Annotated in this window: 47 protein-coding genes (1 of these 47 running past the window's edge); 23 read left to right on the forward strand and 24 right to left on the reverse strand. The window is 72.4% G+C overall.

Annotated elements, in window-relative coordinates; translation table 11 throughout:
- The coding region (locus AB0G10_RS16475) for a tachylectin-related carbohydrate-binding protein (RefSeq protein WP_360921449.1) at positions 1-441 on the reverse strand (441 nt) is incomplete at its 3' end.
- Positions 442-759: 318 nt separating this feature from the next.
- Between AB0G10_RS16475 and AB0G10_RS16480 the strand changes: the two genes are divergently transcribed.
- A complete protein-coding gene (locus tag AB0G10_RS16480; RefSeq protein ID WP_360921452.1) occupies positions 760-1,584 on the forward strand; it encodes a ThuA domain-containing protein in 825 nt (274 codons plus the stop codon).
- Positions 1,585-1,598: 14 nt separating this feature from the next.
- Here the strand turns inward: AB0G10_RS16480 and AB0G10_RS16485 are convergent, their stop codons facing one another.
- Complete coding sequence (locus AB0G10_RS16485) at positions 1,599-2,072, reverse strand: MarR family winged helix-turn-helix transcriptional regulator (protein ID WP_360921454.1); 474 nt, start codon at positions 2,070-2,072, stop codon at positions 1,599-1,601.
- A gap of 88 nt (positions 2,073-2,160) precedes the next feature.
- On the opposite strand from AB0G10_RS16485, the gene AB0G10_RS16490 reads away from it, so the two are divergent.
- Positions 2,161-3,021, forward strand: coding sequence for an alpha/beta hydrolase (locus AB0G10_RS16490; RefSeq protein WP_360921457.1), 861 nt, complete (start codon positions 2,161-2,163; stop codon positions 3,019-3,021).
- 56 nt (positions 3,022-3,077) lie between these two features.
- On the opposite strand, the gene AB0G10_RS16495 is transcribed toward AB0G10_RS16490, so the two are convergent.
- Positions 3,078-4,070, reverse strand: a complete 993-nt coding sequence (locus AB0G10_RS16495) for an SDR family oxidoreductase (protein ID WP_360921460.1) — start codon at positions 4,068-4,070, stop codon at positions 3,078-3,080.
- 128 nt (positions 4,071-4,198) lie between these two features.
- On the opposite strand from AB0G10_RS16495, the gene AB0G10_RS16500 reads away from it, so the two are divergent.
- Positions 4,199-5,017 carry a TIGR04222 domain-containing membrane protein gene (locus AB0G10_RS16500; RefSeq protein ID WP_360921462.1) on the forward strand — a complete coding sequence of 273 codons (819 nt, stop codon included), beginning with the start codon at positions 4,199-4,201 and terminating at the stop codon, positions 5,015-5,017.
- A gap of 188 nt (positions 5,018-5,205) precedes the next feature.
- Positions 5,206-5,622 carry a hypothetical protein gene (locus AB0G10_RS16505; RefSeq protein ID WP_360921465.1) on the forward strand — a complete coding sequence of 139 codons (417 nt, stop codon included), beginning with the start codon at positions 5,206-5,208 and terminating at the stop codon, positions 5,620-5,622.
- Positions 5,623-5,825: 203 nt separating this feature from the next.
- Here the strand turns inward: AB0G10_RS16505 and AB0G10_RS16510 are convergent, their stop codons facing one another.
- From AB0G10_RS16510 to AB0G10_RS16540, 7 genes are all read right to left on the reverse strand, one after another.
- Positions 5,826-8,510: an AAA family ATPase gene (locus AB0G10_RS16510; RefSeq protein WP_360921468.1), complete on the reverse strand. Its 2,685-nt coding sequence runs from the start codon at positions 8,508-8,510 to the stop codon at positions 5,826-5,828.
- Positions 8,511-8,607: 97 nt separating this feature from the next.
- Positions 8,608-8,955 (reverse strand): hypothetical protein, encoded by a 348-nt coding sequence (locus AB0G10_RS16515; RefSeq protein WP_360921471.1) that lies wholly within the window; start codon positions 8,953-8,955, stop codon positions 8,608-8,610.
- The gene (locus AB0G10_RS16520) at positions 8,952-9,986 is read right to left on the reverse strand and encodes an EamA family transporter (RefSeq protein ID WP_360921474.1); all 1,035 of its coding nucleotides are present in this window, start codon (positions 9,984-9,986) and stop codon (positions 8,952-8,954) included. Before AB0G10_RS16520 ends, AB0G10_RS16515 begins: the two co-directional genes overlap by 4 nt.
- A 63-nt stretch (positions 9,987-10,049) precedes the next feature.
- Positions 10,050-12,197, reverse strand: a complete 2,148-nt coding sequence (locus AB0G10_RS16525) for an MMPL family transporter (protein ID WP_360921477.1) — start codon at positions 12,195-12,197, stop codon at positions 10,050-10,052.
- Positions 12,182-13,129 carry a BTAD domain-containing putative transcriptional regulator gene (locus AB0G10_RS16530; RefSeq protein ID WP_360921480.1) on the reverse strand — a complete coding sequence of 316 codons (948 nt, stop codon included), beginning with the start codon at positions 13,127-13,129 and terminating at the stop codon, positions 12,182-12,184. The genes AB0G10_RS16525 and AB0G10_RS16530 overlap by 16 nt, the downstream gene beginning before the upstream one ends.
- A 104-nt stretch (positions 13,130-13,233) precedes the next feature.
- Positions 13,234-14,220, reverse strand: coding sequence for an alpha/beta fold hydrolase (locus AB0G10_RS16535; protein ID WP_360921482.1), 987 nt, complete (start codon positions 14,218-14,220; stop codon positions 13,234-13,236).
- An 86-nt stretch (positions 14,221-14,306) separates the two neighbouring features.
- Positions 14,307-15,725, reverse strand: coding sequence for a glucose/sorbosone family PQQ-dependent dehydrogenase (locus AB0G10_RS16540; protein ID WP_360921485.1), 1,419 nt, complete (start codon positions 15,723-15,725; stop codon positions 14,307-14,309).
- Between the two features lie 232 nt (positions 15,726-15,957).
- On the opposite strand from AB0G10_RS16540, the gene AB0G10_RS16545 reads away from it, so the two are divergent.
- Together AB0G10_RS16545 and AB0G10_RS16550 are read left to right on the forward strand one after the other, a co-directional pair.
- Positions 15,958-18,759, forward strand: coding sequence for a BTAD domain-containing putative transcriptional regulator (locus tag AB0G10_RS16545; protein ID WP_360921488.1), 2,802 nt, complete (start codon positions 15,958-15,960; stop codon positions 18,757-18,759).
- Positions 18,735-22,034 carry a BTAD domain-containing putative transcriptional regulator gene (locus tag AB0G10_RS16550; RefSeq protein WP_360921491.1) on the forward strand — a complete coding sequence of 1,100 codons (3,300 nt, stop codon included), beginning with the start codon at positions 18,735-18,737 and terminating at the stop codon, positions 22,032-22,034. The genes AB0G10_RS16545 and AB0G10_RS16550 overlap by 25 nt, the downstream gene beginning before the upstream one ends.
- Before the next feature lie 246 nt (positions 22,035-22,280).
- Here AB0G10_RS16550 and AB0G10_RS16555 read toward each other — a convergent pair whose 3' ends face one another.
- On the reverse strand, positions 22,281-23,579 hold the full coding sequence (locus AB0G10_RS16555; protein ID WP_360921494.1) for an amidohydrolase family protein: 1,299 nt from the start codon (positions 23,577-23,579) through the stop codon (positions 22,281-22,283).
- Between the two features lie 156 nt (positions 23,580-23,735).
- Here AB0G10_RS16555 and AB0G10_RS16560 point away from each other — a divergent pair, with 156 nt between their 5' ends.
- Positions 23,736-24,629: an AfsR/SARP family transcriptional regulator gene (locus AB0G10_RS16560; protein ID WP_360921497.1), complete on the forward strand. Its 894-nt coding sequence runs from the start codon at positions 23,736-23,738 to the stop codon at positions 24,627-24,629.
- Between the two features lie 11 nt (positions 24,630-24,640).
- On the opposite strand, the gene AB0G10_RS16565 is transcribed toward AB0G10_RS16560, so the two are convergent.
- The 7 genes from AB0G10_RS16565 to alr are packed head-to-tail and all read right to left on the reverse strand — an operon-like array spanning position 24,641 to position 32,137.
- The gene (locus AB0G10_RS16565; RefSeq protein WP_360921500.1) at positions 24,641-24,817 is read right to left on the reverse strand and encodes a hypothetical protein; all 177 of its coding nucleotides are present in this window, start codon (positions 24,815-24,817) and stop codon (positions 24,641-24,643) included.
- Between the two features lie 4 nt (positions 24,818-24,821).
- The gene (locus AB0G10_RS16570) at positions 24,822-25,709 is read right to left on the reverse strand and encodes a hypothetical protein (RefSeq protein ID WP_360921503.1); all 888 of its coding nucleotides are present in this window, start codon (positions 25,707-25,709) and stop codon (positions 24,822-24,824) included.
- Positions 25,706-27,085 carry a phenylacetate--CoA ligase family protein gene (locus AB0G10_RS16575; protein WP_360921506.1) on the reverse strand — a complete coding sequence of 460 codons (1,380 nt, stop codon included), beginning with the start codon at positions 27,083-27,085 and terminating at the stop codon, positions 25,706-25,708. The genes AB0G10_RS16570 and AB0G10_RS16575 overlap by 4 nt, the downstream gene beginning before the upstream one ends.
- Entirely contained in the window at positions 27,082-27,732 is a 651-nt protein-coding gene (locus AB0G10_RS16580) for a DUF998 domain-containing protein (protein WP_360921509.1), read from the reverse strand. The genes AB0G10_RS16575 and AB0G10_RS16580 overlap by 4 nt, the downstream gene beginning before the upstream one ends.
- A 13-nt stretch (positions 27,733-27,745) precedes the next feature.
- Positions 27,746-29,176 (reverse strand): cytochrome P450, encoded by a 1,431-nt coding sequence (locus AB0G10_RS16585; protein ID WP_360921512.1) that lies wholly within the window; start codon positions 29,174-29,176, stop codon positions 27,746-27,748.
- 55 nt (positions 29,177-29,231) lie between these two features.
- Positions 29,232-30,989, reverse strand: a complete 1,758-nt coding sequence (locus tag AB0G10_RS16590) for a CapA family protein (protein WP_360921515.1) — start codon at positions 30,987-30,989, stop codon at positions 29,232-29,234.
- The gene (alr, locus tag AB0G10_RS16595) at positions 30,986-32,137 is read right to left on the reverse strand and encodes an alanine racemase (protein ID WP_360921518.1); all 1,152 of its coding nucleotides are present in this window, start codon (positions 32,135-32,137) and stop codon (positions 30,986-30,988) included. The genes AB0G10_RS16590 and alr overlap by 4 nt, the downstream gene beginning before the upstream one ends.
- A 196-nt stretch (positions 32,138-32,333) precedes the next feature.
- On the opposite strand from alr, the gene AB0G10_RS16600 reads away from it, so the two are divergent.
- A complete protein-coding gene (locus AB0G10_RS16600; protein ID WP_360921521.1) occupies positions 32,334-33,695 on the forward strand; it encodes an AAA family ATPase in 1,362 nt (453 codons plus the stop codon).
- On the opposite strand, the gene AB0G10_RS16605 is transcribed toward AB0G10_RS16600, so the two are convergent.
- Both AB0G10_RS16605 and AB0G10_RS16610 read right to left on the reverse strand, forming a co-directional pair.
- Positions 33,619-34,824 carry an acyltransferase family protein gene (locus AB0G10_RS16605; protein WP_360921524.1) on the reverse strand — a complete coding sequence of 402 codons (1,206 nt, stop codon included), beginning with the start codon at positions 34,822-34,824 and terminating at the stop codon, positions 33,619-33,621. The two genes, AB0G10_RS16600 and AB0G10_RS16605, sit on opposite strands and share 77 nt — an antisense overlap.
- A complete protein-coding gene (locus AB0G10_RS16610) occupies positions 34,821-35,876 on the reverse strand; it encodes a D-alanine--D-alanine ligase family protein (protein WP_360921527.1) in 1,056 nt (351 codons plus the stop codon). The genes AB0G10_RS16605 and AB0G10_RS16610 overlap by 4 nt, the downstream gene beginning before the upstream one ends.
- Before the next feature lie 200 nt (positions 35,877-36,076).
- Here AB0G10_RS16610 and AB0G10_RS16615 point away from each other — a divergent pair, with 200 nt between their 5' ends.
- From AB0G10_RS16615 to AB0G10_RS16640, 6 genes are all read left to right on the forward strand, one after another.
- Positions 36,077-37,576, forward strand: a complete 1,500-nt coding sequence (locus tag AB0G10_RS16615; RefSeq protein WP_360921530.1) for an FAD-binding protein — start codon at positions 36,077-36,079, stop codon at positions 37,574-37,576.
- 67 nt (positions 37,577-37,643) lie between these two features.
- Positions 37,644-38,702 carry a D-alanine--D-alanine ligase family protein gene (locus AB0G10_RS16620; RefSeq protein ID WP_360921532.1) on the forward strand — a complete coding sequence of 353 codons (1,059 nt, stop codon included), beginning with the start codon at positions 37,644-37,646 and terminating at the stop codon, positions 38,700-38,702.
- 32 nt (positions 38,703-38,734) lie between these two features.
- Positions 38,735-40,426, forward strand: a complete 1,692-nt coding sequence (locus tag AB0G10_RS16625) for a thiamine pyrophosphate-dependent enzyme (protein WP_360921536.1) — start codon at positions 38,735-38,737, stop codon at positions 40,424-40,426.
- Between the two features lie 29 nt (positions 40,427-40,455).
- On the forward strand, positions 40,456-41,802 hold the full coding sequence (locus AB0G10_RS16630) for an amidohydrolase family protein (protein ID WP_360921538.1): 1,347 nt from the start codon (positions 40,456-40,458) through the stop codon (positions 41,800-41,802).
- 100 nt (positions 41,803-41,902) lie between these two features.
- The gene (locus tag AB0G10_RS16635; protein WP_360921541.1) at positions 41,903-43,120 is read left to right on the forward strand and encodes an MFS transporter; all 1,218 of its coding nucleotides are present in this window, start codon (positions 41,903-41,905) and stop codon (positions 43,118-43,120) included.
- A 27-nt stretch (positions 43,121-43,147) separates the two neighbouring features.
- A complete protein-coding gene (locus AB0G10_RS16640) occupies positions 43,148-44,533 on the forward strand; it encodes an FAD-binding oxidoreductase (protein ID WP_360921544.1) in 1,386 nt (461 codons plus the stop codon).
- Between the two features lie 50 nt (positions 44,534-44,583).
- On the opposite strand, the gene AB0G10_RS16645 is transcribed toward AB0G10_RS16640, so the two are convergent.
- Together AB0G10_RS16645 and AB0G10_RS16650 are read right to left on the reverse strand one after the other, a co-directional pair.
- The gene (locus AB0G10_RS16645) at positions 44,584-45,507 is read right to left on the reverse strand and encodes a LysR family transcriptional regulator (RefSeq protein ID WP_360921546.1); all 924 of its coding nucleotides are present in this window, start codon (positions 45,505-45,507) and stop codon (positions 44,584-44,586) included.
- A 69-nt stretch (positions 45,508-45,576) separates the two neighbouring features.
- The gene (locus AB0G10_RS16650; RefSeq protein ID WP_360921549.1) at positions 45,577-48,420 is read right to left on the reverse strand and encodes a BTAD domain-containing putative transcriptional regulator; all 2,844 of its coding nucleotides are present in this window, start codon (positions 48,418-48,420) and stop codon (positions 45,577-45,579) included.
- 218 nt (positions 48,421-48,638) lie between these two features.
- Between AB0G10_RS16650 and AB0G10_RS16655 the strand changes: the two genes are divergently transcribed.
- The 4 genes from AB0G10_RS16655 to AB0G10_RS16670 are packed head-to-tail and all read left to right on the forward strand — an operon-like array spanning position 48,639 to position 51,613.
- Positions 48,639-49,298, forward strand: coding sequence for a MarR family winged helix-turn-helix transcriptional regulator (locus tag AB0G10_RS16655; protein WP_360921552.1), 660 nt, complete (start codon positions 48,639-48,641; stop codon positions 49,296-49,298).
- Entirely contained in the window at positions 49,262-49,567 is a 306-nt protein-coding gene (locus AB0G10_RS16660; RefSeq protein WP_360921555.1) for a helix-turn-helix domain-containing protein, read from the forward strand. Before AB0G10_RS16655 ends, AB0G10_RS16660 begins: the two co-directional genes overlap by 37 nt.
- A gap of 16 nt (positions 49,568-49,583) precedes the next feature.
- Positions 49,584-50,474: a bile acid:sodium symporter family protein gene (locus AB0G10_RS16665; protein WP_360921558.1), complete on the forward strand. Its 891-nt coding sequence runs from the start codon at positions 49,584-49,586 to the stop codon at positions 50,472-50,474.
- On the forward strand, positions 50,471-51,613 hold the full coding sequence (locus AB0G10_RS16670; protein WP_360921561.1) for a serine hydrolase domain-containing protein: 1,143 nt from the start codon (positions 50,471-50,473) through the stop codon (positions 51,611-51,613). The genes AB0G10_RS16665 and AB0G10_RS16670 overlap by 4 nt, the downstream gene beginning before the upstream one ends.
- A gap of 116 nt (positions 51,614-51,729) precedes the next feature.
- Here AB0G10_RS16670 and AB0G10_RS16675 read toward each other — a convergent pair whose 3' ends face one another.
- Entirely contained in the window at positions 51,730-52,500 is a 771-nt protein-coding gene (locus AB0G10_RS16675) for a nucleotidyltransferase domain-containing protein (protein WP_360921564.1), read from the reverse strand.
- A gap of 242 nt (positions 52,501-52,742) precedes the next feature.
- Here AB0G10_RS16675 and AB0G10_RS16680 point away from each other — a divergent pair, with 242 nt between their 5' ends.
- From AB0G10_RS16680 to AB0G10_RS16700, 5 genes are all read left to right on the forward strand, one after another.
- Positions 52,743-53,420: a GerMN domain-containing protein gene (locus AB0G10_RS16680; protein WP_360921566.1), complete on the forward strand. Its 678-nt coding sequence runs from the start codon at positions 52,743-52,745 to the stop codon at positions 53,418-53,420.
- A 148-nt stretch (positions 53,421-53,568) separates the two neighbouring features.
- A complete protein-coding gene (locus AB0G10_RS16685; protein WP_360921569.1) occupies positions 53,569-53,760 on the forward strand; it encodes a hypothetical protein in 192 nt (63 codons plus the stop codon).
- 9 nt (positions 53,761-53,769) lie between these two features.
- The gene (locus AB0G10_RS16690; RefSeq protein WP_360921572.1) at positions 53,770-54,090 is read left to right on the forward strand and encodes a BON domain-containing protein; all 321 of its coding nucleotides are present in this window, start codon (positions 53,770-53,772) and stop codon (positions 54,088-54,090) included.
- 210 nt (positions 54,091-54,300) lie between these two features.
- Positions 54,301-55,137: a hypothetical protein gene (locus AB0G10_RS16695; protein ID WP_360921575.1), complete on the forward strand. Its 837-nt coding sequence runs from the start codon at positions 54,301-54,303 to the stop codon at positions 55,135-55,137.
- A 46-nt stretch (positions 55,138-55,183) separates the two neighbouring features.
- Entirely contained in the window at positions 55,184-56,014 is an 831-nt protein-coding gene (locus AB0G10_RS16700; protein ID WP_360921578.1) for a helix-turn-helix transcriptional regulator, read from the forward strand.
- Here AB0G10_RS16700 and AB0G10_RS16705 read toward each other — a convergent pair.
- Positions 55,999-57,671, reverse strand: the 3' portion of a protein-coding gene (locus tag AB0G10_RS16705) for a hypothetical protein (protein ID WP_360921581.1). Its footprint extends 226 nt past the window's final position; only the last 1,673 of its 1,899 coding nucleotides appear in the window; its start codon lies beyond the right edge, outside the window; the stop codon is at positions 55,999-56,001. The genes AB0G10_RS16700 and AB0G10_RS16705 overlap by 16 nt on opposite strands.

Below are 57,671 nucleotides of genomic sequence, written 5' to 3' on the forward strand. Positions count from 1 at the left end.
GTTGCTGGAGTTCGGTTCCCAGCCGGTAGCGCCTGTCTGATCGGCTTTGCCGTCGCCGGTGTAGCGGTACCAGAGCAGGTCGCCGTCGGGTTTGATCGCGAGGACCTGGCCGTTGCCGATGCCGAGGACCTGGTGGAAGTTCTGCCAGCCGCGGCCGATGGGGTTGCTGGAGTTCGGTTCCCAGCCGGTAGCGCCTGTCTGATCGGCTTTGCCGTCGCCGGTGTAGCGGTACCAGAGCAGGTCGCCGTCGGGTTTGATGGCGAGGACCTGGCCGTTGCCGATGCCGATTACCTGGTGGAAGTTCTGCCAGCCGCGGCCGATCGGGTTGCTGGAGTTCGGCTCCCAGCCGGTAGCACCTGTCTGATCCGCCGTACCGTCACCCGTGTACCGGTACCACAGCAGATCACCATCGCGTTCGATCGCGAACACCACGCCTGCCATCGCCTGCCTCCTCGTCAAGGAATCGGTGCCGACGCACACGGGCCAGCAGAGACACCTCTCATCGTCCTCCGCGGTGGACAGCGTCGGCCCTGGCCGAGCGGCGCATAACCGCTGAGTCACCGGCCCGCCCCGGCCGTCCGAAAAGGTCCCTCCGCCTGGGACGGGCGGGCGCGCGGCCGGGTAGATCGGCGTGGCGATGCCCCGACCGGCCGACCCCGGCGGAGAGGGGGCGCGCCGGGTCTGTTTCTCTTCCCCGACCCACGAGGCAGTCATACACTTCGATCGAAGCCCGGTGCGCACCAACGCTGAGGAGGGGTCATGAAGCTCATCGGCAGGTTCCTCGTGGCGCTGGTCGTGACGGTCGGGCTCGCGGGCCCGGCCGCCGCGCAGCCGGCCGGCACGGCGGCGTCCGGGCATCCCCGATTCAGTGCGCTGGTCTTCTCGAAGACCGCGGCGTTCCGGCACGACTCGATCCCGGCCGGCGTGGCCGCGATCCAGCGGCTCGGCGCCCGGCACCACTTCGCGGTGGACGCGACGGAGGACGCCGCGGCGTTCACCGACGCGAACCTGGCCCGATACGACGTGGTGGTGTGGTTGAGCACCACCGGGGACGTGTTGAACGACGCGCAGCAGGCCGCCTTCGAGCGCTACATCCGTGCCGGTGGCGGCTACGCCGGCATCCACGCCGCCTCGGACACCGAGTACGACTGGGCCTGGTACGGCGGGCTGGTCGGAGCGTACTTCCGCGACCACCCGGGCTCGGTCAACCCCCAGTTCCAGGTCGCCACGGTCAAGGTCCTCGGCCACGGCACCGCCGCCACCCGGCCGCTGCCGCGCCGATGGGAGCGGGAGGAGGAGTGGTACAACTTCCGGACCAACCCGCGGCACACCGTACGGGTCCTCGCCGAGGTCGACGAACGGACCTACGACCCGCGCGGCTACAGCGTCCCGGGCGGCTCCCCGGGCATGGGCCGGCACCACCCGATCTCCTGGTGCCAGCCGTACGACGGGGGCCGTGCCTTCTACACCGCGATGGGCCACAAGACGGAGTACTACTCCGAGCCGTTGCTGCTGGCCCACCTCCTGGGCGGTATCCGGATGGCAGCCGGCGTAGCAGGTTTCCCCTGCGGCCGCGAGGACTGAGCCCGGCCGGACCGTCAGCCCAGTTCCTGGGCGGCCCAGCCGGGAGCGTCCAGGCGGATGGGTGAGACCGCGACGAACTGGGCCAGCTGTGCTTCCAGCCGGGCGAGCTCTCCGGGGCCCAGGCGTTGTTCCCATCGGGCGCGCACCTCGTCGAAGATGGCCGCCCCTTCGCGCATCAGCGCGAGGCCGTGCTCGGTGATCTGGACCTGTTTGCGGCGTGCGTCGACGGGGCTGGCCGTCGTCGTGACGTAGTCGCGTTCGGTGAGTGCCGCGATCGTCTTCGCCGCCGCCTGCTTGGTGATGGACAGGCTGCGGCCCAGCGCCGAGGCATTGTCGGCGCCCGCCTGGATGGCCTGCAGCGCGTACTCGTGTGACGGCCGGACATCCGGGAATCCGCGCCGGGCGAGCTCTCTGACCACCTCGTCGACCAGGTTGCGATAGCTGCCCAGCAGCAGCAGGGCGAGGTCGGCACCCGATCGGGAAGGCATGCGGTCAGTGTAAATCTTGCGCCTTGACATGGACAACCAGGTTGTCTACCTTACTCGACAACCTGGTTGTCCATCTCGGGAGTTCCGCATGACCAGCTCTCTCACCCACCACACCGCCGAGATCAACGGCACGTCGTTGCACTACGTCTCCGCCGGGACGAGCGGATCCCCGATCCTGCTCGTGCACGGCTGGCCGGAGTCCTGGTGGGCCTTCCGTGCCGTGCTGCCCCTGCTCGCCACCGAGCACCGGGTGTTCGCCGTCGACCTGCGCGGCTTCGGCGACTCCGGCACCGACGGCGACGACCACGACCTGGGCACCATGGCCGAGGATCTGCACCGTCTGGTCGCCCACCTCGGCGTCGGCCCGGTGCACGTCACCTGCCAGGACATCAGCGGCGGGCCGGTGTTCCGGTTCGCCGCCACCCACCCCGGCGACGTCCTCAGCGTCACCGCCGCCGAGACCACCCTTCCCGGGTACGGCATGGAACTGCTCGCCGACGTGACCGGCGGCGGCTCCTGGCACGTCGGTTTCCTCGCCGCCCCGGGGATCCCGGAACTGTTCCTGGCCGGCCGCGAACGCGTCATGCTCGACTGGGCGATCACGTCGATGGCCGTGGTGCGCGAGGCGATCACCGAGGCCGACCTCGACGAGTTCACCCGCTCCTACGCCCGCCCCGGTGGCTGGCGTGGCACCGAAGGCCTCTACCGCAGCGCCCTGACCGGTGGTGACAGCGTCCGGGCGCTCGCCGAGGCGCGGCCCCTGACCGTTCCCGTGCTCGCCGTCGACGGCGTCAACGCGCCCTTCACCGAACAGACCATGCGCCAGGTCGCCGCCGACGTCACCGCGGTGCGCATCCCGGGCGTCGGCCACTTCGTCGCGCAGGAGGCCCCGGCCGCGTTCGCCGCCGCGCTCACCGACTTCATCGGCCGCGTCGACCGGGATCGCTGAGCACGCCGGCGGCTCCGGCGTGAATCGTCGATGGGCAAGGGTACGAGGGGAAGCCCTCAGCGCCGGCGACTGAGCAGGGCGGCCGCGGCCCCGGCGGCGATCGCCGTGCCGGCCAGCGCCGCCCGGTGCATCGAGGCCCAGGACCAGAGGTCACGGGACTTGGCCTCGTCGTCGAACATCCCGTGCGCGCCGCGATCGGTGACGTCGTCCTTCGGCTGCGACAGGTTGGAGCCGTACCGTGGGCCGGGGTTTTCGCTGAGCTGGCCCTGAACCCCCTTCCTTCCCAGGTACCAGTCCATGAAAGACGGGGCGAGGCGGCTGCCCAGGATCGTGTACGCCGTCGAGACACCCACCCACATGTTGCGGCGGGGATGGTCGGCCAGGTAACGGATGGCCCGGGCCGGGATCTCCGGCTGGAAGACCGGGGCGACCGGCTGCGGGTGCTCGGCGAACCCGGAGGCGTTCCAGTCGAACTGGACCGTATTGACACCGGGTAGCTGCACCATGCAGACCCGCACGGCACTGCCGGTGTTCCTGAGTTCGGCGATCACCGACTCGGTGAACCCCTTCACGGCGTGCTTGGCGCCGCAGTACGCCGACTGCAACGGGATCCCGCGGAAGGCGAGCGCCGACCCGACCTGCACGATCACACCCCGGTCCCGCGGGCGCATCCGCTCCAGCGCCACCCGCACGCCGTTGACCTGGCCGTAGTACGAGACCTCGGTGATCCGCCGGAACTCGTCGTCGCCGATGTCCCAGAAGTAGCGCAGGTCGCCGACGAACGCGTCGTTGACCCACAGGTCGATCTCACCCAGCTCGCGTTCGGTCGCGTCCGCCGCCGCCCGGACCTGGCCGAGGTCCGCCACGTCGGTACGCAGGCCCAGCGCCCGGCCACCGCGCGACCTCACGTCCTCGACCGCGGCGTCGACGCCGGCCTCGCCCCGGGCCAGGATCGCGACATCCCAGCCGTGCTCGGCCAGCTCACGGACCACGGCGCGGCCGATGCCGGCGGATCCTCCGGTGACGACGGCTACCCGGCGGTGGGACATGACGGCTCACTTCCTGCCTGCTGTGGGATGAATCCGGGTGTTGCGTTACCCGGGCCGCGCCGGACCACACCCGGACCCGCCGGGGCACTGTCCGGGACCGTCTTGCGGCAGGTTGCGACACTTCAACCGTGATCGATGTTCCGGCCGCCAGTGTCCTGGTCGCGAGCCTGTGCCTGGCGGTGGTCTCGCTCATCGGCACCGGTCTGATCCGGCGCCGGGTACGCCGCGGAGCGAACGCCGGCGCGCGGGCCGATGCGCTCGAACTGGCGTACGTGAACGGGGGTCCCCGGCTCGTCCTGTTCACCTGCCTCGCCGAGCTGGCCCGGCGCGGGCTCGTTCAGTCGGCGCCGCTGTGGCGTGGTGGCGGGATCGAGCGGATCGAAGGGCCGGATCTTCCCGCGGATGCGCCGCCGCTGCTCGCGGCCGTCCTCGAGGCGCTGCCGGAGTACGACCGGGTCCCGGATCTGCTCGCCGACGATCAGGTCGCGGCCGGCGTGCAGAAGATCGGCATCCGGCTGGTGCGGCGCGGATGGTTCCTCTCCGAGCGTACGCAGAAGCGGGTCAGACGATGGGCGCCGGGCTGGTTCGCCGCGATCGGGTGCCTGCTGCTGTTCGCGCTGACGCTGCCGGACTTCTCCGGGCCCGGCCGGGCGATGCAGGCGCTCGGCCTGCTCGGTCTCGGCGTGTTCACGGCCGTCGGGACGTACATCATCGTCGATCTTCCGTTGTCCACCCGCGCCGGCCGTGCCGCGGTGTGGCAGGCCCGCGAGGTCGACGACGCGAAGACCTTCATGTACGAGATGGCGGTGGGTGGCGAGGCGGCGTTCTGGAAGCACGACGGGGACTTCGCCGGTTCGGCCGGCGCGTCCCCGATCGCGATGAGCGAGTTCCCGCATCTCATGACCCACCGCGGTGACATGCGGCGAGGATGGCTGCACGATCACTGAGCCGGGATGTCGGTGGTGAAGTGTGGCGTGCTCGCCTCCAGGCGGCGGCCCGCGCGCGGATCGCCGGCCCGCGTGAACCCGCCGTCCTGACATCGTGTGTCGATGCCGCGTCGACGTGGCCCGTTCAGCGTGGAACCGCAACGTTCGGTCCGGCGCCTGTCGAGGGCGCTGGGAACATCGGAGGACACGTGGAGAAGACGACATCCCGGCGCCGGCGGGCCATCATCGCCACCGGGGCGATGGCGGTGGCCGCTGCGGCGACGACGACGCTCGGTGTGGCATCGCCGGCCCTGGCGGAGCCGGTGAGCACCGCGGGCTGCGCGCGCACGTTCGGATACGACGGCGGGCAGGCGCAGATCGACAACTGCGCGGGCAACGGCGTCAAAGGCTGGGGCTGGGTCTATGGCGCGAAGTCGGCCAGCTGGACGACGGCCTACGTGAAGCTGGCCGATGGCAACCAGTACGCGCTCACCGCCGATGCGAACACGACGAACACCGCCGGGTGGAACTCCCCGGTGCGGACCGTGGTGATCTGCAACCACTACCTCGTCGGCTGGGCGCCGCCGATCCCCTACTGGTCGTGCTCGAAGGAATGGACGGTCTGACCGACCGTCATCGGCGATCGATTGTCGACGCGAGATCGATCAGGCGGCCACAGAATGGATCCCATCACCGGCCGGGGATTTCCCGGTCGCCGCCCGGTGAGGACGCGGTGCTCCAGCGCGGGTTGGATTCCTCATCAGGAGCACCGCGGGTCGCCGGCCCGGCCGATATCCACCCGGGCCGGCGACGCCCTCGCGACTGCCGCTCAGGTCCGTCCCTCGAGCGCGTCGCGCAGGCCCCCGCGACCGCTGATGCCCAGCTTCGGGTAGATCCGGTACAGATGGCTGCCGACCGTCCGGTGGGACAGGAACAGGTGGTCCGCGATCTCCTTGTTCGACAGGCCCTTGGCGGCGAGCTCGGCGATCTGCAACTCCTGGGCGGTCAGCCGGGCGGCCGCCGCGGCCGCCGCCGGTGCCTCGGCCGGCACCGGGACCCCGCAGGCACGCAGCTCGGTGCGGGCGCGTCGTGCCCAGGGCCGGGCGCCGACCCGGTCGAAGACCGCCGCGGCGGCGGCGAGCTCGTCGCGAGCAGGGCCGGTGCGGCGCCGGCGGCGCAGCCATTCCCCGTACGCGAGACGGGTCCGTGCGGTCTGCAACGGGTAGCCGTCGTCGGCCAGCGCCGCCCGGAACCGCTGTTCGGGATCGTCGCCGAGCAGGGCCCGGGCACGGTTCACCAGATGCCGCAGCAGGGGCGCGTCGAGCGCGTCGGAGTGCTGCTCGGCCCGGTCCACCCGGGCGATGACCCGGTCCGCGGCGCCGACCCGGCAGGCCGCCTCGACCAGGTCGGCGATCGCCAGCAGGCCGAAGTCGCGGTGGGCGTCCACCGCGCTGCTCAGTGACACGTACGCGTCGAAGTCGCGGCCCTCGCCCAGGGCCAGCACGCCGGCCGACCATTCCTGCAGCATCCGCATGTCCTCGCGCTCCGGCGGGCTGAGCCGGCGTGCGTCCGCGAGCGCCGCGCCGGCCGCCGCGGCGTCGCCGTACCAGGCGTGCACGTGCGCGATCACCCCGGCCGAGTAGGCGACCATCACCGGCTGGCCCAGGTCGGTAGCGAGGCGGTGCCCGCGTTCGGCGTCGGCGAGCCCTTCGGCGAGAAGCCCGCGGATGACCTGCAGGCGGCCGAGCGTGCTCAGGCAGGAGGCGATGTCGACGACCGCGCCGTGCCGCTGCTGCGTCTCCAGCGCGGTGAGATAGCAGCTCAGCGAGGTCTCCCAGTCGTGCAGCGGCTGGGCTGCCATGCCCACGCCGATGCAGTGTTGCACCGGCAGCCGCGTCCGGTACGCCAGGGCGCCACGGAGGACGGGCCGGCTGCTCGCCCGGAACCGGGCCGGGTCGATGTTGGCGCGGATCGCCGCGAGCCGCAGGGTGTCCTCCGGGAGCCCGAGCTGCTCCGCGGCCTGTTCGATCGCCGCGGCGGTGTCCGTCCGGTGCGCGCCGGCGGCGACGAACCAGGTCGAGGCCATCCACACCATCGACGCCGCCTCCAGCACATCGGCGGGGCGTACCCGTCCGGAGGTCTCGAGGAAGTACAGGGGATCCGGATTGACCGGCACGGCGGTACGCGCCAGCGCGTCGCGGGCGACCGCCACGGTGGTCAGGGCGAGCGGATCGTCGGTGGTCCGCGCCGTCCGGGCCGCCAGCCGCAGCGCGGCGTCGGTCAGCCCGGCCCGCTGGGCCGAGTAGCAGGCGTTGGCGAGGCGGCGGCCGGCGACGGCCGGGTCGGCGGTGAAGTCCGCGGCCCGTTCGAGCAGCCGCATGTGGCCGCTCAGGTCACCGCGGTCGAACGCCTTGGCCGCGGCGTCGTCGAGGGCCGTCGCCAGGTCCTCGTCGGGGCCGGTGGTGGCGGCCGCGCGGTGCCAGGTCGAGCGTTCGCCGTCCAGGGTCGCGGCGAGGGCGCGATGCGCGGCGATCCGGCGTGACGGTGGCGCGGCGCCGTAGATCGCCGAACGCACCAGGGGATGCCGGAACCGCAGCTCCCCGCCGGCGGTGAACACGAGGCCGGCCTCCTCCGCCGCGGTGAGCGCGGTCAGCGGGGCCTGCAACACGGCGCCCGCCCGTTCGAGTTCGCCGAGGGCGGGGCTGGTCGAGACGGCCGCGAGCAGCAGCAGGTCACGAGCCGGCGCGGGCAGGGTGGACACCTGGGCGGCGAAAACCCTTTCCATGCGTACGGGCAGAGGCAGCCGCTCGCCGGCGGGGTGCGTTCCGCGTTCCAGCACGCCGCGGGAGAGCTCGACCAGGGCCAGTGGGTTGCCGTCCGCCTCCCGCAGCACCCGGGCCCGCATCTCCCGGTCGAGTTCGGGGCGGACGTCGTCCAGCAACGCCGCCGCGTCGCGGTCGGTGAGCACCGGCAGGACGAGGTCCGGCAGGTCCTGCGGCGCCGCGGTGTCACCGTCGCCGTCGCGGACGGTCAGCAGCATCGCGATCCGGCTGTTCGTGATGCGGCGTGCCACGAAGCCGAGGATGGCGGCGGTCTGGTCGTCGAGCCACTGCAGGTCGTCGCCGGTGATCAGGATGGGTTTCTCCCGGGCCAGTTCCTCGACGAGGCCGAGGACGGCGATGGAGACGAGCAGCCGGTCGGGGGACTGTTCGGCACCGATGCCGAAGACGCTGAGCAGGGCGTCGCGCTGGCGGTCGGGCAGCGCCGTGGCCCGGTCGACGGCGACCCGCAGGAGCTGATGCAGCCCGGCCAGGCCGAGCCGGGTCTCGCTCTGGATGCCGGCGCAGGACAGGACGGTGAAGCCGCGCCGCAGCGCGGTCTCGCGGCCGTCCTCCAGCAGGGTGGTCTTGCCGACACCGGCCGAGCCGCGCACGACGAGGGCGCCGCCGCGACCGTGCTCCGCGGCGTCCAGCAGGGCGGACACCCGCTCCCGATACCGATCCCGACCGATCACAGCAGCACCCTACGATGCCGCGTCGACGCCGGCGGGATGCTGGGATCGGCGGGTCGTCGTCACCGGGGGAGGACCCGACGACCCGCCGATCGTCATATCAGCAGGCGGACGACTTGGCCTCGACGAACGCGTCGTTGTAGGGCTCGCCGAAGTAGGACCAGGTGGCCGGTCCCCAGAAGTTCCAGGTCGCGCCGCCGGCGGTCCGCAGGCACCAGGTCACCTTGGTGGGGTTGTACAGCGACGACGCGCGGTACGCCATGGAGCCGAGGCTGACCCACTTGCCGTTGGTGCCGGCGCCGAAGCAGATCGGGGCGCCCTTCAGGCCGGCGTCCGGGTAGATGTACGGGGCGCAGACCTGAGAGGCCGAAGCCGGGGTGGAGCCCACCACCGCCGAGGCGGCCAGGATGCCGGCGGTGACGACCGCGCGCAGGACAGAACGTTTCACGAAGACCTTCCTTCAGCACTGCCGGCCCGGATCGGGCCGGTCGCGATACGAGCCTCCGATGTGTGGATAGGTGTGACATCGACGCTGGATCTACCGACCATGTTCGGCCGCACGGGCACGCCCACCGGCATGCGCACGTATCCCACGGCCACCACGGAGACGTCCTGGGCGACGACCGGGCGATTACCGGTCACGGTCAGCAGCAGGCCGCCGAGAATGACCGCGCAGCCGAGCCACTCCAGCGGTGACAGCCGCTCGCCGAGGAAGGCCGTGCTCAACAGCGCCGCTGCCAGCGGCTCACCCAGGCTCAGGGTGCCCGCCGTCGAGGTGCTGACTCCGCGCAGCCCCGCGCTGTACAGGGCGTACGCCAGGGCGGTGGCGACCAGTCCGAGCCAGGCGATGACCGCGAGCGCGGCGGGCTCGGTCAGCGTCGAGCGGCTGCCCAGGATCAGCGGTGACAACACCACGGCACCGGCCAGCATGCTCAGGCCCGTCGTCGCTTTCACGTCGACCGGCAGGACGGCCATCCTCTTGGCGGTCAGCGTGTAGGCCGCGAACAGCGCACCCGCCAGAATTCCCCATCCGATGCCGGCCGCGTCGACGCCGCCCCCGGCCCCGGGCAGCAGAAGGATCCCGCAGCCGAGGACGGCCGTGGCCGATCCGAGCGCCCACCGCCCGCTGATCCGCTCGCCCGCCGTCCACCGGGCCGCCAACCCGCTGAACAGCGGCACGGTGGCCACACCGACCACCGTGCCCAGTGCGGCGCCGGTCGTCGCCACCGACATCAGGAACGAGACCTGGTAGGCCGCGCCGACCAGCCCTGCCGCCACCACGGTGATGCCGAGGGAACGGCCACCGTGCCGCAGCGACGACAGGTGGGGCAGGGCCAGGGCCAGCAGGGCGAGACCGCCGACCAGGTGTCGCCACCCGGCCAGGGCGCCGGGACTGACGAGGCCGGCGGTCAACGCCTGGGAGGGTCCGATCGTCCCCCACAGCAGGGCCGCGAGAAGAACCGGTGAAACAGAACGCATGCCGCCATTTGTGGACCGATCACATCGATCCGGGGTCGACACCACATAGGTGCCGGCGCCCGGTCAGCGGGTGGCGGCCACCGGCTCCGCCTCCTCGGATGCGGCAGGAGTCTCCGGCGCCTCGACGCGTACGGCCGGCAGGATCCGGTCCAGCCACGACGGCAGCCACCAGTTCGCCTTGCCGAACAGCGTCATCGTGGCCGGCACCAGCACCATCCGGATGACGGTCGCGTCGAGGGCGACCGCCGCGGCCAGGCCCAGACCGATCATCTTGAGGATGATGTCGCCGGAGCTGATGAAGCCGGCGAACACCACCACCATGATCAACGCGGCGCAGGTGATCACCCGGCCGGTCGCGGCCAGGCCGCGGATGACACTGGCCCGCGGGTCGCCGGTGCGCAGCCACTCCTCGCGGATGCGCGACAGCAGGAACACCTCGTAGTCCATCGACAAGCCGAACAGCGCGGCGAACAGCAGCAGCGGCACCCATGTCGAGACCGGCACCGCATGATCGATGCCGACCAGCTGGTGACCCCAGCCGAACTGGAACACCGCGGTGAGCACCCCGTACGCGGCGCTGACGCCGAGCAGGTTGACGACCGCGGCCTTCAACGGCACCAGCAGGCTGCGGAAGACGATGATCTGGAACAGGATCGAGACGCCGACGACCAGCGCGACGACCAGCCACAGCCGCTCGGCGAGCAGGCCGGCGATGTCGACGAACACGGCCGTGACACCGGTGACCTCGGCGCCCGGCGGCAGCACCCCGGACCGCAGGGTCTCGACAAGCTCCGGCGTGCGCTCGTCCTTGGGCGCGTACGCCGCCTGCACCGAGATCACCGCGGCCCGGCCGTCGGCGGAGATCAGCGGGGCGCCGACCTCGGCCACGCCGGGAACCGCGGCCAGCCGGGCGACGGTCGGCTCGAGCTCCGCGGCGGGTGTCCTGTCGAGGTCGACGACGACGGCCAGCGGAGCGTAGGCGCCCGGGCCGTACTCGGCGGCGATCAGGTCGTACGCCCGGCGTACGGTCTGATCGCTCGATTGTGTTCCGGCGTCCTGCGGCCAGGTGCGCATGCTCAACGCGGGCGCGGCCAGCAGGAGCAGCACGGTCAGCGCGCCGAGCGCACCGGCCAGCGGGCGGCGGGCGACCGCGGCGGCCCAGCGCCCGGTCAGCGTCGGCGCGGTCACCGCGGCGGCGAGGCCGTGGCCGGCGTCCGCGGCCTTGCGGGCACGGCGGCTCAGCAGCCGGCGGCCGGCGAGCACGCTGAGCGCGGGCACCAGCGTGATCGAGGCGAGCAGCATCGCCACGACCATGAGCATCGTCGCGTATCCGAACGACCGGAACGCGGCGAGCCCGGAGAAGAACAGCCCGGCCAGCGAGATCAGCACGGTGGCGCCGGCGACCAGGACCGACCGGCCCGCCGTGGTGATCGCCCGAACCGCCGCCTCGGCGGGGGAGAGCCCGCCGCGCAGTCCTTCGACGTGCCGGGTGATGATCAGCAGCGCGTAGTCGATGCCGACGCCCAGGCCGATCATCGCGGCGCTGGTGGGCGCGCTGGTACCCACCTCGGTCACGGCCGCCAGCAGCAGGATGATCGCCATCCCGAAACCGAGCCCGAACAACGCCACCAGGATCGGCAGGCCCGCGGCCAGCACCGAGCCGAACGCCAGCACCAGCACCACCAGGGCGGCGAGCAGACCGGCCACCTCACCCGACGATCCACCGGCGCGTTCGCCCTCGGGAACCTGCCCGGCGTACTCCACCGTGAGACCCGCGCCGGTCGCCGGTGCGGCCGCCTCCCGCAGCTCGTCCACGGCGCCGGCGCCGAGGTCGGTCACCGGGACGCGGTACCGCAGGTCGATCAGGGCGGTGTCGCCGTCGTCGCTGACCCGCGGCTCGCCGACGAACCCGACGTCCGGGACCTCACCGAGGCGCTGCGTCACCTGCTGCACCACGCCGGCGTCCAGGGCACCCCCGGTGTTGTGCAGCACCACCCGGGCCTCGGTCCCGGCGAGTTGCGGGAACCGCTCGCGCAGCAGGTCCGTGCCGGCCTGCGAGGAGGTGCCGGGCACGTCGTAGTCGTCGGCGGTGGTTCCGCCCGCGGCGCTCGCGACGCCGAGTGCCGCCACGACCAGCAGCACCCAGAAGACAATGGTCAGCCACGGGCGGCGCACACTGCCGCGACCGATCCGTTCTAACAATCCAGACATGCCCGAAATGGCAGCGCACCGGAATCGACGCCTCGTCGACGCGCGATCGATGCGTCCGCGACGTCGCCGCCACGTCGATCAGCGGCGGGCAGGCGGACGCGGTGATACCGCTGCGCCACCGAACGCGCCGTCCCCGCCGGGGGCGCGGCCGCCCCGAGTGCCGGATCGTTCGCCAGGATCCGCTGGTGCAGGTTCCGCAGGCGGACACCCGGCTCGATGCCCAGCTCGTCCACGAGCCGGCGGCGGGCCGACTGGTAATGCTCCAGCGCGTCGGCGCCCCGGCCGCTGCCGTACAGCGCGGTCATCAACAGCGAGTGCACGTCCTCCCAGAGCGGGAACTCCGCGACCATCGCGGTGAGCTCGGGCAGCACCTGACGGTGCCGGCCCAGCTTGATCTGGGCGCTCATCAGCTCCAGGCGGGCGCCGAGGACCAGCTGCTGAAGCCGGGCGCCCTGCCCGAGCGTGTACGGCCCGACGGTCCCGGCCAGCGGCAACCCACCGCACAGGCTCAGGGCTGCCCGCTGTTCGGCAGCCGCCGCCGGCCAGTGCCGGCGGCGGGCGGCGTCGGCGCCGCGCGAGGTGTGCCAGACGAACCGCGACAGGTCGATGACGTCCCGGCCGGTGCGCAGACGGTATCCGCCGCCGATCAGGTCGATGCGGGTGCCGTCGTGTCCGGCGTCTCGTTCCAATGTCGCCCGCAGGCGGTAGATGTAGGTGCGGATCGTGGTGATCGCCGATCTCGGCGGCTGCTCACCCCACATGCCGGCGACGATCTGATCCATGTGTACGGCGAGGCCCTCGCGCAACAGCAGCATCGCCAGGGTGGTGCGCTGCTGCGGGGAACCGAGATCCACTTCGGTGCCGGCACGCCAGGCCCGAACGGGGCCGAGGAGGCTGAAGGTGAGGTTCGCGGAAGTCCGGTCGATACGCATGCCTCACGGTAGGTCGCTGACCTGCGCGAACTCTTGAGCTCATCTACTCAATCCGTAGCGCTCCACGGAGATGGCGAAACTTGGGTCATGTGACTGATGCGTCTTCAGGCGGCGGAGCGGTTCTCGTAGAGCTTGAGGTAGAGCGGGTACAGCTCGGCGGTGGCGGGCCCGAGCCGATCCTCGGTGACGATGTCGTGCTCGAGGCCCAGATCGCCGGGCAGTGTCCGGCCGGCGAACGTCGCGCCGGCGTCGGCGGCCAGTTCGCGGGGCACCGCCCGAGCCGTCTCCTGGTCGATGAACGTATCGCCGGGGGAGACGACCAGGGCGGCGTTCCTCAGGGCCGGATCGCCGGGCAGGTCCCGGTAGGCGAAGGTGATCCGCAGGTACTGCGCGAGCGCGGCGAACGAATAGCCGTTCTCGTTGACGTGGTCGGGCAGCAGGCCGAAGCCGTACAGGGCCGTCATCGGCCGGACGGCCGCTCCCGGCGCCTTGTCCGCCGCCGGCCGGTAGAACGGCGACAGCACCAGCAGCCGTCGCACGCTGTCGGCGCGGTACTCGGCCAGCCAGGTCGCCAGCACCGCGCCGCCGGAGATGCCGACGACCCCGACGTCGTCGCCGAGGGCCGCGGCGATGTTCCACGCGTCCGCGGCGTAACCGACCAGGTCCTCGGCCTGTACGCCGGCGTGCGCCGTGCGGTCGGTGATCCCGTGCAGTGGCGCCCGGGGGACGTACACGTTGTAGCCGGCGTCGAAATAGTGCTTCGCCAGGCCACTGAGCTGCCCGGGACAGGCGGTGTAACCGTGCAACATGAGCACGGCCTTCGCGGTCCGCCTGCCGTGGTCGAGCAGGGTGCTCGGGCAGCCGGTGCGGACGTCCGGGTCGCCGGTGTCTCGCGCGCCGGCCTGCCGCGCCAGCGCCTGCGCCTCGGCGTAGCCGAACTGTCGTGCCCCGGCCTCGCGGAGTGCGTCGCCCGCGACCGGCCAGGTGTAGAGCGCGGTCACGAGAAGCACGACGACGGCCGCGAGGCCGGCGAGAACGAGGCGAAGGGTACGGCGGGGCCGGCGGGCGGACACCGTCGTCGGGTCTTTCATCGGTTTCCTTCTCCGGATGGTGGCGCCGGTGGACGAGGTGGGCGGGAGCGGTCCCCCGCCTTCACCGGGCGGGGGACCGGCGGGGATCAGCCGCGGTAGGTGTACTCGATCAGGGAGCCGGGGTTCTCCAGCTTGTCGGTCGGCGCGCCCTGCGGGTCGCGGGCGGCGCCGCCGCTGTCGGTGACGGAGTAGACCTTGGTGCCGGTGGCGTTGAACGCGATGTCGCGGTACCGGTTCACGCTCTTCCAGATCGCCACCGCCTCACCGGTGCGCTCACCGTCGAGGCTGAGCGGCACCCGGTAGATGGTGCCGTCCTTGAGCGTCGTCATCAGCAGCGAGTTGCTCCAGCCGCGAGGTACGGCCAGGCCGAGGTAGTCGAGGCTGGAGGGCGCGATGCCGGGCCAGCAGATGAAGTACGCGGCGGCGCACTTCGGGTCCTGGAAGTCGTAACCGGTCTCGACGGTGTAGAAGGTGCTCAACGGCTCGACCAGGTCGGTGGCCGTGAAGCTGGACTCGGTGTAGCGCGGCACCGACGGCGGCGCCGGATCGGTCTGCGGAGTGGAGGCGCAGCCGGCGAGCTCGGACCAGTTCTCATAGACGTAGGCCTTGTCGTCGCGGTACCCCGAGATGTTCGGCCACCCGTAGTTGCCGCCCGATCGGATCAGGTTGATCTCGTCGTCGCTCTTCTGGCCGTGCTCGTTGGAGTAGAGCTTGCCCCAGGGCCCGAACGTGAGGCCCTGCGGGTTGCGGTGGCCGTAGGACAGCACGTGGCTGCGGACGCCCTTGATCAGCGGGTTGTCGGCGGGAACGGTGCCGTCGAGGTTGAGCCGCAGGATCTTGCCCTGGTACGCGGTCCAGTCCTTGGCGCGGACCTCCGGGGCGGTCGGGGTCCGCTGGGACAGGATCGGCTTGCAGTAGTTGGCGAACTGGTTGTGGCCACCGTCACCGAGCGTGTAGTACAGCTTGGCGTCCGGACCGAAGACGAGCCGGCCCGAGTTGTGGTCGTTGCTGCCGGGCAGCCCCTGGAGCAGCGTCTGCGGGGCGGTCAGCTGCTGCGTGGTGCGGTTGTAGGTGTAGCGGGCGATCCGGACCCGGCGGTCCACGGCCGCGCCGGCGTCGGCGTCATAGGTGTACGCCAGGTAGACGTACGGGTCGCCGAGGACGGTCAGCAGCTTCGGGTGCAGCGCCATGCCGAGCAGGCCGTCCTGCGTACCCGGGGTGATCAGGACGTCGGGCAGGGTGAGCGCCGTGGTGCGCGCGCCGGTCGCCGGGGCGATCCGCACCACGCGGCCGGCCGTGCGCTCGGTCACCCAGAGCCGGTCGTCGGGGCCGTCGATGACCTCGAACGGGTTGGACAGCCCGGTGGTGACCACGCGGGTCGTGAAGTCGTCCGCTCCGGCCGGGGCGAGGTCGATCTCGGCCGCCCGGGCGGGTGTTCCGAGCGCCGTCGCGGTCAGGGCCGCCAGGAGAGCGGTGGTGACGATCGTGCGTGCAGCGGTTCGCATTCTGCTCCGTTTCTCGCAGAACCCGCCGTGATCGGCGGGACGGCGTGAAGTCAAGAGCGGTGCTGCCGACAGAAAGTCGACGACAGGTCGACGGGCCACCGGATCGCCGGCCATCGCGAATCGCTATGGGCGCCAGCACCAGGTCCGCACGTCGCCGGTGGCACGATCCGGCAGGGTTGTCCGGGAGCGTTCCAAGTCGATTCCGAGTGAGTGGCCCACAATGACGATCTCTATGGGGGTAACCGCAACACCGATCAGGTTCTCGGTGCTGGGCCCGGTGCGGGCGTGGCGGGACGGCACCGAGATCAACCTGGGGGCGCCGCAGCAGCAGTCGCTGCTCGGCCTGCTGCTGGTGCACGCCGGCGAGCCGGTCACGGTCGGTCATATCATCGATGTGCTGTGGCCGGCGGGGGCGCCGGCGACGGCCGTCAACGTCGTGCACCGCTACGTGAGCCAGATCCGCCGGCTGATCCCCGCGGAACTGCTGGCCCGCGGAACGCGTACCTATCGGCTCGCGCTCGACGCGGACGGCCTGGACCTGCTCGCCTTCCGCCGCACGACCGCCGAGGCGTCCGCGGTGTCCCGCACCGACCCGGACCGTGCGGCGGTGATGCTGGCGGAGGCGCTGCGGTTACGGCGGGGCCCGGTCGCGGCGGGTCTGGACGACACCGTGCGTTCCGCGCCGCCGTTCGTTCAGGTCGAGCAGGAGCTCAGCACGACAGCCGTGCAGGCGGCCACGCTGGCCACGACGCCGGAGGCGGCGCGCAGCCTGCTGCCGTCGATCCGGGCGGCCGCGGCCGCGGCACCCCTGGACGAGCCGCTGCATGCCGCCCTGGTCCGGCTGCTGATCCGGATCGGCAGCCCGGCGGACGCCCTGACCGAGTACGCCGCGATCCGCCGGCGGCTCGCCGACGAGCTGGGCGTCGACCCCGGCCCCGAGCTGGTGACCCTCCAGCAGCAGGCTTTGCGCGGCAACGCGCTCGACGCCGACGGCCTGCCCGCCGTCAGGATCTCCCGGCCGGTCCCCGTCGAGCTTCCCACCGATCTGCCGACCTTCACCGGACGGGAGAACCAGATCGCACGGATCACCGAGGTCCTGCGCGACCGGCCGGGCCGGACCAGAGCGGCGCAGGTCGCCGTCATCACCGGCCTGGGTGGCGTCGGCAAGACGACGCTGGCGGTGCACTGCGCGCATCGGCTCGCGGACGCCTTCCCCGACGGGCAGTTGTTCGTGTCGATGCGCGGATTCGACCCCTCGGCCGAGGCCACCCCCACCGCCGACGTGCTGCGCCGGTTCCTCGGCGCGCTGGGTGTGCCGGATCCCGACATGCCCGCCGACTTCGACGCCCGGGTGGCGCTGTACCGCAGCCTGATCGCCGGCCGGCGCATTCTGGTGGTGATCGACAACGTCCGCGACTCCGCGCACGTGCGGCCCCTGCTGCCCACCACCCCGGGCAGCGCCGCCATCATCACGAGCCGCAATCCGCTCACCGGGCTGGTGGTGCACGAGGGCGCGCTCGCCGTGCCCCTGAGCCTGCTGTCCGAGGCCGAGGCGACGTCCTTCCTGAGCCGGCGCCTCGGCCCGGCCCGGATCGCCGGCGACGCCGAAGCAGCGCAGCAGGTGATCGCACTCTGCGGCGGGCTGCCGCTCGCGCTGGCGCTGTTCGCGGCCCGGGCCGCCGCCCACCCGCAGTTCAAGCTGCGCCACCTCGCCGAGGAACTCGTCGCCCCGCGGGGGCGGCTGCTCGACCGGTTCTCCGGCATGGACCACCGCCACGACCTGCGCGCCGTCTTCTCCTGGTCCTACGACCTGCTGGGCAGCACCGCGGCTCGTCTCTTCCGGCTGCTGGCGTTGCACCCCGGCCCGGTCTTCACCGCGACCGTCGCGGTCAGCCTGCTCGGCGAGGGGCGCCGGCACATCGGGCCACTGCTCGGCGAGCTGTCGCGGGCGAACCTGGTGACCGAGGTGGAACCGGGCCGCTTCCACATCCACGACCTGGTCCGCGCCTACTCCGAGGAACTGCTCGCGGAACGCGAGTCCCCGGCTGCGCGGCAGGCCGCCGAGGCGCGGCTCGACCACCATCACCGGCACAGCCTCCTGCGGGCCGCGGTGACGCTCAACCCGTTCCGCTCGCCCGAAGCGATCGGTGCGACGGCCGTGCCACCCCGGGTGGAACCGGAGGAGTTCGACGGCTACGACCAGGCGTGGGCCTGGCTGCAACGGGAACGGCCGGTCCTGATCGCGATGGCCGAGCGGGCGGTGGCGCGCGGCGACGACCCCGCCGTCGTGCAGTACGCCTGGGGGCTGGCGAACTTCCTGCAACGCGGGTCCGACTGGCCGGCCCTCGAACGCCTGCACCGTCTGGCGCTGCCCGCCGCCGAGCGGCACGGCAGTGTTCCGCTGCTGGCCCGGGTGCACTACGGGGCCGGAGTCCTGTATTCGAATCGTGGGCTGGACGTGCCGCACGAGAGCCACCGCCACTTCGCGCGGGCGGCACGTCTGTTCGAAGCGATCGGCGACACCCACAACCACATCCTGACTCTGCTGTGGCTGGCCAAGCTCGACCGTGACCAGGGCCGGCCCGACGCGATGACCGGACTGCTGCGCCGTGCCGTGCGGCTCTACGACGACCTCGTGGCGCGCGACGGACCCGGCGGCGCGCCGGCGGACCTGGCCGGCTCGGCCCTCGCCGACCTCGGCGAGCACCGGATGGCGGTCCACCACTGCCTTCAGGGTGTCGCCTGGCTGCGCGAACTGGGTGACCGGCATCGTGAGGCCAACACCTGGCGCACCATCGGTCAGGCGTACGCGGCAATGCGCGACTGGCCGCAGGCGGTCGCGGCAGACGAACGGGCGGTCCTGCTATACCTACAGGTCGGCGACGGTTTCATGGCCGCGAGAACCCTCGACGAGATGGCCCGTCAGTATGCCGCCGGCGGGCGAGGGCTGCTGGCCGCGAGCGCCGGGCAACGAGCCGTCGCACTACGCATCAGAATCGGAGCTCACCCATGCCTACGCGCGCCCTCCGCCTGAGGGTCCTCGGCCCGATCGGCGCCGAGTACCGCACGACCCCGGTGGACCTGGGCGGTCCGCTGCAGCGGGCGGTGCTGGCGATGCTGCTGGCCGCGCGGGGCACCGTGGTCTCGGCGGACCGCCTCATGGAGCAGCTGTGGCACGGCCGGCCGCCGCCGCGGGCCACCGCGTCGTTGCAGACCTACATCTCCAACCTGCGACGCCTGCTCGAACCGGACCGCCGGCCGCGGACCCCCAGCACCACGCTGGTCACCGTCGCGCCCGGATACGCCATCCGCGTCGCCGACGCCGATGTCGACGCCTGGCGCTTCGAGCATCTGGTACGCGCCGCCCGTAAGGAGCAGCCGGAGACGGCCGCGACGCTGCTCGAGGAGGCGCTCGGCCTGTGGCGTGGTCCGGCGTACGGCGAGTTCGCCGACGAGGACTGGGCGCAGGCCGAGGTCAGTCGCTTGGACGAGCTGCACCTGCTCGCCCGCGAGTCGCATTTGGACGCCACCGTGCGCGGCGGGCACGGCGCCGTCGCGGTGCCGCTCGCCGAGGCCTTCACCCGGGAGTTCCCGCTGCGGGAGGAGGGCTGGCGACAGCTCGCTCTGGCGCTGTGGGCGACCGGCCGCCGCGCCGAGGCGCTGGAGGCGCTGGGCACGCACCGGCGGGTGCTGCGCGACGAGCTCGGGCTCAACCCGACTCGCCGGCTGGCCGACCTCGAGGTCGCGATCCTCAGCGAACGCGACGACCTGCGGCCCGGCGAGTCCGCTGCAGCCGTCGTGACGGCCGCGGCCGGCACCGAGCGGTTCGTCGGGCGTGCGGCCGAGCTGCGACGTTTTCACGAGGCGGCCGGTGTCGCGCTGCGCTCCGGAGCCACCGTGCTGATCAGCGGTGAGGGTGGCATCGGTAAGAGCCGCCTGCTGGGCCGGGCGTTGCAGGATCTGGCCGCCACCGGTTGGACGGTGCTCAGCGGCACCTGCCCGGACCAGGACGGCGCACCGCCGGCGTGGGCCTGGTCGGAGGCGCTGCGGACGCTGGAAGCGGTGTTCCCGCCACCAGATCCGGCGGCGGTGGGGCCTCTGCTGCGCGGCTCCCTTTCTCCTGGTGCGGACCCGGGCCCGGACAGCGGGCGATTCCAGCTGCACCAGGCGGTGCTGCGATGGTTGAGCGCGGCGGCGGCCGCCGGTCCGCTCGTGGTCGCCGTCGACGACCTGCATGTCGCCGACGGCGAGACGCTCACCCTGTTCGAACGCGTCGTCGGCGGGCTCGCCGGCCGGCCCGCGTTGGTCGTCGGCACCTACCGTCCCGGCGAGATCGGTCAGCGGACCACCGATGCGCTGGCGCGGCTGGCCCGCCGCGTACCGGTGCGAATCAGATTGCAGGGGCTGACCAGCGCCGAGGTCGGCAGCCTGATCACCGCGGTCACCGGGACGGCGGCGGACGAGGCGACGGTCGAGGCGTTGACCGGACGCACCGGCGGCAACCCGTTCTACGTGGGCGAATGTGCCCGGTTACTGGCGGCCGAAGGCCCGCAGGCCGCCGTGAGTGAGGTTCCCGACGGCGTGCGTGCGGTGCTGCGCCGGCGGCTCGCCCGCCTGGGGGAGCCCGACCACGAGGTGCTGCGGGTCGCTGCCGTGCTCGGCGACGATGCCGATCCCGAGCTGCTGGCCGAGGTGGTGGGGGCGGATCCGTCCACCGCGCTGGAGACCGCCTTCTCCGCCGGGCTGCTGGTCGAAGGCCCGTACGGATGGCCGGTCTTCCGGCACTCGCTGGTGCGTGACCTGGTCTACGGCGAGATGCCGACACCGCGGCGGGCGCGTCTGCACGCCTCCGCCGCGGCGGCGCTCGACCACAGACGGCCGGACGACCATGCCGTGCTGGCACGTCACCACAGCCGGGCGATGTCGTCGGCGAGCGCCGGCCCGGCGATGCGTCACAGCATGATGGCCGCCGCGGCGGCCGAGCGCGTCTACGCCTTCGACGTGGCGGTGGACCTGCTCACCCAGGCTGTCGAGGCGGCCGGGCGGATGCCGCGGACCGGAGACCACGACGCGCGGACCGTACACGTGCTGTCGGCACTGGTCCGCGCCCAGATCAAGGCCGGTGCCGTGCGCGCCGCCCGGGCCACCCGGCGGCGAGCGATGGATCACGCCGAGCACGCCGGCCGCGACGATCTGCTCGCCGAGGCACTGGCGTCGTGGAGCGAGCCGACGTCGTGGCAGACCCGCGCCTACGGCACCGTCGACCTGCGTACGGTCACCGCCATCAACCGGCTGCTCAGCCGCGACGACCTCGACGACCGGATGCGCTGCCGGCTGCTGGACACCCTGGTCTCCGAGCTCGACGGCGACATGGATGCCCGGGTGGCCGGCGCCGCCGAGGAGCAGTTGCTGCTGGCCCGCAAGATCGGTGATCCGGAGCTGATCGCGGCCGGGTTGACGGCGGTGGCGAAATGCACCTCGTACGAGCACGGTTACGCGGTGCGCGGCCGGCTCGCGGACGAACTGCGCGAGCTGGCGCGCGAGCGTGGCCTGCCCGCACAGCAGTGGCTCGCCGAGCACATCGCGGGAACCGTCCGGGCGGCCTGCGGCGACCCGGAAGGCGTGCGCCGGCACGCCGAGGCGGGCATCGCCACCGCCGCCCAGCACGGCCTCGCCGAACAGGAGGCGGTGCACCGGGCGACGCTCGCCATGCTCGCGCACATCCGCGGTGACTTCACCGCGGCGCGCGAGCTCTACGACGACGTCTACGAGCGGATGCTGGCGGTGGGGGCCATCCATGCCTGGGCCTTCCACGCCACCGCGCAGATCACCCTCTATCTCACCGAGGGCCGGTACGCCGACGCGGAGCCGCTGACCCGGGCCGTGCACGACGTGACCGGCAACCTCGAGAACGACCGGCTGGCGCTGGTCCTCGCCCGGCAGGGCAAGCTCGACGAGGCGCGGGCCGTGCCCCGCGACTTCGTCCTGCGCGACGACTTCCTGCAGAGCTACCACGGCTGCCTCAAGGGTGAGGTGGTGGTGGCGCTGGGGGAGCGCCGCAACGCCCCGATGCTGATCGAGAAGTTGCTCCCGCTGCGGGATCTGCTCGGCGGCGTGACCAGCACCGCCATGGTCGGCGGGCCGGTCGCCCACACCCTCGGCGGGCTCTACCGGCTGATCGGCGACGACGCCCGCGCCGCCGAGGAGTTCCGGCATGCCGCGGTGATCGCCCGGCGATGGGGGGCACCGCACTGGGAGGCCGCCGCCGAGGAGGCGTCGGCGCGCTGTCGACGCGGCGTCGATACGTGACGGCGGTGCGAGCCAGCCAGCGACAGGCCCGCGAGGAGCCGCCTGCGCGGCCCAGCCCTGGATGAACGGCCTGCTCGCCGAAGGCGGGTTCCATCCGAACGCCGACGGCCAGCGGCTCGGGTATCTTGCCGCTCTCGAGGCGGCGCTCGAGTAGGCGATCGCCGATGGCGGAGTGCGGCACCGGCGCGGCGACGTGACCGGTCGCCGCGCTCCGCCATCGCAGGCACACGTTCGGAACCTGGCGGCTCAGGCCGCGCCCGCGATCGTCACGAGCCGGTCCCGGCAGGCCTCGGCGCGGACCCGGGCGGCGAACGGGTCCGCGCCCACCAGCCGTCCGTCCCGTTTACGGAACTCGCCGGCGACCAGCACGGTGTCCACATCCGACGGGTTGCTGCAGGTCACCAGCGCGGCAGCGTCGTAGAGCAGACGCAGGTCACGACGCCCGGCGTCGACGATGATCAGGTCGGCCTGTTTGCCGGGGGTGAGCGAGCCGACGCGGTCGCCGAGTCCCAAGGCCCGGGCGCCGTGAACGGTGGCCAGCTCGATCGCCTCGTGGCTGGTCAGCCCGACCGCGACATGTTCGTCGCGGCCGGCTGCCCGGCGGCCGGCCCGGTACGCGCGCTCGGCCTGGAGCGCGGCGCGGATCTCGTCGAACATGCTGCCGGGAACCCCGGACGAGAGCGCCGGGCGCAGACCGCGCTCGATCATGCGCCCGATCGCCGGAAGGCCGTGTCCCCACATCATCTCGGCGCGTGCCAGCACCGATGCGTGCGCCCCGCTGTCCGCGATCATCCGGAGCTCGTCGTCGGTGCTCGTCGTGCCGTGCATGAAGATCAGATCGTCGCCGAGCAGCCCGGACTCGTGCAGCCGGGCGATCGGCTCCGCGCCCCCGGCGAGCCCCGTCCCGACCGGCACCGAGGCACGCACACCGAGCTCGCGGGCGAGCGCGAGGTCCTGGACGACGACGTCCAGGGGCGTCGCCTCGGGCCCGCGCAGGGCCAGCGCGAGCGACACCAGGCGGCCCGGCACGGCGAACTGCTCGGCAGCGAGCCGGCGGGCGTCCCCGGGATGGGGCAGATCTCCCGCGGCCGCGCCGTACCCGAACACCGCGCGCAGACCCGCGGCCCGCAGCGCGTCCACCGCCGCGTCGGCATGCTCCGGGGTGTGCACGACATGGGAGGAGTCGAAGACCGTCGTCACGCCGCCGTCGAGCGCTTCCAGGGCGCCGAAATACGTGCCGTCGCGTACGTCGCCGGGGGTGAACAACGGCGAATAGCGGTCGATCAACCCGGTGCGGTACTCGGTAAGCGTCCAGTCGGCGGCGATCTGGCGCAGCGCGCCCTGCCACAGATGCCGGTGCGCGTCGACGAGACCCGGCAGGACGATCATCCCGGTGGCGTCCACCACGTCGGCGTGCGGCGCTTCGATCCACGGCGCGATCGCGACGATCGTGTCGTCTTCGATCAGGACGTCCCCGAACGGCAGGTCACCGAGGGCAGAGTCCATGGTCAGGACGTGTCCGCCCCGGATCAGTCTCGCTGGCATTCAGCATTTCCTTCCCCATGTGCCGGCGTGTGCGCATCCGGTCCTGTCGTATTGTCGACAGGTCTCGATCGACGTGATGTCGACGTCCACTCGGCTGAACGCCGCGTTCAGAATTTGCCCAGCGTTCTTACCGGCCCCGATTCGTAGCCTTCCGGCATGCTCGAAATCGGACCAGCAACCACACTCAGCTTCAGCCTTCTGGGACCCGTCCAGGCCTGGCGTACCGCGGGCGCTCACGCCGGATCACCGCGCACGGGCACCGAGGTCGACATCGGCTCCCCGCAGCAGCGCGGAACCCTGGCCATGCTGCTGCTGCGGGAGGGCGCCATGGTCACCCTCGACGAACTGATCAGCGGGTTGTGGGGCGAGGAACCGCCCCGATCGGCGGTCACCACCGTCCGCACCTACATCTACCGGCTGCGGCGGGTGCTTCAGGAGGAGGGCGACGAAAGCACCAGGCTGGAGTCGGCCAGCGGCGGCTACGTGCTGCACGTCCCGGACAAGGCGGTCGACGTCAACCGGTTCCGGGCACACACCACCCGGGCGTCCATGGCTTCCCGCCGCGGCGACCAGCACACGGCGGCCGCGGAGCTGCGTGCCGCGCTCGCCCTGCCGGACGGCAGGTCCCTCGCCGGTGTGCAGGGACCGTACGCCCAGGGCCAGCGGGCCCGACTGGAGCAGTGCGTGGCGACCGCACACCTCGACCTCATCGAGGCGGAGATCCTCCTCGGCCGGCACCGGGAGATCCTGCCCGATCTGACGGCGATGGTCGCGGCCCACCCGCTCTGGGAGGAGGTGCAGGCGCTGTACATGACCGCACTGCACGGCACCGGCCGCACCGCCGAGGCGCTCGAGCACTACCGGCGCTCGCACCGGGCACTGGTGGACGAGCTCGGCATCGAACCGGGCACCCGGCTGCGCGCCGCGATGCATCACATCCTCTCCCCGGAACCGGCCACCGTGCTCACCGAGCAGCCCGCGCCGCGCGTCGGTGTGCACCAGCGCCGGCGGCGGCCGGCCTGGGTCTCGCACCGGCGGCTGGTCCGCTGACCGGTCGCCGGTCAGCCGTGACCTGCCGTGGTCGCCGGGCACAACTCGGGCAGCAGGCAGCCGCCGGAGAATCCGGTCACGTGCCCGGCGTACAGCAGCGCCACGAACAACCCGGCCGTGACGGCCAGAACGGCGACGACGTGCAGGACGAGCCGGAAGACGCGGTACCACCGCGGTCGGTCGTTCATGCCGCTATCCGATCGCGCCGGGTTCGATGCCGGGTCGATGCGCGGTCGACGGCACACCCTCGTACAGATCGAGGTAGCGGGCGTAGAGCTCGGCGCGGCGGGTGCCGAGTACGGCCGGGGAGACGACGTCGTGCGGCAGCCGCAACGCGGCCGGCAACAGGACCTTCTCGAAGGAGGCCCCGGCCGCGCGGGCCAGCGCCGCCGGCAGACCGAACGCCGCCGCCCGGTCCACCGCCTCGTCACCGGCCGACAGCACGACCGCCACCCGGCCCGGCCCCACCCCCGGGCGCGGCCGGACCGCTGCCGCGATCCGCAGGTACTGCGCCAGCGCCACGTAGGAGTAGCCCCGGCTGTCGACACGATCGGGCAGCAGCCGCGACCCGAACACCAGCCGCAGGGCGGCCACCGCGATCGGTGGGGCGTGCCGCCGGTGCGGCCGGAAGAACGGCGCGAGTGCCAGCAGGCGGCGCACCCGGCCCGCCTGCTGTGCGGCCAGCCAGGTCGCCAGCACCGCCCCGCCCGAGACGCCGACGACGCCGGCCTCGGCGCCCAGGAGCGCGGTCAGCTGCCATGCCTCGGTGGCATGGGCCCTCAGGGCGGCGACGGTGAGCCCGGCGTGCGGCACCGGCCGGACCAGGCCGTGCAGCGGAGCCCGGGGAGCCAGCACGTTGTATCCCCGGGCGAAGAACTGCTCGGCGAGCAGCCCCACCTGCTGCGGGGTGTGCGTGTAGCCGTGCAGCAGGAGCACCGACCGCGGGCGTGCCTCGCCGTGCGACCACAGCCGGGCGCCGGCGCCCGAGCGGATCGAGGGGTTCTGCTCGTCGTCCTCGGCCGCCGCGCGGGCGACGGCCTCGGCAGCGGCGAACGTCTCCGGTGCGGCAGGACCTCTCATGACCTCTCCTCCGGGCGGGTGTAGCGATGCTTCACGCCCCGCGGGAAGAACTCCGGGTCGTCGGCGGGGCGCAGCTCCACCAGCGGTGTCTGGTAGGCGGACGGCACGTAGTGCGCGAACTCGCTGTTGAGCCGCAGCAGCTCGGTGCGGATGGACACCGCCGCCAGCATCCGCCGGTCCTCGCTGGGCTCGGCGCCGGCGGCCAGCTCGACTACCACGGACAGCCGGCGGTCCCGGTCGGCGTCCTCGATCGTGCGCAGCACGAACCGCCCGGTCGTCCACCCGCTGACCGAGGGCCGCTCCAGACCCACCGTCACGTTCTCCGGGTACACGTTGGCGCCGAAGAAGGAGACGGTGAACAGCGACCGGCCGAAGACGTAGACGAACGGCAACCGCGGCCCTTCACCGGGATCGAAGCCGTGCGCGCGGCACAGCGACACCAGCTCGTCGTGCGCCACCACACCGCCCTCGTCGGCGATGTGGTACCGCACCAGCGGCACGGTGCCGTCGCAACTGAACGTGAGCGTCCCGTCCGGCATGCTCTCGAACCAGCGGGTGGCCGGGTCGAACTGCACGAGGGTCGGCAGCCGGGAGTCGCCGAACAGGCGCGCCGCCACGTCCGGTCGCCGCGCCAGGAAGCGGCGGATGCGGACGCTCATCGGGGTCTCGTTGCCGAGCACACCGGCGTCCGCCGTGCCGTACAGCGCGGCGACCCCGGACTCCGGGTCATCGATGCCGGCGCGTGCGGCCACCAGTTCGCGCCACTGCTCGCTGAACACCTCACCGGCCAGCACCAGCTTGATCCCGTACCCCGCCCAGCCGACGCCGCGGGCACGTCCCGCGTCGATGACGTTCTTGACGAAGGGCGGATAGCCCAGCAGCACCGTCTGGTCGTAGTGCGTGCCGAGTTCCCCGACGACCCGCAGGATCTCGCCGATGTCGTTGCCCGGCGCGGCCACCGTGATCGGGTAGCCGGCCGCGGCCAGGCGTCGGCAGGCCGCGACGGTGTAGATGCCGCCGACCCAGTTGCCGAGTGCGAAGCACACCACCGCCAGCGTGCTGCGGTGCGCGGCGCCGAACCCGTCGCGGAAGACCTGCTCGAACCGGGCGACGACGGGTTCCTCGTCGCGGTCGGTGCGCGGCCACACCGTCGGACGCCCGGAGGAACCGGACGACACGGCGACCACCGCGGCCGCGTCCAGCCGCCCGTCGCGGCACCGGTCGGGCAGGGGGTACCGCTGGTGGTAGCCCGCCTTGGTCATCAGCGGGATCGCCGCCGGATCGCCGACCGTGGCCGGGTCGACGCCCTGCTCCTCGAGGAAGCGCCGGTAGGCGGGGACGGTCGCGGCGGCGTCCCGGAACAGTGTGAGGATCATCGCCGGCCCTCCAGGGTGCGGACGACGGGTTCGCGCACGAGCATGGCCGGTCCTGTCGGGACGGGGGTGAGTGGGACACGGGGGCGGGCGTCGGCCCGGACGGTGACCGCGAGCCAGAGGAGTTCCGCGGCCAGCGCCGCCCGTTCCGCGATTCCACCGAGGTCCCCGCCGACGGCCACCTCGACCAGATACCAGCCGAGCAGGACGAACAGGGCGACGGTGACCCACGGCCCGGCCGCGGCGCCGAACGGGGACGAGCGGCCCGCCGCGGCCGGCCACGAGGCCATGGCGGCGGCGGCCAGCCCGGCGAAGACGGCGTGGGCGATGGACCAGCCGCCACCGGCCGGCAAGGGGAACGCGGCCGCGAGGAGCAGGAAGAGTCCGGCCAGGGCCAGCAAGGCCCGGCCGGAGACCGCCATCGCCGTCACCCCCAGGGCGACCAGCACGTGGATCACGCCGGCGCCGGCCATGGCAGCGGTGGTCAGATACCGGTGACGGGCGTCGAGCGCCGCCATGGCGCTGACCGAGCGCTCGATCCAGTCGAACGGGGCCGGCTGCGCCCACCCGCCGGCGACCACGGCCATGCCCAGCACCGGCAACGCCCCCAGCGTCACCGGAACCAGGCAGCGCTGAGCGAGTCGGAACACCGTTGCCTCCCGGTCAGGACCGTCCGGGGCTCACCGGCTGCGGGAGCCGAGCACGGACGTGAAGGTTGGTGGGGAACACGCTGAACGCGGTGCGCTCGCCGACCGGACCGGCGCTGGTGTCGGGTTCGAGGTCGAACTCGCGGCACAGCATCGAGACGACCAGCGTGGTCTCCACCAGCGCCAGGTTGCGTCCGGGGCAGAATCGCGGTCCGCCGCCGAACGGCATGAACGGCGCGGTGACGCTGTTGGCGGCCGGCCCGGCACCGAGCCAGCGCTCCGGACGGAACCTCCCGGGTTCCGGGAACCGGGCCTCATCATGATGCGCACCCCGGCTGAGCAGGACGAACACGATGGTGCCGGCGTCCACCTTCAGCGCATGGCGCCGGCCGGCGAGCACCACATCCTGCTGCGCCTGCATCGCCAGGTACGGTGCGACCGGCCGCATCCGGATCGCCTCCCGCACCGCGGCGCCGGCGAGTTCCAGCTTGCGCAACGCGGCCGGGGTGTGGGCGAAGCGGCGGTCACCGAGCACGGTCTCCGCCTCGGCGCGCACCCGGCGCAGCATCTCCGGGTCGTGGGCGAGGTAGTGCAGCGTCCAGGCCGCGGTCGCGGACGTGGTGTCCTCACCGGCGAGCAGCATCGTCAGCACGTTGCCGACCAGTTCGGCGTGCGTCAGCTCCGGCTCGCCGTCCTCGGGCGCCGCCAGCGCCTCCAGGAAGTTGGCGGGAGCGGCTCCGCCGGCGATGCGTGCCTTGGCAGCCTCGAAGTGGGTGCCGATGATGTCGCTGAGCTCGCGCATCGTCTCGGCCAGCCGCCGGCGGCTGGCACTCGGCAGGAACCGCCAGTAGGGGACCGGTGCGTACAGTCGCCGGCCGATCTCCGGGAACAGTTCCGGCAGCCGGGCCGACAGCCCGCCACCGTGGTCCTCGACGGAGTTGAGGTCGTAGCCGACGGCGAGCCCGACGGTGACGTCCAACGTGTAGCGCATCATCTCGTCGAGCACGTCGATGCGGTCACCGGCGGCCGCCGCGGCGTGCCACTTGAGCCGCAGCCGCTCGGTCGAGCGGGTCAGGGTGTCGAAGTACGCGGTGAGGTGCGCGGCGTTGAGGCTGCGGGTGGCGATGCCGCGCAGCCGCTGCCATTCCTCGCCCTCGGCGGTGAAGACGCCGTGGATGCCCAGTTCCTGAAGGGTCGAGGTGACACGCGGGCTGCGCCGGAAGGTCTCCGGCCGCTGCCGGAGCACGGCGTTGACGAGGAAGGGGTCGGAGGTGACCACCGCGGGTGCGGGCAGCCTCAGCCGGTAGGTCGATCCGTAGCGGTCGTTCCACTGTTGCAGTGCCCGGTTCGGTCCGCCGGGCCCGGCCAGGGCGAGTTTGTTGCCGACCACCGGCAGGCTCGGCGGGCCGGGGAGGTCACGGAAGGTCAGGAGTTCTTGTTCCACCACCGTCCCAGCGAATCCGGCGGACATCGACTGGCCGTCGACGACACGTGGACGCGGCTCACCGGACGGCGCCGAGCCCGGCGCACGACCGCAGCCCGGCGAAGGTGTGCCGGGCCAGCGTCGCCTGCCAGCCGGTGACGACGGCCGGCTGCCCGCTCGCCGACACCACCGTCGGCACGAAGTCCTCGCGCACGACCGTACGGTGCCGCACCGTCAGGTGCAGGATGCCGGCGCGGGCGCTGTGCGGCACGAACAGGCCGGAGCTGTACCAGAGGAAGTTGCCGAGCCCATAGGCGACATAGGCGTCACCGGAGCGTCCGGCGCCCTGCAGAACATGTGCGTGGGCACCCACGATGACATCGGCTCCGGCGTCCACCAGCGCCGCGGCGAAATCACGCTGCCGGCCGTCCGCGCAGCGGTCGCCTTCGGTGCCCCAGTGCGGCAGCACCACCACCAGGTCGCTGGTCGCGCGGGCGTCGCGTACGGCGGCGAGCGCGCGATCACCCTCGAAGGCCATCGCCATCCCGGGACGGCCGTCCTGCGCCGCCCAGGACTCGGCCAGGTCGTCGACCTGGCTGAAGGCCAGCACCGCGATCCGGACGCCGTGCACGGTGCGCCGCCAGGGCGCGTACGCCTCGCCCGCGTCGCGTCCGGCGCCGACGACGCCGAGCCCGTGCCGGTCGGCGGCGGCGATGGTGTCGGCCAGGCCGGGCCGGCCGAAATCCATGCTGTGGTTGTTGGCGAGCGAGACCACGTCGACCCCCGCCGACCGCAATGCCGGCGCGGCCGCCTCCCGGGCCCGGAACAGGTATCGCTTCGGCTCGGCCGGGCCACGCCGACCGGTGATCGCCGTCTCCAGGTTGACGAACGTGAGATCACCGCGGGCCAGCTCCGGCGCGGCCGTCCCGAACGCGGTCGACGGCGCGTCGAGCAGCAGGTCCGCCCGGCCCTGGAAGTGGACGTCGCCGGCGAAGGTCAACGTGATCTCCGGGGATGCTGCGGGCTCCCCGGCAGCCGTGCATCCGGTCACCGCCAGCAGAGTGGTCACCGCAATCAGCGGCCACCGGACACGACGGGCGAGGGCCGCCGCGAGAGCCCCGGCGGCGATCACGACCGCCGTGACCGCGACCGGCCCGGCGGCCGCGGCCACGAGCTGCGTGCCGGTGCCCGCGGTGGAGATGCGGGGCAGCAGGACGGCGTCGAGGACGGCGAGCAGGGGGATGAGGATCAGGTATGTGGGAACGATCGTGCTGCGCGATCGGCGGCGAGGCCGGGGTACGCACCTGCCGACGGCCCTCGTCAGGCGCAGTCCCGCCATCAGGAACAGCAGGACGGCGGCGGTCGGGTGCAGCGGGACCAGCAGGCACAGAGCGGCGATCACCGCCGGTCCCGGCAGCCGCAGGGACGCCTTGCCCACGACCGGGAGCAGGGCGAGGGCGTAGAGCAGCGACAGTTGCGGTGCGGGCAGCAGCGGATCGAGACCGGTCGCGGTGATCCCAGCGAAGCCGGGGTTGACCCGATCGACGACGGCGATCGTCGCGGCCAGCCACAGCGCATGCGCCGTCAGCAGCGGCAGCGTCCAGGTGAGCAGCAACCGCGGCCAGGACACCGTCAGCACGGCGGCGGCCCGGCCGCCCAGAGCGGTGAGCATCAGCGGCACCCCGGCCAGCCCGGCCAGTACGCCGACCAGCCACCACAGCATCGGCACCGGAACGCCGATCGACCACTGCGCCTGCAGGTAGTGGGCCTCGACGACCCGGTGCAGGACGACTCCGCACAGGCCGGCCGCGGCCGCCGCCTCGGCAGCCCGTCTCACCGGGCCGTCAGATAGCGCCGCGTGACCCGCGGGCCGATGTTGGCGAGGACGTCGTTGGCGTTGGTGTCGCCCCAGGCCGCCCACTCGGCGGCGGTGGGCTCGCCGTCGTCGCCCGGCCCGAACATGACGGCCGTCTCGCCGTCCCGGACCGGCAGATCACCGACGTCGAGGACGACCTGGTCCATGCAGACCCGGCCGGCCACCCGGCAGCGCACACCGCGGATCGCGAACTCGCCGCGATTGCTCGCCCGGCGCGGCACCCCGTCGGCGAAACCGAGCGGGACCAGCGCCAGCGTGGTCTCCCGGTGGGTGAAGTAGTCGGGCCCATAGGACACGCCGGTTCCGGCCGGCACCCGTTTGGTGAGCACCACCGGGGCCTGCACGGTCATGGCCGGGCGCAGCCCGAAGCTGCGATCGGCGACCGGTTCGACGCCGTACAGCGCCAGGCCCGGCCGGACCAGGTCGAAGCGCGCCGGCGGCACCTGGAGCGTGGCTGCCGAGTTCGCGGCGTGCAGGATTTCCGGACGGAGCCCGGCGAGCTGCGCGGCCAGATGAGCGGTCCGGAAGTCCACCAGCTGCATCCGCAGAATGCTGCTGTCGGCGTCTTCGGCGCTGGCCAGATGCGTCCACAACCCGCTGACCCGGAGCACGCCGGCCAGCTCGAACTTGCGCGCCCAGGTGAAGAGCTGGTTCCACTCTTCGGCCGGCGCGCCGCCGCGGGACATGCCCGAGTCGACCTTGATGTGGATCTCGGCGGGCGTGGCGCTGCGCTGGGCGGCGTCGGCCACCGCCTGCAGCCCGCTGACCGAGCCGACGGACACGGCCACGTTCGCGGCGAGCAGCGCCTCCATGGCCTCGGGAGGCGGCGGCAGCCAGAACAGCAGCGGGTCGGTGATGCCGGCGTCGCGCAGCGCGAGGGCTTCGGCGGCGAACGCGACGCCGAGCCAGGTCGCGCCCGAGGCGAGAGCGGTCCGCGCCACCTCGGCGGCGCCGTGGCCGAAGGCGTTCGCCTTGACGACGGCCATCATCGCCGCGGGTCTCGCCGCCGAACTCAGGATGCGGGTGTTGTGAGCGATGGCGTTCAGGTCGACGACGGCCTCGGCCATCGTGGTCGCCGTACGGCCGGCGCTGACGGGTGTATCTGGCACCGCGGCATCCTGGCCCGATCGGGTGTTCGGGTGGAAGGTCACTTCCTGCTCATTCGCCGGATGTTCGACCGTCTCCGGTAGGGTCACCGGCGGACCGGCCCGGATCCAGCGCCCGAGAACCCTCGGCCTGCGCGGCGGCTGCCGGCGCGGTGGAGTCCGCAGACTCCCGCGACACCAATGCTTCCTGGAGGACATCATGCGGGGTTCCGAGCTGGACGATCGGCTGCCGGACAGTGCCGGGTTCCGGGCCGTACGCCGTCGCGACGACGAGGTACCGCGGCTCGCCCAGGTGCTGCAGGACGTGCGGGGCCGCGCCTTCGTCGGTCGCGACACCGAGACGGCGCTCTTCCGCGACGCGTTGTGCGCCGTGTCGCGATGCTCGGTGCTGTACCTGCACGGCCCCAGCGGTGCCGGCAAGACGACACTGCTGCGGCAGTTCGCGGCCGAGGCGCAGAGCGCGGGCCGGGTGGTGCTGCGCATGGACCGCTACGACCCGGTCGGCATCGTCGCGTCCGTGCTGGCCGCCCAGCCGCTGGAACCCGGCGGCGGTGGCGCGCCGGTGCTGCTGTTCGACGATTTCGCGCAGTGGCGCCGGGCCGAGGCGTGGTTGCGCGAGGACTTCCTGCCCGGCCTCGCCATCGGTACGGTCGTGGTGCTCACCGACCAGGCCCCGCCGGACATCGCCTGGACCGCCGATCCCGGCTGGCGTGACGTCCTGCTGGTGCGCGAGATCGCGGAGTTCGACGACGCCGCGGTCGAGGCGTGGCTCGACCACGAGGCGGTGCCCGGTGACCGCCGTCCGCTGCTGCGCGAGGTCGCCGGCGGCCATCCGCTGGCGTTGCGGCTGGGTGCGGAGGCGATCGCAGCCGGCCTTGCCGACCACGACGTACGCCTGCGCGTCGCCCGGGCGCTGGTCCGGCGGTCGCTGGGGGAGCTGCCGTCGGCGGCGCACCGCCGGGCGGTGGAGATCTGTGCCTACGCCGATCGGGTCACCGAGCGGATGCTGCTTGCCGGGATGCCCGGCACCGATCCGGTCGTGCTGCTGCACTGGCTTCTCGACCAGCCGTGGGCCGCCGGGGACACCGGGGGCGTCCGGCTGCGGCCGTACCTGCGCCGGGCGGTGCGCACCGAGCTGGGCTGGCGTGACCCGGCGGGGGAGACCGCGGTCCGGGACCTGGTGGGCCGGCTCGGCGCCGGCGAGCCGCTGACCCGCCCGGCGTTCGACGCGGCGGTCCGTGCGGCGCTGCGGGAGTACCGGCGTCCCGATCTGCTCGCCGGCAACCCGCTGGTGCACGGCCGGATGGTGCTGACCGCGGCCGGGCACGCCGACCCGGCGCAGGCCCTGCGAGCGGTGCTGCGCGAGGCGGCGGACGCGATGGGGCAGGACCCGCGCGAGGCGAAGGCGCACCGGGCGCTGGTCGCCACGTACATGAGCACCGCACCGACCCAGGACGCCGCCGCGCAGCGGCTCGGGCTGCCGTTCAGTACGTACCGCCGCCACCTGACGCGTGGCGTCCAGGTGCTGGCCGACCTGCTGTGGCGCCGCGAACTGGCCTGATGATCGGCAGTCGCACGGTCGGCGACTGCGCGGCCGGTGGCCGCAGCACCGGCATCTCCACGGTCGGCTGCTCCACCGGCGCCCGCTGTGCGCTGGTGGGCCGTGCCCGGCGGTCCGGCAGGGTGAACAGCCAGTGCCCGCCGGCGGCGAGCGCCCCGCGGTGCAGGGTGAGACAGGCGAGGACGAGCAGCGCCGTCAACGCCACCGGCAGCGTGACCGCGAGCGCGAGCTGCACCGCCGGCCCGGCGCCGGAGAACGGCCCGCGCAGTGCGGCGTCGAACAGCGCCAGCAACGGCATGTGGATGACGTAGATGGGCAGGGTGTTGCGGCCCAGCCCGGCGAGAGCGCCGCTGAGACGCCGCAGCCGGGCGAGTTGCACCGCGCCGGCGATGCCGGCCGCGACGGCGACGCCGCTGATCAGCGGCCACACACCGAACCATCGTTCGGCGCCGGCCAGTCGCATCACGGCCACGAGGATCAGGTACGCGGTGACGCACGTGCCGAACGTACGCATCGTCGCCGACCGCGCCCACCGGTCGATCCACGGCCTGAACCGCACGCCGGCGAGGAAGAACAGCAGGTTCTGGTAGAGCTGCCCCCGGTTGCCGGGCGCGGCGAGCAGACCGGACGCCGCCACGGCGGACAGCGCGAACGCCGGCAGCAACACCGCCACGGCCGGCAGGGTGCGCGTCGAGCGGGCGACGACGAAGTAGACCGCCAGTGCCATCAGGTACCACAGGTTGGTCGGCGTGACGGTCAGCTGTTCGACGATGTCGGCGACGCCGCGGGCGGCCAGGGTGTCGAAACCGGGCAGCGACCAGAGCACGGCGGTGTGCACGCCGAACCAGAGCGCGTACAGGTACAGGAACTTCGCGACCCGGCTGCGGGCGGTGGCGCTCCACGTCCGCGCCACGGCGCCGGCGGCGAGCATCCCGGAGATGGCGAAGAAGACCGGCATCCGCAGGGGCAGCAACTGCTCGCCGAACGTCCCCCACAATCCGGGCAACGGGACCGGCAGACGCCAGCCGACCTGCAGGTAGTGCTTCATGATGACGTGCCACAGCACCACGAGCAGGATGCAGACGCCCTTGGCGACGTCGATCCACTGCCGGCGCTCGGGCGCCGTCATGACGCCAGCGCCCCGGTGGAACGGCTCGAGCGCAGAGCCGTGCCGATCAGGATGTCCAGCAGGTCCGGATAGGCGATGCCGGCGGCCTGCCACATCCGCGGGAACTGCGACATCGACGTCATGCCGGGCATCGTGTTGACCTCGTTGACGGTCAGCGTGCCGTCCGGCGCGAGGAAGAAGTCGACGCGCAGCAGACCGGAGCAGCCCAGGGTGCGGAACACCCGCACCGCTTCCTGCTGGAGACGCGCGGTCGTGGCCGGGTCCAGGACGGCCGGGACGGTGAACTCGGTGATGCCCTTCTGGTACTTCGCCTGGTAGTCGAAGAAGCCGTGGGCCTCGTCGACGCGGATCTCCAGCGGCGGGCTCGCGATCAGCCGCCCGTCGGGCATCTCCAGCACCCCGACGTCGATCTCGCGGCCCGGCACGGCGCTCTCCACGAGCACCTTGGGGTCACAGAGCCGGGCGGTGGCGACCGCCGCCGGCAACGCGGCCCAGTCGTCCACCCGGGACACCCCGATGCTGGAGCCGCCGCGGGCCGGCTTGACGAAGACCGGCAGGCCCAGCCGGCGCTCGGTCTCCTCGTCGATCCGGGCGCCGTGACGCAGAGTCACCGACGGCGCGACGGCGACACCCTCCGCGGCCAGGATCTTCTTGGTGAACTCCTTGTCCATCGAGGTGGCCGACGCCAGCACGTCGCTGCCGACGTACGGGATGCCGGCGTGTTCCAGCAGGCTCTGCACCGTGCCGTCCTCACCGTGCATGCCGTGCAGGACCGGGAACACCACATCGCTCTCATGCATGATCAGCCCGAGCGCCTCGAACAGGCTCTCCGCGACCGAGCCGGCCGACGGGCTGTCCGGGGTCAGCGCCCGGAGCACCGCCTCGTCCACCGGTCCCTCCGGTGTCTCCGGCCCGGCCGCCCACCGGCCGTCGGCGCCGATCCGGACCGGTGTCACCCGGTAACGGCTGCGATCGAGGCTGTGCACCACGCCGGCGGCGGAACTCACCGACACCGCGTGTTCGGTGTTCTGTCCGCCGAAGAGAACTGCCACCCGGACTGTCCGAGGCACGTCACATCACTCCACGTAGTAGGTCGGCAAGGGCGAGCCGGGATCATCCGGAAAGCCGGTGCTCACCTGGAAGCCCACTTCGTGTTCACGACCCGATCGCGCCGCCCGCGTCGATGCGGCGGCGATGAAACGTCGACGCGGGGTCGGTGTGCTCGTCCGGACAACCGAGCGAAAGGAATCCGATGACCGAGCAGGACTCGATCGGCGTCGACCGGCGTCACGTCCTCGGCCTCGGCGCCGCCGCCGGCGCGACCGCCGTGCTGGGCGTCGTCGCCACCGGAGAGGCGGCGCAGGCCGGCGGCCGCGGCGGGCAGCCGCCGCTGTGCCCGCCGACCGGCCTCAAGGGGCGGGCGCTGCTGCCCGGCCAGGCCGGCTACGCCGAGGAGATCGCCGGCTTCAACCTCGTCCAGATCCCCAACCCGGGCCTGGTCATCGCCGCTGAGAACACCCGCGACGTACAGATCGCCGTGCGGCTCGCCGCCCGGCGGCGGGCGCCCATCGCCGTGCTCGCCACCGGGCACCAGCCGTCGGTGCCGATCGGCCGCGACGCCATCCTGGTCAGCACCAAGGGCATGCGCGACGTCACCATCGACGACCGCCGCCGCACCGCCCGCGCCGAGGCCGGCGCGCGGTGGACCCACGTGCTGGACAAGTCGCTGCCGGAGGGCCTCACCGGCATCAACGGCTCCACCCCGGACGTCGGTGTGGTGGGCTACACCCTCGGTGGTGGCCTGAGTCCGACCTTGGGCCGCCGGTACGGCTACGCCGCCGACCATGTGCGCAGCATCGACCTGGTCACCGCGGACGGCCGGCTGCGGACCGTGACCGGATGGAACGACCCCGAGCTGTTCTTCGGCGTCCGTGGCGGCAAGAGCAACTTCGGGCTCGTGACAGCCGTCGAGTTCGACCTCTTCCCGGTCTCGACGTTCTACGGCGGCGCGATCATCTTCGACGGCAAGGACGCCGCGCGGCTGCTGCACGCCTACCGGCGGTGGGTGCGTACGGTGCCCGAGGCGATGTCGTCGTCGGTGGCGCTCATGCACATCCCGGACGCGCCGACCTCGCCGCCGCCGCTGCGCGGCAAGGCGATCGTGAGCCTGCGCATCTGCTGGACGGGACGGCGCGATACCGGTGAAGCCCTGGTCCGGCCGCTGCGAGGCATCGCCACACCGCTGCTGGACACCGTGACGGAGCAGCCGTATGCGGCGTTCCCGGCGATCCACAGCGACCCGGCGGGACCGGTGCCCGCCTACGAACGCACCGGTCTGCTGCGGGACCTCACCGGTGACGCCGTCGAGGCGCTCGTCGCGGTGGCCGGACCGGACGCGCCGTACCCGATCACCATGGTCGAGGTCCGGCATCTCGGCGGCGCACTGGCCCGCCAGCCGCGGCACCCGAACGCGGTGGCCCACCGCGACGCGGGGTTCACGCTGTTCGCCGCGGGCGGCGCCGGACCGGAGGACGCTCCCGCGCTGCGGGAGGCGCTGGCCCGGGTGGTCCGGCGGATGCAGCCGTGGAGCACCGGCGGCAGCTACCTGAACTTCATGAGCGTGGACGAGGCCTCCACCCGGGCGGTCTCCCACGCCTACCCGGAACACGTCTACCGGCGGCTGCGCAAGCTCAAGCGCCGCGTCGACCCGCACAACCTGTTCCGCCTGAACCACAACATCCCGCCGGCCTGACCGGCGGCCCGTCGCGGCCCGGCCCATCCCCCGTGGCCGGGCCGCGACGGCCTTTCCTGGAGGACGCATGGCAGCCCGAGTGAGAGTGGCCGTGCTGTACGGCGGGTGCAGCCAGGAACACGACATCTCCCGCGCGTCGGCGGCGGCCGTCCTCGGCCATCTCGACCCCGGCCGGTTCGACCCGGTCGGCCTGTACGTGACCAAGAGCGGCCAATGGGTGACCGACGATCAACCGCTACGCGGCGCCGGCGATGTGGCGCTGGGCGGGCTCACCCAGGCGATGACCGTCCTGCGCTCCTGCGACGTCGCCTTTCCGATCATGCACGGCCGCTGCGGTGCGGACGGCACGGTGCAGGCACTGCTGGAGCTGATCGGCGTGCCGTACGTCGGCAGCGGCGTCCTGGCCGGCGCCGTCGCCTCGGACAAGGACGCCACGCGGCGGCTGCTGGCCGGTACGGGCCTGGCCGTCGTCGACACGGTGGTCCTCACCGGCAGCGGCGAGCTCTCCGGCGCCGACCGGCAGCGACTGGGCCTGCCGGTCTTCGTCAAACCGGCTCGCTGCGGCTCGAGCATCGGGGTCTCCCGGGTCACCGCCTGGTCCGAGCTGCCGTCCGCGATCACCGCGGCCCGGAGCAGCGACGGCAAGGTGCTGGTGGAGCCGGAGGTCAGCGGGCGCGAGATCGGCGTCGCCGTGCTCGCCTATCCGGGCGGCCGCCTGGTCACCGGGCCCCCGCTGGAGATCTCGATCTCCCCACGCCGCCCCTTCTTCGACTACCTGGCGAAGTACGCCGACCGGGACACCACCCTGCGGGTGCCGGCGCCACTGGAACCGGATCGGGACGCGCTGCTGCGCGAGCTGGCGGTACGCGCCTACCGGACGCTCGGATGCCGGGGGCAGGCCCGCGTCGACTTCTTCGTCGACGAGGACGGCGTGCCGGTTCTCAACGGGGTGAGCACGGTGCCGGGACTGACCGCGAGGTCGCAGGTGCCGCGGATCTGGGCGGCGGCCGGACTGTCGTTCGCGGACCTGCTGACCGTCCTGGTGGAAACGGCGCTGCGGGAGGGCGACGAGCCGTCGTCGCGGTGTCGACCCGGCGTCGACGGACCGGCGTTTCGCTCTTCCTGAGCCGGCTGAACAACAGCCGGGAGAGGAAAGCGATGAAGTTACATGCAGCCCTGGCACGAGCGCTGGCCGATCACGGCGTCGACACCATGTTCGGGCTCATCGGCGACGCCAACATGTTCCTGGTCCACAGCTTCGTGCACGACCAGGGACGGCACTACATCGGCGCGGCCCACGAGGCCGGCGCCATGTTCATGGGCTTCGGCTACGCCGGGCTTTCCGGCCGGCTGGCTGTCGTCACCGTCACCCACGGCCCGGCACTGACCAACACCGTCACCGGCCTCGTCGAAGCCGTCCGCGGGCAGGTGCCGCTGCTGGTGATCGCCGGGGACACCGCGACCGCAAGCCGGACCAACATCCAGGACATCGCGCACCGCGACGTCGTCCTGCCGACCGGCGCCGGATTCGAACAGGCTCGCAGCCCGCGGAGCACCCTCGCCGACCTGGCCGTCGCCATCCGCCGCGTGGTGATCGAGCAACGCCCGGTCGTGTTCAACGTCCCCTCCGACTTCATGTGGGAGGAGATCGAGTACGACGACGTGCCGCTGAACCTGCCGGAGACCCAGACGTCGTACCCCGATCCGGGCGCGGTGCGCTACGCCGCGTCGCGGATCGCCACGGCCCGGCGCCCGGTCGTGCTCGCCGGGCGCGGCGCGATTCCCGCCCGCCGGCAGCTGCTGGAGCTCGCCGAGCGGATCGGCGCGCCGGTGGCGACCACGCTCAAGGCCAAGGACCTGTTCCGGGGCGAGCCGTTCGACCTCGGCATCGCCGGCGGCCTCGGCGGCGCGGTCGCCCGGCAGGTGATGGACGACGCGGACCTGGTGATCGCCTTCGGGGCGGGACTCAACGCGTACACCACCGACGGCGGCGCCCTGCTGCGCGACCGGCGAGTCGTCGTGATCGACACCTGCCCGCGGACCGGGCCGTACGCCTTCGACGCCGAGGTGCGCGGCGACGCGGCGGTGGTGGCCCCGGCGCTCGTGGAGGAGCTGGACGCCATCGGCGCGGCGCCCAGCTGGTACCGCAGCGACAGCATGGCGCAGCGGCTCGCCTACGAGCGGGACCTGTCGCCGGTGCCGGTGGTGACGGCGGCCCACACGGTTCCCGCCGAACCGGCGCTGCGCGCGCTCGACGACATCCTGCCGGCGGCGCGCGTCGTCGTCAGCGACGGCGGCCGCTTCATGATGGAGTCGCTGCGGCACATCCACGCGGCCGGGCCCCGCGCGTTCGTCTTCCCGGAGAACTTCGGATCCATCGGCACCGGCATGGGCGCCGCGATCGGCGCGGCGGCGGTCCGCCGGCCGGACCCGGTGGTCCTCGTCTGCGGTGACGGCGGGTTCATGCACGGCGGGGTCGCCGAGTTCGCCACCGCCGTCCGCGAGGGCCTCGACCTCATCGTCGTGGTCTGCAACGACGGCGGATACGGCGCCGAGCACGTCCAGATGGTCGAACGCGGCCTGGACGCGAGCCTGTCGCTGTTCGACTGGCCGGACCTGGCCGGCCTGGCCGGTGCCCTGGGCGGCGAGGGCATCACCGTGCGCAGCCTCGACGACCTGACCGATGTCGAGAAGCTGATCACCGGGCGATCCCGGCCGCTGCTCATCGATCTGCGGCTGGACGTGTGGCACATGACGCCGATGCCGCGCTGGCCGTCGCCGTCATCGCCGATCCCGATGGCCCCCAGCAGCAACGCCGCTCAACGCGGGCGCCGTACTCCGCAATCCTGACCGTATTCGCATTCTGAAGGGGATCTCTGATGTCTCGCAAGCTCATCCGTGGTGGTCACGTGCTCACGATGGATCCGGCCGTCGGCGACCACGTCGTCGGTGACGTGCTGATCCAGGACGGCCGGATCGCCGCGGTCGGCGCCGGCCTCGAGGCGCCCGGCGCCGAGCTGATCGACGCCACCGGCATGGTCGTCATGCCAGGCCTGATCGACACCCACCGGCACACCTGGCAGGGCGCCTTCGCCCAGGTCGCCGCCGACTGGACGCTCAACGAGTACTTCGGGGGCATCATCGGGCGCCTCTCCCCGCTGTTCACGCCGCAGGACGTCCGCGACGGCACCCACTTCGGCGCCGTCGAGGCCCTCGACAGCGGCGTGACCACGCTCTTCGACTGGGCGCACATCATGAACACCCCCGAGCACGCCGACGCCTCGGTGGACGCGCTGCGCGCCTCCGGCATCCGGGCCGTGTTCGGGCACAGCATCCCCACGTCCGACCCCTCCTGGTACGTCGCCAGCGACCGGCGGCACCCCGACGACGCGCGGCGGCTGGCGACGCGGTACTTCAACTCCACCGACCAGCTGCTGACGCTGGCGCTCGCGGTCCGCGGCCCCGAGATGGCGACCATCGAGGCCACCGCCGACGACCTGGCGCTCGCCCGTGACCTCGGCGTGCGCGCGTCGATGCACGTCGGCATCGGCCTGCTCGGCGGCCAGCGGGCGATCACCCAGCTGCACGACCGGGGACTGCTCGGCCCGGACCTGATCTTCCTGCACGCCAACACGTCCACCGACGACGAGCTCAAGATGCTCGCCGTCAGCGGCGCGCACGCCTCGGTCTCCGCCCGGGTCGAGATGATGATGGGGCACGGCTTCCCGGCCACCGGGCGCCTGCTGGAGGCCGGCATCCGGCCCGCCCTGTCGGTCGACGTCGTGGCCGGCGTGCCCAGCAACATGTTCGACGAGATGCGTGCGGTGATCGAGGCCGAGCGCCTGCGCCAGTACGACCGCCTGCTCACCCTCGGCGCCGCGCCGGACAGGGTGCCGCTGACCACCCGTCAAGCCCTCGAGTTCGCCACCATCGACGGCGCCCGCACCCTGGGCCTCGACGATCGGATCGGCTCGCTCACCCCGGGCAAGCGCGCCGACGTCATCCTCGTCGACGTCGCCCGTTCCCCGCTGCGGCTCTCGCGGTCCACCGAGGCCGCCGTGCTCTTTGCCGACGCCCGCGACGTGGACACCGTGCTCGTCGACGGTGAGTTCCGCAAGCGCGACGGCGTCCTGGTCGGCGCCGACGGCCGCGCGCTGCGCGACCGGGCGCAGGCGTCCCGGGACCGGCTGCTGGCCGCGGTGGCCGAGCTCTCCACCGTCGTCTGACATCGCGGATCGCGATCGGACCCAGAGAAAGCTCCGGCGGCCGGCCGCCGTGCCGGCCGCGAGGCTTGACTCACCGCAATCTCGACTGAGGAGTTTCTCCGTGTCCGGTACCACCACGGTCCGCACCGCATCACCGGTGCGGACCAGCCACGGCGGCGGTTTCTGGCCGATCGCCTACGCCTTCGCCGTCATGATGGCGTTCTCCGCGGCGCCCACCCCGCTCTATGTCCTCTACCAGCAGCGGGACGGCTTCGGACCGTTCACCGTGACGGTCGTCTTCGCCGCCTACGCCGTCGGTGTCGCGCTGAGCGTCCTCACCGCCGGGCACGTCTCGGACTGGCTCGGACGCCGCCGGGTGATCCGGTGGGCGCTGCTGGTCGCGATGGCCTCCGGCCTGCTGTTCCTGCTGCCCGGCCTGGCCGCGCTGCTGGCCGGCCGGTTCCTGTCCGGCGTCGGGGTGGGGCTGCTGACCGCCACCGCCACCGCGTACCTGATGGAACTGCACCTCGCGCAGCGGCCCGGCGCGAACCGCCGCCGCGCCGACCTGGTCGCCACGGCGGCCAACATCGGCGGGATCGGGCTCGGCCCGCTGATCGCCGGGCTGCTCGCCGAGTACGCTCCCCGGCCGCTGACCGTGCCGTACCTCGTGTTCGAGGGGTTGCTCGCCATCGCGGTCGCCGGCACCTTCACCGCCCGCGAGACCGTCGCACGCCGCTCGGTGCGGTGGCGCCCGCAGCGGGTCTCGGTGCCGGCGGCCGACCGCGGCCGGTACGCGGCGGCCTGCCTGACCGCGTTCGCCTCGTTCGCCATCTTCGGGCTGTTCACCTCGCTGGCGCCCGGATTCCTCAAGGGCATCCTCGACCAGGACTCGCACGCGGTCGCCGGCCTCGTCGCGTTCTCGGTCTTCGCCGCCGGTGTCGCCGGCAACCTCGCGCTGGCGCGCCACCCGCTCGGCGTCCAGCTGCGCGTCGCCGTCCTCGTGCTGATCCTGGGCCTGGCGATCCTGATCGCCGGCGTCTGGGCGCCCGACTTCGCGGTGTTCCTCGCCGGCGGTCTGCTCACCGGCGCCGGTGCGGGCGCGGCCTTCAAGGCCTCGGTGACGACGGCCGCCACCCTGGCCGCACCGGAGGCCCGCGGCGAGGCGCTCGCCGGCCTGTTCCTGATCGGCTACCTCGGACTGGCCGTGCCCGTGCTCGGCCTCGGCCTGGCCGCCCAGCACCTGGAGACCCGCGTCTCCGTGCTCCTCTTCGCCACCACCCTGGCCGTGCTGCTGGCCGGCGCGGCGCGGCCGCTGTTCCGCCCGGCCCGTACCCGCTGAATTCCGATATCCGAACCTGGAGAAAACATGACTCTCGACATGGCCGACCTCGCCAAGCTCACCGCCGAGGTCGTCGGCCCCGTGCTGGTTCCCGGCGACGAGCGGTACGCCGAGGAGACCGCGACCTGGAACCTCGCGCTCGCCCACCACCCGGCGGTCGCCGTCGGCGCCACCTGCGTCGCCGACGTGCAGGCCGCCGTCCGGTTCGCCTCGGCGCACCACCTGCCGGTCGCGGTCGTGGCCACCGGTCACGGCGCCGTCGTGCCGGCCGACGGCGCGGTCCTGATCAACGTGCGCCGGATGGACGCCATCACCGTCGACGCCGGCAACCGCACCGCCACCGTGGGCGCCGCCGTGGAGATGCAGGCCCTCATCGAGGCCACCGCGGAGGAGGGTCTCGCACCCCTGGCCGGCTCCTCGCCGAACGTCGGCGTCGTCGGCTACACCCTCGGTGGCGGCCTGAGCCCGATGCTGGGCCGTCTGCACGGCTACGCGGCCGACCACGTCGTGTCCGCGGAGATCGTCACCCCGGACGGTGAGCTGCGGGCCGTCGACACCGACAACGAACCCGACCTGTTCTGGGCGATCAAGGGCGGCAAGGGCAACTTCGGCGTGGTCACCTCGCTGACCATCGGCCTGTTCCCGGTCACCGAGATCTACGGCGGCGGCCTTTTCTTCGCCGGCGAGCACACCGAGGCCGTCGTCGCCGCCTACCGCGAGCTGGTCGAGGACGCACCGGACGAGCTCACCGCGTCCCTCGCCTTCCTGCGGCTGCCGCCGCTGCCGTTCGTCCCCGAGCCGCTGCGGGGCCGGTTCGCCGTGCACGTGCGGATCGCGTACGCCGGGCCGCAGGAGGACGGCGCCCGCCTGATCGCCGCTTTGCGGGAGAGCGCGCCGGCGCTGATCGACGCGGTGGGGCCGATGCCGTTCACCACCGTCGCCGCCATCCACGCCGACCCGGTGGACCCGGTGCCGGCGTACGAGGTGTCGGCGGAGCTGGCCGATTTCCCGGCGGAGGCGGCCAAGGCCCTGGTGGCGTGCGCGGGCCCCGACGTGGCGCTGCCGATCCTGATGGTCGAGGTCCGCCAGCTCGGCGGGGCGCTCGCCCGCGCGCCGCGGACGCCCGGTGTGGTGGAGCACCGGGACGCCAGGTTCAACCTGTTCGTCGCCACGGTCGGCGAGCCGGGAATGAAGGAGGCGCTGCGGCCGGCCCTGGACGCCGTCGCGCAGGCGCTCAGCCCGTGGGCCACCGGCAACAAGCTGATCAACTTCCTGACCGGCTACGACGTCACGCCGGAGGCGGTCGCGGCCGCGTACCCGAAGGCGACCTTCGCGCACCTTCAGAAGATCAAGGCGGCGTACGACCCGGCGAACATGTTCCGGATCAACCACAACATCACCCCGGCTCGCTGACACCCGCAGGCGGCAGCTCCTCGCGCGTTCGCGTGACGGGCTGCCGCCGCTCAGCCGTTGTTGGCCGGCCGCCCGACGGTCCGCAGGATGCTCGCCAGCAGGGCCGCGGTGGCGGCCGAGGGCTGACGCTCGGACGGCAACGCCACCGCGACCGGCAGGGTGAGATCGGCCTGCTCGATGTCGATGACGGAGATGCCCTCTTCCTCGCTGCCGGCCCGGGGGAGCAGGGAGACGCCCAGGCCGTTGCGGACCAGCCCGAGCGCGGTGTCCTGATCGGCTGCCTCGAAGGGCACGTTGCGGACGATGCCCGCGGCGGCGAACGCGCGGTCGGTCATGGTCCGGTTCCCCCAGCCGCGCGGGAAGTCGATGAACGTCTCGTCGGCGATCTCCTCCAGGCTGACCGACGTGGCGTCGGCGAGCCGATGCCGGCGGGCGCACACGAAGCACCACGCGATCGAGCCGAGCTGGTGCAGGCGCACGCCTTCCGGGCGCTCGATCGCAGCCACCAGCGCGATGTCCAGCTCACCGGCGACGATGGAGTCCAGATGGCCGGCCGAACCGCGCGGCGACGTCCGCAGCTGGAACCTGACCAGCGGGTGGGTCACGTGGAAGCGGCCCAGGACCAGCGGCAGGTCGATCACCATCAGTCCCTGGGAGGCGGGCTTGGCCCCGATCGAGGTGAGCGTTCCCATCCGGATCGTGCCGCGCAGGCCGCCGCGTACCTGGTCGACGGTCTCCCGGGCCCGGCGCTCGGCGCTGAGCAGCCCCCGGGCCTCGGGCAGCAGCGCCATGCCGGCGTCGGTGAGCGACACCCCGGCGGCCTCGCGGACGAAGACCGGCACGCCCAGTTCCCGCTCCAGCTTCTGGACGGTGGCGGACACGGCGGACTGCGCCACCCGTACCCGGCGGGCGCCCTTGGTGAAGCTGCCCTCCTCGGCGACCGCGACGAAGTACTCGAGCTGTCGAAGTTCCACCGCATCACTATGTCGGATCGAGATCGACATCGGGTCGACGCCGAGGCCCGGTCCCGGCCGGAAGCACGGTCAGCCCTTCGCGTGCAACGCGTCGAGCAGGGCCCGCGCCTCGGCCGCCTTCGGGCTTCCCAGCGACTCCAGGATGGCGATCGCCCGGCTCAGCGGGTGCCGGGCCGCCTCGTGCCGGCCTGCCGCGCTGAGGGCTTCCCCCAGACCGGCCTCGGCCAGGCCCTCCAGGAAGTCGTCACCGAGCGCCCGGTAGAGCTCACATGCCCGGTGGTTCGCAGCCAGCGCCGCCGCCCCGTCGTGGCGGCCGGCGTGAATACCGGCGAGGGTGTGCCAGGCCGTCGCCTCGGCGTGGTTACCGGCGCCGCGCAGCCGCTCGACGGCACGCTGCGCGTAGGACAGCGCGTTGTCCAGGTCGCCCGCTCGCCAATGGGCGTAGGCGACGAAGTCGAGCGGCACCCGCTCCGGATCCTCGAGCTCGAGCATCCGGAAGGCCCCGATCGCGGCGTACATGATCGATCGGTGCTCGTCCGGGCGCCCCTTCTTGATCCGTTGCTCGGCCACGACGACCAGCACGCGGGCGTGCAACTCGTGGTCCCGCAGTTCCGCGGCCAGTCGCAGGGCCTGCTGGAGGTGCTTCTCGCTGGCCCCGGGATCGTCGAGGTGCTGCGCCGAGTAGAGGAAACCGAGAGCGTAACGAACGCGGACCTCGATCACTTTGTCGCCGAGGCGGCGAGCGGCCTCCAGGCCGATCAGTTGCGTGCGCTCCCAATCCGGCCAGAACTCCTGGCGCCGCAGCAGCGACTCCAGCCCCCACACCAGGTGGCAGACCAGCCGGTCGAGGCGGGCGGCCGCGGCACGGTCCACCATCGTGAGCAACGCCGGGCGCTCCGAGGTCAACCACTCCAGAGCCTCGTCGGCGTCGCCGATCCGCTCGATGCTCACCCCGTCCGACTCCCTCTCGTACGGGGTGGGCGGTCGCCGGCTCGGATCGAGCAGGTGCGCGGCGTGCGCCACACTGCCCGCACCGTACGAGAAGAGCCGCCGCTGCGCCGCGTCCCGTTCGGCAGTCGCCTCGTGCTCACCGAGCAGTTCGGCACCGTAGGCCCGTACGAGATCGTGATAGCGGAAGCGCCCGGGTCGATGCTCGATCAGCAGGTTCGCCCGGCACAGCTCCTGAAGCAACGCGTCGGCGCGACCCGGATCGGTGCCGAGGAGGCTCGCCGCGGCGGGTGCGCCGAACGTCGGGCCCGGATGCAGGGCCAGCAGCCGGAACAGCCGGGCGGTGTCGTCACCCAGCAGCGCGTACGACCAGGAGAAGACCGCCCGCAGGTCGTGGTCGGCGCCGGCGCGGCTGAACCCGTCCAGGCGGCGGCGTGAATCGTCCACCTCGTCGGCGAGGCGGTCGAGATCGAGCTCGGGGTAGGAGGACGCCCGTGCGGCGAACAACGCCAGCGCGAGCGGGAGGCCTCCGCACGCGTCGAGGATCCGCGTCACCTCGGCGGAGGCCTGGCTCGTCCGCTCCCGGCCGAGCCGGCGGGCGAGCAGCGTACGTGACTCCGCCGGTGACAGCAGATCCAGCGTGACCGGGAGGGCGCCCTCTCGGACGACCAGCCCGGTCAGCGGGTTGCGGCTGGTCACGATCGCGGCACTCCCGGGAGGGCCGGGCAGCAACGGGCGCGCGTGATCGGCGTCGCGGACGTTGTCGAGCACCACGAGAACCCGGCGGCCGGCCAGCACGCTGCGGTAGAGAGCCACCTGATCGTCGAACGACGCCGGGATGCCCGCTTCGGGGACCCCGAGCGCGCCCAGAAATCCGCGGAGCACCTCGTGCGCGGACACCGGGCTCGAGGACGGGTCAAAACCGCGCAGATTCGTGTAGAGCTGTCCGTCGGGAAAGTCCCCGGCCAGTCGGTGCGCGCTGTGTACGGCGAGAGTGGTCTTGCCGACTCCGCCCATCCCGGTGATCGCCGCGATCGGGACGGTGAACCTCGCGTCCTGAGCCCCCGTCAACAACGACGACAGCCGGTGCAGCCACTCCGTGCGCCCGGCGAAGGACTGCAGGTCGCCGGGGAGCTGAGCCGGTCGGATCGCCGGGGTGACCGGGCGGGGTGCGGAGTCTCGCGCCGGCCGGGTACCGGCGGTCCCGATGCGCAGCACCTCGGTGTGCGCGGAGGTCAGGTCGCCGCCCGGATCCACACCGAGGTCGTCGGCGAGGTGCTCGCGTACCACGGTGAAGTGGGCCAGCGCCTCGGCCTGCCGTCCGGTCGCCGCCAGCACCCGGATCAGCGCCGCCTGCACGACCTCGTCCAGGGGCGTCGCCGCGGCGACGGCCCGCAGCGCGGGCAGGATCCGGTCACCGGCGCCGACCCGGAGCGCCAGCGCGGACGCCTGCAACGCCGCCTCGGCACGCTCCCTGTCGACCGCGACGAACATCGCCGCGCCACGGACCGTCTCGTCGATGCCGGCGACGAGCGGACCACGCCATCGGCTCAGCGCGGCCACCATCCGGTCGAGCGCCCCGTGCGGGTCGTGTCCGGACAGCGCCCGGCCTGCGGCGCGATCCTTGCGGAAAGCCAGCAGGTCGAGCTCGGCCGCCGCAGGATCGAACCGGTAGCCTCCCGCGAGCCGGATCAGGCCGTCGGCGGGCAGCAACCTGCGCAGCCGGCTGACGTAGCGCTGCACCACGTTCACCGCGGTGGCGGGCGCGCCATGCGGCCACAGCACCTCGATGATCTCACTCATCGCGACCGGGCTGCCCGCGCGGACGAGCAGCATCGCCAGCAGAGCCCGCTGCTGGGGTGCGCCCAGATCCACCTCGTCGTCGTCGCGCCAGGCTCGCAGCGCTCCCAGCACGGCGAACCGTGATGCGGTGGCGTTGACCGGCCCCACCCGTCCTCCCGGCATCCGACTCATCATGGCGAGGCGACTCCCCGATCGTGGGGGACTTGTCGACCTCAGGAGAACCCCCCGAAGCCGACAGCGGATCGACCTGGAATCGACGGCACGTCAACGCGTCGTTTCGAATGTCGCAATGCAGGCTTTTGCCCCGCTGTGAACGTTTGCATGCCGGCGCTGGGGCCGATCATGCTCCGGGAAGAGTTCTGCCCGCGTACGGAGGAGCGGTGTTCGTGATGAACGGGATCGGGTCTTCGCCGCGGATCTCCGGCAGTGAGCTCATGGCGTGGACGGCCTTCACCACGCTGATGACCACCTACTCCACGGAGATCGACGCCCGGCTCAAACGCGACATCGGGTTGAACCTCTTCGAGTACACGATCCTGGCCGGGCTGTCGCATGCCGAGGACCGGACGATGCCGATAGCCGCGCTGGCGCGACTGGTCGCCGGCTCGCAGTCCCGGGTGTCGCACGCTGTGGACCGCCTGCAACGGCGCGGGCTGGCCGGCCGGGGCAACCCGTCGGCGGGTGCCCGAGGCGCGGACGTGTTCCTCACCGACGCGGGAATGGCTGCCTTCACCGAGGCGGCGCCGCGCCATGCCGGCACCGCCCGGCGATTCGTCGTCGACGTGCTGGCTCCGGACGAGCTCCGGCAGCTCCGGCGGCTCTGCGAGCGGCTGCTGCGTGCCACGGCTCCCGCCACCGCCGAACTGATCGGTCACGGCATCAGCGAGGTCGCGTGTGGCGGCCACTCATCGACGGCGAGGCCTGAGCGCGACGACAGGTCGGATCGATCAGCCGGCGACAGATCGTCGACGAGATGTCGACGCCGGTGCGATGCAATCCGTGCATGTCGCTCGAGGTGCTGTCCGGACGGTGGACTCTGACTCTGTTGGCCATAGTGGTCGAGCAGGGGGAAACCCGATTCAGCGAACTCGCGCGGCGGGTGCCCGGCATCAGCCCCGCGATCCTGAGCCAGCGCCTTCGCCTTCTCGAAACCGACGGCCTGATCATGCGCACGGTGCACGACTCCACGCCGGTCCGGGTCAGCTACACGCCCACCGGGGACGCACTCGCGTTGCGTACCGTTCTCGAGGACCTTCAACGATGGGCCGAGTCACGGTCCCGAAGTGATCGACCGGCGTCCGCATCCTGACGGAGAATACGACGCCATGGACTCGCCCTTCATAGCCGCCGGCCTTCCCGTCGCGCTGGCGGTCACCATGCTCGGCCTCGGCCTGGGCCTGACGACGGCCGATTTCCGGCGCGTCGTCGCCTACCCGCGAACGGTCATGATCGCACTGGGATGCCAGACGGTCCTGCTTCCCGCTCTCTGCTTCGTACTGGTCGTGGCGCTGGAACTACCGCCGGCCTCGGCGGTCGGCATGATGCTGCTCGCGGCCTCGCCCGGCGGCACCACCGCGAATCTGTACAGCCATCTGTTCGGCGGACATGTGGCTCTCAACGTCACCCTCACCGCGGTCAACTCGATCCTGGCGATCGTGACCCTGCCGATCGTCGTCAACCTGTCGGCCGCGTACTTCACCGACGACGCCGCAGGGCTCGGGTTGCAGTTCGGCAAGGTGCTGCAGATCTTCGCCATCGTGCTGATCCCGGTCGCGATCGGCATGGCCGTACGAGCGCGGTCTCCGCGATTCGCCGGTCGCCTGGACCGGCCGGTCCGGGTGCTGTCGGTTGCCGTGCTCGCGGCGGCCACCGCCGGCGCCGTTCTCGCCGAGCGTGACAACCTCGCCGCTTATTTCGCGGCCGTGGGCGTCGCCGTCGTCATCTTCAACGTGGCCAGTATCGCCATCGGCTACGGCGTTCCGCGGCTGGTCGGCGCCGACCGGCCGGCGTCGATCGCCGTCGGGATGGAGATCGGCATCCACAACAGCACCCTCGCCATCACGATCGCGATCAGCCCCACGCTGTTGGGCAACACCGAGATGGCCGTCCCCGCCGCCGTGTACGGCATCGTCGCGATCTTCACCGCCGTGGCCTTCGGGGTCCTGGCCGGCCGGCGGCGCGCTGACGAGGCGCCGGCTCTGCAGAGGCGCGCATGACCCCGGCGAATGCCGAAGATCTGGTCGCCGACGGCTTCGGTACCGTCGCGGACGCATTCCGCCGCACCGTCCGCGAGCCGGACCGCAGCGGCGCGGCGCTGTCGATCTGGCTCGACGGCGTACCCATCGTCGAATCGCAGGCCGGAACGGCCGATCCCGCTGCGGGCCGGCGCTACCGGACCGACACCCTCACCCGGATCTTCTCCGGTACCAAAGGGCTCGCCGCCATCGCGATCGGCATGCTCGTCGAGCGGGGACTCCTGCCCTCCTGGGACGTCCCCGTGGCCGACTTCTGGCCCGGCTTCGCAGCGTACGGCAAGGGCCGGGTGACGATCGGCGACGTGCTGGCGCACCGTGCGGGCCTGTCGGCGCCGCGGCGCCCGCCGCGGACCGAGCAGGTACTCGACGAACTCGCGCTCGCCGACATCCTGGCGGCCCAGGAGCCGTTGTGGCGCCCGGGCGAGCACCATCAGTACCACGCCCTCACGCTCGGCGCACTGACATCGAAGCTGATCCAGAACGCTACCGGCGAATCGTTTCGCCGATTCCTCGATCGTGAGGTCCTCGATCCGCTTGGCGCGGATGTCTGGGTCGGCCTGCCGCCGGACCAGCACGCCCGCCTCAGTGTCCTGCTCGACGACCCGGGGCCGGTGCGGGACCGCACCGGCGACATCGAGGCGCTGCTCTGGGTGGACCGCGCCAACACCCTGCACGGCGCGTGCAGCCTCGACGATTACCGGACGGCCGCCGTCATGAGTGCCGGCCTGGCCAGCGCCGGTGGTGTCGCGACCGCCAGTGGCGTGGCGCGAGTCTGGTCGGCCACGGTCACACCGACGAAAGGCGTGCGTCTGCTTCGTGACACGACCGTGCAGCGGATGTGTCGCCCCCGAAGCGTCGGTATGCCGCGCTTCGCCGAGTACATCGAAGGTCCGTGGAATTCGTGGGGAGCCGGCGTGATGATCCCGTCGGACAAGCTGAAGATGCTGTCGAGCGCCTCCTTCGGGCACGAAGGCCTGGGTGGACAGCTGACTTTCGCCGATTCCGATGCCAGGGTGGGCTTCGCCTACCTCACCAACCAGATGGGCGACTTCGACCGGGCGGCATCCGTTGTCGAGGCCCTCGCCGGAGCGCTCGGCTGAACCCGGCACGTTGACGTCGCACCCAAGGCCCGCACACCAGCAGGTCGGCTCTCCGCCGTGCGCCGGAGGCTCGTGCTGCGAGACGGGGACACACCGCTGGAGGGGATATCCGACGTCTACGCTGAGATCTCCTCCAGGACGCCGCGTTGAAACGCTCTCGACTGCGGGCCCGACGGAGATGGCTCGCCGGACCGTGCGGCGATCGACTGTTCGATCACCTCGGTCGGCTGGTAGCCGGTCGAGATGAGGTGCCGCCCGGCATCGATTTTGGACAGCCATATCCCGTCGCGACAGCGGACCAGCGCTCGGCACGCCCCGAGAACCGCATCGTCCGCACCGGCCGCGGGGTCATCGTTCGCCGGGGTGGGCAGCGCCATCCACCAGTGCAGGGAATCGATGAGCAGGCTGCGCACATCCTGTGCTGAGAGATCGGCGAAGGCTTCGGCTGCCGGTGGGCCCGCCAGCGCGCGACCGCTCTGGTGCAGGATGCTGCGGTCGAGTCCGTACCAGAACGCTCCGTCGGCCGCCGGACGATCCGCTGGTCGCAGCGTCTGCCGGAAGTCCATGGCGGGACCGTCGTTGAGTTCGAGCTCGAACCCGGGTTCCCTGGTGCCGGATCGGGCCACGGCCTCGGTGTACACGACCAGCTCCAGCCCTCGAGCCGGACAGGGCAGTGCGCTGTGCCGAAGTCGAGCGATCAATTCCCGCTTGACGGCATCGCTCAACGGATCACGGCATAACAGGGCGATGTCGACGTCGCTGCGGCCCGGCTGAAAGGCGTCCAGGGCCAGCGAGCCGGCCGCGTACGCCCCGACGAAGTTCCCGGCGAGCACCGCCCGCGCAGTGTCGGAAACCGCGGTGAGATACCCGTTGATCTCTTCGGACATCACCACATTCTCCCCGAGCGAGGGCTGCCGGGTCAGCGATCCACAACACCGGTTCGCCGAGCCACCGCTGCGCCGAGACGGGAGAAGGCAGCCGGACCGGCGCGGTCTGCGGGTCGCGGGTCCGCCCAGACTGCCCGGCCCCGGGCTGCGGATCGTTCCCGCGCCGGTGACAGTCGCGTGACAAACGATCCCACCCTCTGTCGAGAGCGGATGGCAACACCGCGAACAGGCATCATGCGGGGATGAACACCGCGCTGTCGATCGAAGGCGACGACGCCGCCGTGCACCGCGGGCACGCCACCGGCCCGGCCGGCGGCCCGGTTCCGCATCGATCTCTCAGAACATCAATCATGATCACCGTACGATGGATCGCTGTCCTCCTCGCCGCCGTGCTGGCGCCGGCTGCTTGTGGGGTACCGGCCCAGGACGATGCTCACCCGGTGGCTCTGCCGCGACGCCCGCTGAACACATCGACGGCCTCGGCAGCAGCCGAGCCGGTCGGGGAGGTGGCCCAGGTGCTGTGCCTGATCCGTGACAGCCGGCTCACGCAGACGGTCCGGCGCTTCGACACGCTGCTGGACCCGCAGCGACAACTCGACCAGCTCGTCGCCGGCCCTACCGCGTCGGAGCAGGCGCAGGGGCTGTCCACCGCGCTGGCGACGGCGGCGCTGACCGTCCGCCTGCCGGCCGGGCAGACGACGGCGGCAGTCGAGATCGCCGAGGCCGGTGAGGGTGCCGCACGCAGCGACGAGGTCCTCGCGTACGGGCAGATCGTCTGCACTCTCACCTCGCGCGCCGACATCGCCGCCGTCACGTTCCTGCGCGACGGTCAACCGCTGCAGGTCCCGCGCGGCGACGGCACGCTGTCGAGCGGGCCGGTGCGAGCGGCCGATTACCGAAGTCTCATCGGGCCGGTCTGACCGGAGGGCTCCGTCGTGGAGGCGCCGCTTCTTCGATCGGGGACTGTCATCGCTTCGCCGATCCTTCGTCGGATTCACCAGAGAAAGTCGGATTCACCAGAGAAACTGGCGACAACCGGGCATCCGATGATCTGTGAGGAGTGACGAGGTGAACAACGAGACCATGACCTCCGCCGCCCGCCGGCACGCCGGGCAGGTGATCGTGCCGGTTCAGGTCGCCGATCGCCGCGGGCACGCGGTCCGGCTGGTGGCACCGTCGCCCTTCGTACGGCGCACTCTCGCCGCGGCAGGCCTGGCAACCGCGTTCGCGGTGGGCGAGCGCGTCGCGACACGACGGTAGGCGGCTGTCATGTACTGGTGGTGGCATTGGGATCCGCAGTGGTACGGGACCTGGGCATCAGCCCATGAACACCGTCGTGCCGAACCTGTACTCGGCGAGGGTCAGACCTCGACACCTGCGGCGGCGGTGGCGCGGGCCTTGCTGGAGGATCCGGACATCAACGCGGGGCAGATCGAGATCGGCTTCCAGAACGGCGTCGTGATCCTCGACGGCCAGGTCGACTCGGAGACGGCAAGGACGGCGGCCGGACGCGTGCCGTGGTCGGTGCCAGGTGTGATCGACGTGTGTAACGCTCTGGAGATCCTCTCGCCGGAGGATCACCGCCCCTGAGCCTCGTCGCGGCTGCTGATCCGGCCGCGGGCGGCGAGCCGCTCGAGGCGCCGTTGTTCCCGGTCGGCCCACCGTGCGACCCGGCCGAGGTCGAGACGGCCACCGTGACCGACGTGCAGCGGGCCGCATCGGCGGCCCGGCGGCGTGTCCGGCCGGCCGGCCTGTCTATGATCTGCGATCTTCGCTCACCGCAGACTCGGAGTAACCCTCATGGACATAGCCCGGTCCCTCGCCGGCCTCACCGCCCTCACCGCCGTCGCGTTCGGCCTCACCGGCTGCGGCGGCTCCTCGGAGAGCGGCGCCGACGTCCCGGGCGCGGCCTCCCCGGCCTCCCCGGCCGCCTCCGCCACCCCGGCCCTGGCTCCGGCCGACGAGCTGCTCGCCGCGCTTCCGGACGCGAAGACCGCGGCGCACGAGTACGCCTCCAGCGGCGCCTGCGTCGCCGTGTGGGGTGTGGTGGACGCGCCGAACAAGGCGATCAGCACCCGGATCTTCCAGGAGGTCCCGGAGGTCAAGGTGTCACTCACGATGGCCTACCTCGCGTTCGGCACCGACGACCCGTACGTGAAGATCACCGTCAAGCCGGCCGCGATCGGGAAGCGGATGGGCGTGGGCAGCTCCTGGTACTCGATCGACCCTGCCGAGATCGACGACTTCGCGGACAGCCCGTTCTCGTACAACGGGGAGACCGACCCGCTCGGCGCCGCCATGGTCATCGAGGCCGCGGACGACCTGACCCGCGCCGAGGTCGGCAGGTTCAGCGGCACCGCCGACCTGAGCGACATCGCCGCGTCGCACCCGATCCTGGACGAGGACGCGATCAAGAAGCTCGGCGACAAGGCGAAGGCGGTCCCGATCGAGGCGACCGTGGACCCCGCCGGCAACCTCACCAAGCTGGCGATGAAGTTCCCGGCCGCCGGCAAGACCAAGGCCGGCACGTGCACCATCGCCTACTCCGGCCACAACCGGACGAGGCCGCTGTCCGCGCCCACCGCCGGTGAGGTCAAGAAGGCCACCGCGGCCGTCTACGACCTGCTGGAGGACTGACCGCACTTTCCTTCGTACGGCTTCAGAGCAGGGGAGAAGCGCAGGTATGGATCGGCGACAGCTGGCCGAATTCGTACGGGCACGCCGCGAGGCGCTGCAACCGGAGGAGGTGGGACTTCCGCGGGGCAGCCGGCGCCGGGCCCACGGACTCCGGCGCGAAGAGGTGGCGGCGCTGTCCGGCATGTCAGCCGACTACTACAGCCGCATCGAGCAGCTTCGTGGACCGATGCCGTCCGAGCAGATGCTCTCCGCGCTCGCCCGCGCCCTGCGCCTGAGCCCGTTCGAACGCGATCACCTCTTCCGGCTCGGCGGGTTCGCTCCGCCGCCGCGCGAGCACGACAACGGCGTCAGCCCCACCTTGCAGCGGGTCTTCGAACGCCTCTACGACGTGCCCGCCCTGGTCATGACCAACATGGGCGAGGTCCTGGTGCAGAACCCGCAGGCGAAGGCGCTGATCGGCGACTACACCCGCTTCTCCGGTCTATCCCGCTTCCTCGTCTACCGCTGGTTCACCGACCCCTCCGCCCGCGACCTGTTCCCACCCGAGGACCACACCAAGCGCGGCCGCGTCTTCACGGCGGACCTCCGCGTGGAGTACGCGGCCGACCCGGGCGGTCAGGCCGGCGAGATCGTCACGGCGCTGCTGGCGGCGAGCCCCGAGTTCGCCGAGATCTGGCGCCTGCACGAGGTCGACGTGACCCATTACCGCGAACTCAAGCGCTACCGCCACCCCACTCTCGGCGAACTGGAACTGTACGCACACCCTCTCCTGGACGTCGACCACGCCCAGTACATGCTGGTCTACGCCGCAGTCCCCGGCTCCCCGAGCGACGACAAGCTCAAGCTCCTCGTACCACCCGGTCACGGGCACGGCTGACCTTCGCAGACGTCGATCACCTTCCCGCTGAGCAGGAACACCGCCTTCTGCCGCTGCGCGCCCGGCTGCGCGCGCGGGAACTCGTGGGAGTCCGGCCCGTACTGCGGTCCGCTCGGGGCGAGGTTAGTCGGCGGCGGTGCGTACGTCTGACCGCTGTTCCAGACCACGAGAGCGGAACCGCGGTACGGGTACGCCGGAATCGGCTTGATGCCCCAGAACGGCACGACTTCGTCGGACCAGCCGGGCGCCAGCGCGGGCCGGTGGATGCGGGCGCCGATGGTCCGCGCCTGCACCTGGGCGGCGGCCGGCGACACCTGCTGGTCACCGAACGCCACGTGCATCAGGACCCGGTGCGCCGGCGTACCCGGCAGCGGGTCCCTGGTCAGGTGCTGGGCGTAGCCGTCGGCCTCGCCGCGGTCCCACAGCATCTGGATCAGCGCGAGGATGAGTTGCTGGTCGGCGAGGTCCGGGTACGCCTGGTCCAGGAGCTGCTGGAACGGGGCGAAGGCGGTGCTGCGCTGCAGCAGCGTGCTGTAGTTCATCGCGGGCACGCCCAGCACCGAGCGGGTCCAGTCCTGCGCGATCGCGGTGAGCGCGCCGCCGTTGATGCCGCCCTGGCTGTTGCCGTCGTAGTGCAGCCCGCCGGCCCGGTCGATCAGGCTGCGGCCCTCGCCGTCCTGGAACGCGGGGTGCCCGGCGAACCCGCCCGCCGCGATCATCGCCCGGCCGAGGAAGAGGAAGTTGAGGAAGCTCTGCTGCAGCCGATCGGGTACGGCCGGGAACAGGCTCAGGTCGCTCCAGGTCCGCACGACGTACGGGATGTCGGCGTTCGACAACCCGATCCAGCTGGTCGCGCAGAACAGGAAGCCGTAGTCCTGCGACATCTGCTTCACGTTGCCGGCGTTGATCTCGGTGGCCGCGCCGAGCAGGCCGTGCCCGTAGAGCGACAGGTGCGCCGGCCGGTCGGCGTTCACGCTGCGCGGGATGTTGCACACGAAGTCGGCGGCGAGGGCCGCGCCGGACGCGGTGGGCAGGGCATCCGGGGTGGCGGGCTCGCCGGCCGTGCCGTAGTGCAGCCGGGCGCCGGGCCCGCCCGTACCGGTCAGGTAGCTCGGCACCGTGACCGTGCCGCGCACCTGGCGGGCGATGCGGGCGTCCTGGTCGGGGGTGTAGTCGGTGACCTGGCCGACCGTGAAGGCCGGCGCCCGGCGGCCGAGGCGGGTGAACGCGTCGTCGCGCATGCGCAGCACCCGGCCGGTGAGGCCGGGCGCGCTCGCCACCGTGAAGTCCCACGCCCGGTACAGGTGCCGGCTCGTGATCCCGGCACGGTCCAGGTCGTCGCGCAGGTGCCGCGGCGCGCGGTCCGGCCCGGGGATCACCGTTCCGTCCCGGTCGCGCAGCCCGCGCAGGACGACGACGTACCGGGTCGCCTCCCGCAGCGCCACCGCCGGCCGGATGATGAGCAGGCCGCTGCCGTGCGCGTCGAGTTCCGCCCAGTGCGGGGTGCGCTGCCGCGTGCGCGTGTCGATCAGCAGGATCGGCGCGTCCGGGGCCGTCGATCGCCCGATGTCCGTGACCGGCGCGATGCCGCTGGCCGCCGGATCAAGACCCGGCACGTGTACGAGGATCGGCGTGCCGGGGCTGAACCCGTCCTGCC

This window comes from Actinoplanes sp. NPDC023714, assembly GCF_040639855.1.
Lineage (GTDB): Bacteria > Actinomycetota > Actinomycetes > Mycobacteriales > Micromonosporaceae > Actinoplanes.

Coding starts and splice junctions, on each gene's coding strand:
- AB0G10_RS16540 (WP_360921485.1), bottom strand. CDS start 15,725: ATGCGAACCGCTGCACGCACGATCGTCACCACCGCTCTCCTGGCGGCC.
- AB0G10_RS16480 (WP_360921452.1), top strand. CDS start 760: ATGAAGCTCATCGGCAGGTTCCTCGTGGCGCTGGTCGTGACGGTCGGG.
- AB0G10_RS16495 (WP_360921460.1), bottom strand. CDS start 4,070: ATGTCCCACCGCCGGGTAGCCGTCGTCACCGGAGGATCCGCCGGCATC.
- AB0G10_RS16560 (WP_360921497.1), top strand. CDS start 23,736: ATGCTCGAAATCGGACCAGCAACCACACTCAGCTTCAGCCTTCTGGGA.
- AB0G10_RS16600 (WP_360921521.1), top strand. CDS start 32,334: ATGCGGGGTTCCGAGCTGGACGATCGGCTGCCGGACAGTGCCGGGTTC.
- AB0G10_RS16700 (WP_360921578.1), top strand. CDS start 55,184: ATGGATCGGCGACAGCTGGCCGAATTCGTACGGGCACGCCGCGAGGCG.
- AB0G10_RS16485 (WP_360921454.1), bottom strand. CDS start 2,072: ATGCCTTCCCGATCGGGTGCCGACCTCGCCCTGCTGCTGCTGGGCAGC.
- AB0G10_RS16525 (WP_360921477.1), bottom strand. CDS start 12,197: ATGTCTGGATTGTTAGAACGGATCGGTCGCGGCAGTGTGCGCCGCCCG.
- AB0G10_RS16615 (WP_360921530.1), top strand. CDS start 36,077: ATGACCGAGCAGGACTCGATCGGCGTCGACCGGCGTCACGTCCTCGGC.
- AB0G10_RS16570 (WP_360921503.1), bottom strand. CDS start 25,709: ATGAGAGGTCCTGCCGCACCGGAGACGTTCGCCGCTGCCGAGGCCGTC.
- AB0G10_RS16650 (WP_360921549.1), bottom strand. CDS start 48,420: ATGCCGGGAGGACGGGTGGGGCCGGTCAACGCCACCGCATCACGGTTC.
- AB0G10_RS16630 (WP_360921538.1), top strand. CDS start 40,456: ATGTCTCGCAAGCTCATCCGTGGTGGTCACGTGCTCACGATGGATCCG.
- AB0G10_RS16535 (WP_360921482.1), bottom strand. CDS start 14,220: ATGAAAGACCCGACGACGGTGTCCGCCCGCCGGCCCCGCCGTACCCTT.
- AB0G10_RS16490 (WP_360921457.1), top strand. CDS start 2,161: ATGACCAGCTCTCTCACCCACCACACCGCCGAGATCAACGGCACGTCG.
- AB0G10_RS16670 (WP_360921561.1), top strand. CDS start 50,471: ATGACCCCGGCGAATGCCGAAGATCTGGTCGCCGACGGCTTCGGTACC.
- AB0G10_RS16555 (WP_360921494.1), bottom strand. CDS start 23,579: ATGCCAGCGAGACTGATCCGGGGCGGACACGTCCTGACCATGGACTCT.
- AB0G10_RS16665 (WP_360921558.1), top strand. CDS start 49,584: ATGGACTCGCCCTTCATAGCCGCCGGCCTTCCCGTCGCGCTGGCGGTC.
- AB0G10_RS16675 (WP_360921564.1), bottom strand. CDS start 52,500: ATGTCCGAAGAGATCAACGGGTATCTCACCGCGGTTTCCGACACTGCG.
- AB0G10_RS16550 (WP_360921491.1), top strand. CDS start 18,735: ATGCCTACGCGCGCCCTCCGCCTGAGGGTCCTCGGCCCGATCGGCGCC.
- AB0G10_RS16565 (WP_360921500.1), bottom strand. CDS start 24,817: ATGAACGACCGACCGCGGTGGTACCGCGTCTTCCGGCTCGTCCTGCAC.
- AB0G10_RS16620 (WP_360921532.1), top strand. CDS start 37,644: ATGGCAGCCCGAGTGAGAGTGGCCGTGCTGTACGGCGGGTGCAGCCAG.
- AB0G10_RS16640 (WP_360921544.1), top strand. CDS start 43,148: ATGACTCTCGACATGGCCGACCTCGCCAAGCTCACCGCCGAGGTCGTC.
- AB0G10_RS16695 (WP_360921575.1), top strand. CDS start 54,301: ATGGACATAGCCCGGTCCCTCGCCGGCCTCACCGCCCTCACCGCCGTC.
- AB0G10_RS16520 (WP_360921474.1), bottom strand. CDS start 9,986: ATGCGTTCTGTTTCACCGGTTCTTCTCGCGGCCCTGCTGTGGGGGACG.
- AB0G10_RS16690 (WP_360921572.1), top strand. CDS start 53,770: ATGTACTGGTGGTGGCATTGGGATCCGCAGTGGTACGGGACCTGGGCA.
- AB0G10_RS16575 (WP_360921506.1), bottom strand. CDS start 27,085: ATGATCCTCACACTGTTCCGGGACGCCGCCGCGACCGTCCCCGCCTAC.
- AB0G10_RS16680 (WP_360921566.1), top strand. CDS start 52,743: ATGAACACCGCGCTGTCGATCGAAGGCGACGACGCCGCCGTGCACCGC.
- AB0G10_RS16530 (WP_360921480.1), bottom strand. CDS start 13,129: ATGCGTATCGACCGGACTTCCGCGAACCTCACCTTCAGCCTCCTCGGC.
- AB0G10_RS16545 (WP_360921488.1), top strand. CDS start 15,958: ATGGGGGTAACCGCAACACCGATCAGGTTCTCGGTGCTGGGCCCGGTG.
- AB0G10_RS16605 (WP_360921524.1), bottom strand. CDS start 34,824: ATGACGGCGCCCGAGCGCCGGCAGTGGATCGACGTCGCCAAGGGCGTC.
- AB0G10_RS16625 (WP_360921536.1), top strand. CDS start 38,735: ATGAAGTTACATGCAGCCCTGGCACGAGCGCTGGCCGATCACGGCGTC.
- AB0G10_RS16660 (WP_360921555.1), top strand. CDS start 49,262: ATGTCGCTCGAGGTGCTGTCCGGACGGTGGACTCTGACTCTGTTGGCC.